We start from the raw sequence: 53878 nt of genomic DNA on the forward strand, positions 1-53878 counted from the left end.
AAGTACGGAGGCTCCTCCGTAGCCGATGCCGAGGGCATCAAGCGGGTCGCCAAGAGAATTGTCGACGCCAAGAAGAACGGCCACCAGGTCGTTGTCGTGGTGTCGGCGATGGGTGACACGACGGATGAGTTGATCGATCTCGCCGGACAGGTATCCCCGATTCCTGCCGGACGCGAATTCGACATGCTGCTGACCGCTGGTGAGCGGATCTCCATGGCCCTGCTGGCCATGGCGATCAAAAACCTGGGCCACGAGGCCCAGTCGTTCACGGGCAGCCAGGCCGGCGTCATCACCGACTCCGTCCACAACAAAGCGCGGATCATCGATGTCACCCCGGGCCGCATCCGGACCTCCGTCGACGAGGGCAACATCGCCATCGTCGCCGGGTTCCAGGGCGTCAGCCAGGAGGGGAAGAACATCACGACCCTCGGGCGTGGTGGTTCGGACACGACCGCCGTCGCCCTCGCCGCCGCGCTCGACGCAGAGGTCTGCGAGATCTACACGGACGTGGACGGTGTCTTCACCGCCGACCCGCGTGTGGTGAAGAAGGCGCGGAAGATCGACTGGATCTCCTTCGAGGACATGCTGGAGCTCGCGAGCTCCGGCTCGAAGGTGCTCCTCCACCGCTGTGTGGAGTACGCCCGTCGTTACAACATCCCGATCCACGTGCGGTCCTCGTTCTCGGGGCTTCAGGGCACGTGGGTCAGCAACGAACCGCAAGGGGACCGCAAGGTGGAGCAGGCCATCATCTCCGGTGTCGCGCACGACACCTCCGAGGCCAAGATCACGGTCGTCGGCGTGCCCGACAAGCCGGGCGAGGCCGCCTCGATCTTCCGCGCCATCGCGGACGCCGAGGTCAACATCGACATGGTCGTGCAGAACGTGTCGGCCGCCTCGACGGGCCTGACCGACATCTCCTTCACGCTCCCCAAGGCCGAGGGCCGCAAGGCCATCGACGCCCTGGAGAAGACCCGCACGTCCGTCGGCTTCGACTCCCTCCGGTATGACGATCAAATCGCGAAGATTTCGCTTGTCGGGGCCGGGATGAAGACCAACCCCGGCGTCACCGCGACCTTCTTCGAGGCGCTCAGCGACGCGGGCGTCAACATCGAGCTCATCTCGACCTCCGAGATCCGCATCTCGGTCGTCACGCGCGACGACGACGTGACCGAGGCCGTGCGCGCCGTGCACACCGCCTTCGGGCTCGACTCCGACACGGACGAGGCCGTGGTTTATGGAGGCACCGGCCGATGAGCCGCAAGCCGACGCTCGCGGTCGTCGGAGCGACCGGGGCCGTCGGCACCGTCATGCTCCAGATCCTGTCGCAGCACGCCGACATCTGGGGCGAGATCAGACTCGTCGCCTCCCCGCGCTCGGCCGGCAAGAAGCTGGCCGTGCGCGGGGAGGAGATCGAGGTCCTGGCCCTGTCCGAGGAAGTCTTCGACGGGGTCGACGTCGCCATGTTCGACGTGCCCGACGAGGTGTCCGCGCAGTGGGCGCCCGTCGCCGCCGCCAAGGGCGTCGTCGTGGTCGACAACTCCGCCGCCTTCCGGATGGACCCGGACGTCCCGCTGGTCGTCCCCGAGGTCAACCCGCACGCCGCGCGCGTGCGGCCGCGCGGCATCGTCGCCAACCCGAACTGCACGACGCTCTCGATGATCGTGGCCGTCGGCGCGCTGCACGCCGAGTTCGGCCTGCGCGAGCTCATCGTCTCCTCGTACCAAGCGGTGAGCGGGGCGGGCCGGGACGGCGTGGACACGCTGCGGCGGCAGCTGAAGCTGGTCGCGGGCAGCGAGCTCGGCACCAGCCCCGGAGACGTACGCAGGGCCGTCGGCGACGACACCGGGCCCTTCCCCGAGCCCGTCGCCCTGAACGTCGTCCCGTGGGCCGGTTCCCTGAGGGACGACGGCTGGTCGTCCGAGGAGATGAAGGTCCGCGACGAGTCGCGGAAGATCCTCGGCCTGCCCGGGCTCCGCGTCGCCGCCACGTGCGTGCGCGTGCCCGTCGTGACCACCCACTCCCTGACCGTCCACGCACGCTTCGAGGACGAGGTCACGGTGGACCGGGCGCGCGAGATCCTGGCCACCGCGCCGGGCGTCGTGCTGTTCGACAATCCGGCCGCGGGGGAGTTCCCCACCCCGGCGGACGTGGTGGGCACGGACCCGACCTGGGTCGGCCGGGTGCGGCGGTCGCTGGACGACCCCACCGCGCTGGAGCTGTTCGTCTGCGGCGACAACCTGCGCAAGGGCGCCGCGCTGAACACCGCGCAGATCGCGGAGCTGGTGGCCGGGGAGTTCACGGCCTGAGGCCCTCGCCGAGGGCGGGCCGGGGCCATCTCTGAAGGTATTGGTACATACCACCCCACAGCCGAGAGCTATGTGGGATCTGTGTAAGTTCTGTGTCCAACTTGGTCGTCGTGCGTCCTTGAACTGGATCATCTCCGCGTTCGAAGATTCCCGTCTGATCACTGCAACCGGCGACGGGCGGGGGGACGTCTTTAGCGGTCGCCCTTCTGGGGCGACCTGGGCGCCGGGAAAAATGGGCATAGGGGAAGAGCTGGTACGCATGGGGGCATTTGATGCATCGTCACGAGCGGTGCCCGCGCGACCTGCCGCAAACGCGATCCCGGATGCGTACAACCCTGATGGGGGGAAGCGTGTCCAACAAGCGTGGCAGAGGTACTCGACTTCACAGCGGTACAGGCGAGAGGCGCGGCGACACTGCGCCCCACTCGCCGTCCCCGCACGACCGGTGGCATGCCGGTGATCGCACCCATGCCCGCGGCGCGGCCAACCCGCATCCCGGCGCAGCGCGAGGGCGCTGACGACACGATGACTGCGGGCACAACAGTCGACCATCTCACCGAGACCTATCGCGCCCACTACAGGTCGCTGCTCGGCCTCGCCGCGCTGCTCCTGGACGACACGGCGTCCTGCGAGGACGTCGTGCAGGAGGCGTTCATCAGGGTGCACTCGGCGCGCAAGAGGGTGCGGGACCCCGAGAAGACGCTGGCCTATCTGCGGCAGACCGTCGTGAACCTCTCGCGGTCCGCCCTGCGTCGGCGCATTCTCGGGCTGAAGCTGCTCTCGAAGCCGATGCCCGACATGGCGAGCGCGGAGGAGGGGGCGTACGACCAGCTGGAGCGCGACGAGCTGATCAAGGCGATGCGCGGCCTCCAGCGGCGCCAGCGCGAGGTCCTCGTGCTGCGCTACTTCGCCGATATGACCGAGGCCCAGGTCGCCGAGACGCTCGGCATATCGCTGGGTTCGGTGAAGGCGTACGGCTCGCGCGGCATCGCGGCCCTGCGGGTCGCCATGGAGGCGCCGGCATGAGTGAGCGCAAGCGTGATGAGCAGGGCGGATTTGAGCAGCATGGCAGGAACGAAGACGTGAACCACGGTCCCGTAGACGATCCCGAGTCAGGGCCTGAGTCCGAGCCCGAGTCCACGCCTGAGGCCACGCCCGACTCCGGGGCGAGTGGGGCCGGGTCGCTGGACCGCCTTCGTGCCGTGGTCGGGACCGGCTCCGGCGGCCCGCAGGGCGACGAGGGCGGGCTCGGCTCCGAGGGTGAATTCGGCTCCGACGAGCTCGCGCTGCGGCGCCTGATGCGGCAGGCCGTGGAGGAGATCGAGCCGGGCGAGCGCGCCCTCGACCACCTGCGGAAGGCGGTTCCCGCCCGGCGGGCCCGCAAGCGCCAGGCCGTCGTGGGTCTCGCCGCCGCCGCGCTCTTCATCGGCACCGCCGTCCCCGCCCTGGTGCACGTCACCAACTCCAGCGGCGACTCGGACGACCGCACCTCGATCGCGGGCAACAGCCAGGACGCGCAGGGCGGCTCCAGTCAGGGCAAGGGTCCCGACGGCGGCGAGAAGGGCTCCGGAACGAAGCCCGACACGTCCAAGAGCAAGGACAAGAAGGACAAGAAAGACAAGAAGGAAGGCAAGGGGAAGGGCGGTACGGGCGGTGGCGGTACGGGATCGCCCGACCCCTCCACCTCCGAGGTCGCCAGCTCGCCCGTCTGCGACGCCACCCAGCTCGGCGCCACGGGAAGTGCGAACCCCGCGGACGCCAACGGCGCGGTGTACGGCTCGTTCCGTGTCTCCAACATCTCCGAGAGCAGCTGCACGGTCGAGGCGGCGGGCGCCGTCGGCGCGGTGGCGCAGGGCGCGGCCGACCCGGCGAAGGTCGGCGTGATCGACCACACGGCCGGGGACGCGGCGAGCGGTCTGCCCGACCCCTCGCAGGAGGCCAGCCCGCTCGTGCTGCAGCCCGGCGCGGCGTACGAGGTGCGGTTCGCCTGGCTGCCGTCGGACAAGTGTCCGTCGGACGGCGGGGAGCCCACGCCCAACCCGACGCCCTCGGAGGGCGGCACCGGGACTCCGGAGGGCGGGACGCCCGACGGGATGGACGCACAGCTGGAGCGGTCGGACGGCGGCGTGGCCGACGGCAGCGTCGTGGTCTCCCTGACCGCCGAGGCGGGAGCGCCTTCGGCGGGTGCGACGATCACCAACGCGTGCGCGGGCACGGTGTACCGGACCGGGGTGCTGCCCGCTTCCTAGCGGGCCGCTTCTTAGGCGGTCGGCGTGACCGGCTCGTTGTCGGACTTAGGGTCCGGGAGCAGGCCGAGCCGTGCGTCGCGGGCGAACTCCGCCTCGCGGCGGAACAGCCGGAACCACATGAAGATGACGAAGCCCGCGAAGACGAACCACTCGCCGGTGTAGCCGAGGTTCTGGAAGGCCTTCAGGTCAAGGCCGGTGTTGTTCGGCGCGGTCGCAGGGACCGCCTTCATCCCCGAGTCGGCCTTGTCGAGGGTGATCCATGCGTCGTACAGATCGTCGCGCACGACGTTGACCAGCGACGCCGAGCTGATCGCGCCCAGCTGGCCGTCGGGCAGGCCGCCCGCGGCGCTGACCCCGTTGGAACCCGGGCTCTCCGAAGCCTGCAGAGCGCCCTTCACCGTGACCTCGCCCTTGGGGGCGGCCGGAGCCTTGGCGTCGCTCGCGTCGCCGGGCAGCCAGCCGCGGACCACGGGCAGCGACTTTCCGTTGTCCGTCCGCAGCAGGGTCAGTACGTAGAAGCCGTGCTTTTCGTCCAACTCCCGGTCCGGTACGAGAAGCTGCTTCCCGTAGCGACCGGTCGCCGTGGCCTGCTCGCCGGAGGTTTCCTTGTCGACGGGGAGCAGTGAGCGCAGGGGGCGGCCTTCGGTATCGGCCGCGGACTCCGCGGCCTGTTCCTTGACGTGCTCCTTGGCGGACTCATGGTCCTGTACGCGGTCCTCGAAGCGGCCGAGCTGCCAGGAACCCATGAAAATGCAGAAGGGGATGGCCAGCACGACGAAGACGTTGATGCCCCACCAGCGTGGCGTCAGCAGAAACCGGTACACACCCCCACGGTACGGGGCCCCCACGGGGCGCCCGCCCGTGGGGTGCCGCCACCCCGCGGGGGCGCCCCACGGGAAACCTCTAGGCCCCGCCCCCCAGGTACCGCTCCGCGAAGTCCAGCTCCAGGGACACCTGCTTGATGCGCTCGTCCACGACCAGTGACCCGTGGCCCGCGTCGTAGCGGTAGACCTCGTGGGGGGCGCCTCGGGTGGCGAGGCGGGTCACGTAGTTGTCGATCTGGCGGATCGGGCAGCGGGGGTCGTTGACGCCCGCGGAGATGTAGACGGGGGCCTGCACGTCGTCCACGTACGTCAGCGGGGACGAGGCGCGGAAGCGGTCGGGGACCTCCTCCGGCGTGCCGCCGAGCAGCGTGCGGTCCATCGCCTTCAGCGCCTCCATCTCGTCGTGGTACGCGGTCACGTAGTCCGCGACGGGGACCGCCGCCAGGCCGACCGCCCAGGACTCGGGCTGGGTGCCGAGGCCGAGCAGTGTGAGATACCCGCCCCAGGAGCCGCCCGCGAGGACCAGCCGGTCGGGGTCGGCCAGACCGGACGTCACCGCCCACTCCCGGACCGCCTCGATGTCCTCAAGCTCGATGAGGCCGACGCGGTGCTTGAGGGCGTCGGTCCACTCCCTGCCGTACCCCGTGGAGCCGCGGTAGTTGACCCGGACGACCGCGTAGCCGTGGTCGACCCAGGCGGCCGGTCCCGCCGCGAAGGAGTCGCTGTCGTGCCAGGTGGGGCCGCCGTGCACCTCGAAGACGGTGGGCAGGGGGCCGGAGGAGCCCGCGGGGCGCTGGACGAGTGCGTGGATGCGGCCGCCGGGGCCTTCCACCCACACGTCCTCCACCGGGACGGACTTCGGGGCCTTCATGCCGGGCGGATCCAGGACCACGCCGCCCGCCGTGGAGCGGACCACCGGCGGCTCGGCGGCCGACGACCACATGTACTCCACGGAGCCGTCGGGGCGGGCCGTCGCGCCCGACACGGAGCCCGCGGGCGTCTCGATCCGCTCCAGCTCGGCCGTGGACAGGTCGAACCGGAAGAGCTCGCCGCGGGCCTCGAACTCGTGTACGACGAGGAGCGCGGAGCCGTCCGGATACCACTCGGCGCTCACGTCGCCCGGCAGGCCGAGCACGAGGTCGTTCTCCTCGCCCGACGCGACGTCCCACACCATCGGCTCCCAGCGGCCGCGCCGCTGATGCCCGACGAGCAGCCGTGTGTCGCCGTCGACCGGCGCGAAGCCGAGGACCTCAAGGCCCAGCTCGACCGTGCCGCCCTTGGTGTCGTCGAGCTCGGCGACGGCCGAGCCGTCGGGCCGGATCACCCGGAGAGCGGAGTGCATCGCGTCGCCGTGCTCCGTGTGCTCGACGGCGATCAGCGTGCCGTCGTGCGAGAGGTCGCCGACGCCCGCCGACTCCCGGTGGCGGTACACCTCGACCGGGGCGGTGCCGTCCGGACGTACGACATGGATCGTGGAGCCCTCGTCGTCCGTCGAGCGGCCGACGACCACCGTCCTGCCGTCCCTGCCCAGGGCCAGGCCCGCGGGATAGGAGGCCTCCAGGCCCGGCACCGCGGGCTCGTCGCCGCCCCCGGCGAAGGGCTGGCGCCGCCAGACGCCGAACTCGTCGCCGTCCGTGTCGTCGAACCACCAGATCCACTCGCCGTCGGGCGACAGCGCGCCGTCCGTCGTGCCGTTCGCCCGCTCGGTCACCTGGCGCTGGGCGCCGGTGGACCTGTCCCATGCGTACAACTCATAAGTCCCCGTCGCGTTCGACACGAACAAGGAGCGCTGCGGGGCGTCCTCCGCCCAGTCCGGCAGTGACACCCGCGGCGCCCTGAACCGCTTCTCCCAGTCCGGCATGGAGGACTCCGCCCCCTTGATCCCTGCACCCGTCGCGCTCGTCGCACCCGTCTCGCTCATGCCCCCATACTGCCTGCCCCCGCCGACAATCCGCTGGCGGGATTCCCCAGCCTGTGGATAACTTTTCGACCATGTACTCCCGGACGCCCGCCGACTGGCGCGAGACCAACCGGAGGCGCTGGGACGAGCGCGTCCCCCTCCACCTCGCCAGCGACTACTACGACCTCGACGCCTTCCGCGCGGGCAAGGACCCGCTGCGCGACCACGAGCTCGCGGAGGTCGGCGACGTACGCGGAAAGTCCCTGCTGCACCTGCAGTGCCACATCGGCCTCGACACCCTGTCCTGGGCGCGGCACGGCGCCTCCCGCGTGGTCGGGCTCGACTTCTCCGAGCCCGCCGTCGAGGCCGCCCGCGAGCTCGCCGCCGAGCTCGGCCTCACCTCGGAGCAGGCCGCTTTCGTCGCCGCCGACGTGTACGACGCGGCCGATGCGGTGCCCGACGCCTCGTACGACATCGTCTACACCGGAGTGGGCGCGCTCGGCTGGCTCCCCGACATCCAGCGCTGGGCCGAGACCGCCGCCTCACTGGTGGCGCCCGGCGGCTTCCTCTACCTCTCCGAGTTCCATCCGCTCACCGACGTCCTGGACGACGCCACGGGCTCGCGCGTCGAGCACGACTACTTCGCGCGCGACGCCTGGATCGACGACACACCCGGCGGGTACGCGGACACGACCACCCCCACCGTCCACAACCGCACCGTCGAGTGGCAGCACCCGATCGGAGACGTCGTCTCCGCGCTCGCCGCCGCGGACCTGCGCATCGAGTTCCTGCGCGAGCGCGACCAGACGCTCTTCGAGCGCTTCGGCACGCTCGAACTCCGCGACGGCGCCTACCGCTTCCCCTCCGACCGGCCCCGCATCCCGCTCATGTACTCCCTGCGGGCGAGCAGGCCGGTGGGCCGGTAGGAGGGGCGGCGGCGACTCACGGCAGCGGTGACGGTGGCCTCAGCCAGCCCTCCTGCCGGGGCGTGAACCCGCCGAGCTGTGTCCAGTCCCACGACTGCAGCACCTTCCGGCCCTGGTCGTCGGCCGGGTCGATGACGGCGATGACGACTTCGGACGTGTGCCGGGTGAGGAGCAGCGTCCGCAGCCGGGCCGCGACGCCCGAGCCGCGCTCCGCGGGCACCACCATCAGCTCCCTCAGCAGGAACACCCGCCCCGAAGAGGTCCGTTCCTCGATGTCGGGGGAGAGGACGCTGCGGAGGGACTCCCACCACTCGCCGCCCCGCTCGGCGCGGTAGCCGTAGAGGCAGCCGACCAGGCCCCCGGAGTCGGCCACGACCATGTCGAAGTCGGTCTGCTGCACGTCGTGTTCGAAGCGGCGCAGGAAGTCCTGCCGCAGGCCGTACCTGGATTCGCCGGTACCGGAGCCACCGGTCACGCCGATATTGGCCACGCCACTACCGGCGGCGCCCGCCACACCTGCCGTACCGACCGTGCCGCGACCCGCCTCCACATAGAGGTCGGCGACGGCCTCGCGCTGCTGCTCCGCCTGCCAACGGCTCAGCCGCCGCAGGAACATCTCTGGCATGTACGCCTCCCGCCCCGCCCCGCTGAGGGCGACTCCCCCTACACCCTGACTCCGCATGGTGACAGTACGGACCGGCGAGCGGAACGGTGCGTCAGGTCGGACAGGGGCCCTTCGAACTCGCCTCGTACTCGGGGAGCTTAAACCGGAAAGTACTGGGAAGACGGGACTGTGGATGTCCCGCCCGTTGTCCCCGAGCGAAGGTGAACCCGTGAGGCCGCCGACACAGTTGACTGCAGCATCTGCACAAGAGGAAGCGCGCCCGGCGCCCGCTCCCTGGGAAGAGATGTACAGCAGCGAACTGCCGTGGGTAGAGGACGCGGGCAGCGTCGCGCCCAAGGACGCGCGGGACCTTTCGAAGATCTTCTTCGACCGGCTCCAGGCGCTCGAAGAGGGCACGCACGAGTATCAGTACGCGCGCAACACCCTGATCGAGATGAACCTGTCCCTCGTGCACTACGCGGCAGGCCGGTTCCGCGGCGGCAGCACCGACATCGACGACATCGTGCAGGTCGGCACGATCGGCCTGATCAAGGCCATCGACCGCTTCGACCTCTCCCGCGAGGTCGCGTTCAGCACCTTCGCGCTGCCGTACATCACGGGCGAGATCAAGCGGTTCTTCCGCGACACCACCTGGGCCGTGCACGTTCCGCGCCGCCTCCAGGAGCTCCGCGTCGACCTCTCCAAGGCCAAGGAGTCGCTGAGCGCCGAGCTGGACCGCGAACCCACCGTCCGGGAGCTCGCGGACCACCTCGACCTCACCGAGGAGGAGGTCAACGACGGCCTCGTCGCCGCCAACGGCTACACGGCGGGCTCCATCGACGTCCCCGTCGGCCAGGACGACGGCTCGCAGGGCCGTGACTACGCCGACGTGCTCGGCGAGGACGACCCCGCGCTCGACCTCTTCGAGGATCTGCACGCCCTCGCCCCGCTCATCGAGCAGTTGAACGAACGCGAGCGGCACATCATCGAGATGCGCTTCGGCCAGGAGATGACGCAGGCCCAGATCGGGGAGGTGCTCGGCATCTCGCAGATGCACGTCTCGCGGCTGCTGACGCGCACCCTCGCCAAGCTGCGCTCCGGGCTGCTCACGGAACGCTGAGGTGCGGTGCGGCCCTTCGCGTCGCCCCACCACCTCGCCTCACCTGCCGACCGGATGCTGGCTCAGCGTCTCTTGTTGCGGGAAAAGGCCATGAGGAGACCCGTCGGCTCGGTGGCGCCGGTGGCGCCGGTGGCGCCCGGGTTGTCGCGAGGGAGCCTGCGCGGGCTCCCATGAGTCACCTCCCGTCCGGACATCGGCCTGAGCCGCGGCGGCCGCTGCCCGGGCGGGTGCGTGCGGGGCGGCGGGGGCGGCCGTGGGAGCGGGGGTGGGCTTCGGCGCGGCTGCGGGCGGGGGCGCGACCACGGGCGTCGGGATGGTCGCAGGCAAGGATTCCGGCTGGGCGGGGGATGCACGCTCCGGCACGGCCCGGGGCTCCTGCGCCTGTGTCGGTACCTGCGCCTGTGTCTCCTGCGGCTCGCACGGTTCCACGGGCGCGGACCGGGGCGCGTACGCCTGGACCGACGCGGCCTCCGCGGCCAGGTCGAGCACGTTGGTCGCCAGGTCGCCGTCACCATCGGCAGCGACACGGGCGCGGCGCACGTGCCCGGTCTGCCGGAACAGGTGGGTCATTCGTACTGTCCGGAGAACGGGTGAACCGGTGAACGGGTGAACCGGAGAGATTCAGAGCAGACGGCGCGGTCGGCCGACGGCTCTGCGACGCGGCGAACCGGCCCGCGGCGACCGCACCGTGAGGTGTACGCCCACGGCCAGCGGGCGGGGCGACACCGCCGCCCGCGCCTCGGTCACCGTCTGCCGGGCGAGGCACCCGAGCACCGCCTCCGGCGAACTGTCCGGCAGCAGGACCAGCGTGATGCGGGCCCGCAGCCGCCGCGGGTTCCCCCGGAGGCGTACGCGCGCGTGGGCCACGCCGTCGATGGCGCGCGCCCGCTCGGTCATCACCGCCGCAAGCGCGGCCCCGGACAGCGTGACGTCGGGCTGCCCGAGCGGCAGTTCGCGCAGCCGCCCGCCGCGCACCTGCGCCACGGCCCAGCCGAGGAACAGGAGTACGCCGACGGAGAGCGCGGCGATCACCAGCGGCGTCCACCAGCCCTGGTCCCGCCACCTGCCGAGCTCCTGCCCGTCGAGCCAGACCCGGTCGGAGCCGAGCCGCGGCACGTCCGACGGCAGCCGGTCGCGTACGACATCGGTCGCGGACGCCAGCACGGCTCCGGCGCCAAGGAGCGCCACCGCGAGACAGAGCAGGGCGGTGCGGTTGCTGTTGGTACGGAGACGGCTCACTGGCCATCACCTCCTTGCGCCGGAGCGCGCCAGGCGGGTTCGGTGCGCAGCCTGACCCGCAACCGCGGCGGCCTGGCGGCCCCGCAGGAGGCCAGGGCGCGCTCCGCCGCCTCGGTCAACGCCCGGTGCGCCGGGTCGAGTTCACCGAAGGCGAGCCCGGCGCGCACGGTGGCCCTGCGCCGCCCGACACGGACCCGCACGTGCGTGATGCCGGGCAGGCCCGACACGGCGTCCCGCAGCAGCGACGCCACGGCGCTCCGGTCGATGACCGCGCGGATGTCCGGCAGCGGCGGCCGCAGGGGCAGCCGCCCGCGCGCGCCCGGTGTGACGGCGAGGACCAGCAGCCACACGCCGAGGCAGAGCACGGCGAACGCCGCCACCGCGCCGGGCCACACGCCCGCGTGCGGGCCGTGCGTGGTGAGCCGGTCCATCAGGTCGGACCGCCAGCGCGCGGGCGCACGACCGGCCGCGTGCACGGCCAGCACGTCGTAAAGGAGCACGGCGCAGACGGCGGCGGCAGCCAGCGCCGCCACCGCCACGGGCGCGCGGCGCGGGGACCACGGGCGCCGGGCCCGCAGCTCGCCGCCCGCCTGCTCCTCGGCCACCGTCTGCTCCACCACGGGCCCCTCGCCCGCCGCCCGTACGCGCAACTCCCTGACCCGCACCCGCGCCGTCGGCACGGCGAGGCCGGTGAGCCGGGCCGTGCGGTCGGCGACGTGCGACCGGACGCGCTCGCCCGACTCGTCGAGCACCAGGGGATAGGGCAGCGTCACGGTGACGTCGACCCGCGCCCGGCGGCCGCGTACCGATGCCGAACTCCGGCCGGTCCGCACCTCGCCGGGCGCGAGCGCCTCCGTGGCGGCCCGCTCGGCGATGCGGCGCACCGCGCGGTCGGCGACGGTCGTCGTGCCGCGGTCCGCCGCGGGAACCGTCATCGTCGGCCCCGGTTCCGGCCGGAGAGGAAGCCCCGTACGTCCGTGCCGTCATCCACGAGGCGCCCCACCACGAAGCCGACCGCGCCGAGCGCGCCGACCAGGAGGAACGCCCCGAAGCCGCCGAACCACGCGGCGAACCCCAGGGCCATCCCGGCGACCAGGCCCACCAGAGCTGTGTTCACCACTTACTCCACACGCGTGTCGCCGGCGGAGTCCGCGCTGTCGTCGTCGGGCAGCCGTACGTCGTTGACCGCGACGTTGACCTCGACGACCTCGAGCCCGGTGATGCGCTCCACGGCGGCGATGACGTTCTCGCGCACGTCGTGGGCGACGTCGGTGATCGGGACGCCGTACTCGACGACGATGTCCAGGTCGATCGCCGTCTGCCGCTCGCCGACCTCGACCTTCACGCCGCGCCCGACGTTGGGACGCCCGCCGGGGACGCGGTCGCGGACGGCCCCGATGGTGCGGGAGAGCCCGCCGCCCATGTCGTGCACGCCGGGGATCTCGCGTGCGGCCGTCCCGGCGATCTTCACCACCACCACGTCGGCGATGGAGGTCTTCCCGCGGGTCGCGGCGGGCTCGGAGGCCCCGGTGCGGCCCGTCACGGTGGTGCTGCCCGGCACGGACTGCACGGTGCCGGTGAGGCCCTGCTCATCTCCACGGGGCGCCGTTGCGGACGTCTTCGAAGTGCTCTCCTGAGTCGCCATGAAAGGCATCTCCTCGTTGTCAGGTCGTCAGGGACTGCTCAACCCCTACGACCCGAGTGCCCCGGATTCGTTACGCGCCTCGGAGGAATTTCTTTTCCTGGTGGCCGATCCGGCCGCGTCGCGTAACGCGGGTGGCCCGCCGTGTGTCGTAGGAGTACGACTGGAGTGAGAGGAGCCGCGAGTGCCGGGGGACCGGGGCAGAGCGCAGGACGAGGCGGATGCCTCCTCACCGCGCGATGACGGATTGCTGGCCGTACGGGCTGCCGAAGGTGACGACGAGGCCTTCGAGAAGCTCGTGCGCCGCCATGCGCCCGGTCTGCTGCGGCTCGCCACGCGGCTGCTCGGCAGCCGTACGGAGGCCGAGGACGCGGTGCAGGAGTCCTTTGTGAGCGCCTGGCGCAAGATGCCGGAGTTCCGCAGGGACGCGCGGTTCGGCACGTGGATGCACCGCATCGTCACCAACCGGTGCCTGAACGTGTTGCGCGCCCGCCGCCCCGCCCTGGACCTGGGCGAGGTGCCGGAACCGCAGGCTCCGGAGCACGAGGCATCGCCTGCCAGGGTCGCCGAGGCGCACGCAGCCGTGGCGGACCTCGGCAAGGCGATGGAGGGGCTGTCCCCGGAACAGCGCGTGTGCTGGGTGCTGCGCGAGCTCAACGGCCTTTCCTACGACGCCATCGCCGAGTCGGTCGGCATCAGCCCGGAAGCCGTAAGGGGCCGTGTCTTCCGGGCGCGGCGCCATCTCACGGAAGCGATGGCCGCATGGCGGTGAACGAAGGGCACGGGCCGATGACGGACAACCCGACGACGGATGGACCAGCGGACGCCGACGACTCGAACGAGCTGCTCCCCTGCGGCCGCGCGCTGTGGGACGTGTGGGAGCGCGCGGAGGACGGCGGGAGCGATCCGCACGCCGACGCCTGCCCGCACTGCACCGAGGCGCTGGACGGGCTGCGGAGCCTGGAGGGCGTCGTCTCCGCCGCCCGCGAGCGGGACCGCGAGAGCGACGGGTGGGAGGAGCGGGAGCCCGACACCTCCGCGCTCGTCGGCCGCGTCATGGACGTGGTGCGCCTCGAACTGCGGCCGGGCCGCACGCTGCCGCTGGGCGACGTGGCGGAGGACAGCTGGATCGTGGAGGCCGCCGCGGCAAGAACCGTCCGCGCGGCCGCGGATTCCCTGCCGGGAGTGCGGGCGGGCAGCTGCCGCATCGAGGCGCTTGCCCACGAGGGCGGCACCGGAGCCCCGGCGGGACGGTGGCCGCGCGGGCCCGTGCACATCCGCACGGAGGTGGAAGTGGCCCTCACCTGGAACCTCCAGGAGGTCGCCGAGCGGGTCCGGCACACGGTCCTTGAGGCGGTCGACAACGAGTTGGGCATGCGGGTCGCGACCGTGGACGTGACGGTCGCCGACCTCATCGATGACGACGACGCCGACGCCGACAGCGCAGAGAGGCGGCACCCGTGACGCAACGACTCGCGACCAGCGCGCTGGCCGAAGCCGCCCAGGAGGCGGTGCTCGGCACGCCGGGCGTCGCCTTCCTGCGCCCCGGCCTCGCGGACCTGCTCCGCGCCGCCAACCCGCTGACGAAGGGCGCCGCCCCGTCCCCGCGCTCCTCGGCGGTCCGGGTCACCCGCGGCAAGGGGGCGGCGGGCTGGCACACCGAGGTCTACGTCGTCCTGAGCCGCGGCCACCGGGCCGTGGACGTCACCCGCGAGGTCCGGGCCGCCGTGACGGAGACGCTGGAGCGGCTGACCGGGGAGCCTTCGCGGGTCTCGGTGACGGTGACCGGGCGGGTGTGAGACAGGCTCCAAGGCGAACGCCGCCTAGGAGAACGCCACCTCGCCCGTCGTGTCGGCGAGCTCCTTCGCCTCGTCCGTACCGGAGGCCACCGAGGTCATGGCCACGGTGACCGAGCCCTTGGTGCCCTTCCCCGGCACTCCGGAGAAGTCGTGCTGCCAGGGGTGGGCCGTGGCGCTGCCGTCACAGGCGCCGTCGATGATCTGCTCCTTGGTGGTGCTGGCCGTCGCCGTGTCCGGGACGGGCAGACCCGGGAGCCCCACCCATTGGTAGAGGCCCTGCACCGCCTGCGCCTCGTCCGCGTCGAGCTCGCGCTCCTGCTGGGTGCGCAGCGTGATCCGCAGCCGTACGGGGCCCTGGAGGCCCTGGCACGTGTACGTACCGGCGACGACCGCCTTCGTGCCGTCCGTGGTGAGCCGGGCCGTGCCGTCCACGGTGACCTCGTACGGGTCGGCGGCGTGCGCCGCGCCGGGCAGCACCGCCGTCGCCGCGGCCATCGCTGTCACGAGGACTGTCTTCATGCATCGCTGCAGCACCGTGGGGACCGGCCCTTCCGGGATGAGAGTGGGGTAGGGCTCATGGAACCCCTTCCCGACCGGCCTTGCCGGTAGCCACACGGGTACGTGCCCTGCCCACCGGGGCGCGGTTCACGCGGCCAGCGGAACGCGGGCCACGATGCACTTCCCGCCCTCGGGCAGGCGCGTCACGGACACGTCGTCGGACAGATGGCACACGGAGGGCCAACCGTGTCCGCCGCTCATGAGCAGGCTCGTGCGCGTACGGGTCCGTGGAACCGTGTCGCTGCCGTCCTCGACGGCGATCTCGACGAAGCCGGGCCGGACCCGGCACTCGAAGCCGCGCAGCCCGCCTCCGTGCCGGAGGGCGTTGGTGACCAGTTCGGAGGTCACGAGGACCGCGTCGTCGACAGCCATGTCACTGGCGTCGTGGTGCCCCTGGCGCAGCAGTGCGCGTACGACGTCCCGGGCGGCGGCCGGGGTTCGGGGGCGGGTGAGGATGCAGGTGTCCTGCGTGCTGTGGGTTGTCACAGCGCATCACTCCCACCGATGTTGTGGGGACTGTTCCTTCTTCGGCTGCCCGACGAGTCACTCCCCACACACGTCATTCGGGTGGTTCGCCGGGCCGGTGCCGGAACGCACCACGGCCGCGCACGGATTCCGTGCGCGGCCGTCGGACGAACCGGGTCGTCGGGGCTCTGCCCGGATCAGCCGTTGTGGGCGCCGTTGCCGGAGAGCAGCGGGATGTCCTCCAGGATGTGCGACAGCGGCTCGTCGCCCTTGGCCTGGGTGGAGTTCTCGGTGCACTGCTGGTTCTGCGGCGCCGAGAGGATCGGGATGTCCTGGACGGCGATCGGCACGAGGCCGACGAGGGAGCCGACGTTGGCCTTGGCGGGCAGGCCGATGCAGGGCTTGTTCAGCGAACCCTGGACCAGGGACATCTGCGGGCTCATGTTGCCGTGCGTGGCGGAGTTGCCGAACACCTGCTCGGCACCGTTGCCGCTGACCGAGGTCGTGCCGGTGTCGTCACCGATGGCCATGGCCTGCGGGGCCGCAATGCCGGAGACACCGGCGACGGAAGCGGCGAGGGCGGCCGTCGCGAACAGCTTCTTCATGGTGATGAGGTTCCCTTCGAAGAGAGGCTCCGCTTCGGAGCCGCATGGTGATCAACTGAGTGGTGGGTCAGCGGTTGCGGCCAGTGCCCCGTTCGGCCGATTAGTGTGCTGAACGTCAGGGGCGGTCGATCTTGTACGTCAGCGGCAGGCGACCTTGTCGCCGCGGAAGGCCGTCTGGCGGAGCAGCCGGGGCGGGTCGGCGGGGGCGGCGGACGCCTTTCCGCGGGTCAGGGCGCGGTCCCGGTTCAGGGCGTCGAAGACCTTGTCGGCCTTGGGCCGGTCCCATTCGAGGGTGGCGCCGATGCCTTCCTGCGGTTCGCTGAAGCCGCCGACGGGGACCGTCATGAACTCGGTCGCCGAGGGCGGGAGCCTGCGCAGGGCGACGGTGAGTTCGGTGAGCCGGTCGACGGTGAAGCCCTGGTCGACGCGGGTGGAGCCGAGGACGGTCCTGGCGAGCCGCGCGGTCCTGACGGGGTCGGCGAACGCAGGGTCCGCGGAGAGCGTGCGCGACACCCCGACCAGGAAGCGCTGCTGACGCTGCATACGGCCGAAGTCCGCACTGTTGTCCACGTGCCGGGAGCGTACGTACTGCAGGGACCGGCCCCCCGACAGCTTGTGCGTGCCGGGCTTCAGGTCCAGCTTGGTCGCGAAGTCCTTCAGGGGGCGCTTCGTGCACACGCGCACCCCTCCCGCCTCGTTCACACCGTCGATGAACCGCCGGAAGTCGATCTCCAGGTAGTGGTCGATCCTGACGTTCGTCATCTGCTCGATGGTGTGCACCGCGAGGCGGGGGCCGCCCTCGGCGTAGGCCGCGTTGAGCTTGGCGGGGTGGGCCGGGGAGCCCTGGCCCGTCGTCTCGTCCCGGCGCTCGGGGATGACGGTGCGGGAGTCCCTGGGCAGACCGACGACGCTGATCCTGTGGGCCTTCGCCGACACATGGACGAGCATCATCGTGTCGGCGCAGTCGCAGCCCCTTTTGCCGGTGGAGAAGCGCCGCCTCTCGGATTTCGTGAGTCCGGCGCGGCTGTCCGTCCCGAGCAGCAGGATATTCGTACCGGGTCCGTCGTTCGGACGATTCTTCATGCCGCCGAAGACATCGATGCGTTGGACATGGAGAGGGGCGGCGGTCGCGGTGATTCCGGTGAGGGCGGCGGCGAGCGCGAGCCCCGTGGTGACGATGCCGAGACGCTTTACGGCTCGTTTCTTGCCAGGCGTACGGGAGGCCGTCCCCATGTTTTCTCCGCGAATTGAGTGAGGGGGCAGAGGAACCCTGAAACCGTAAACCGGCCGACGTGTCATTCCGTTGCGAAGGGAGTGTGGCGCAAGTGAACAACTCTTTCGCCTCAACGGTGCTGTTTCGTTTCGGACTTCGACAGGAACGAAACCAGAAGGCGCCCCCCACACTCGTGACGAGGACATATGGCTGACCGCACAGGGCCGTGGCAGCGGCAAGGTGTCATCCCGGTGAGCAGGCAGTCCCCGGACTGTCTCACGGACCCCATCTACGAATCACTGCTCAGGAAATGGCGTGAACAGGGGAGAACGCTCCCGGGGCGCCCCGACCCCGAATGGCGGACCCTGGTCGACCGCGATCCGTGGCCCCGGCACTGACAAAACAGCCACTGACAAAACAGCCACCGGCAAAACAGCGGGCCGCCCAGGAGAGCATGGGCGGCCCGCTGAACTGCGAATGAGCGTCAGTGGTTGTTCTCACCGTTGCCGGAGAGCAGCGGGATGTCGCTCAGGATGTGCGAGAGCGGCTCGTCGCCCTTGGCCTGGGTCGAGTTCTCCGTGCACTGCTGGTTCTGCGGCGCCGAGAGGACCGGGATGTCCTGGACCGCGATCGGCACGAGGCCGACGAGGGAGCCGACGTTGGCCTTGGCCGGCAGGCCGATGCAGGGCTTGTTGAGCGAACCCTGGATGAGCGCCATCTGCGGGCTCATGTTGCCGTACGTGGCGGAGTTGCCGAACTCCTGCATGGCGTTGTTGCCGCTCATGGTCTCGGTGCCGCCGTCGTTGCCGATGGCGAGAGCCGTGGGAGCCGCGGCGGCCGACATGCCGACGACGGACGCCGTGACCGCAGCCGCGGTCATAACCTTCTTGAGCACAGGATTTCCCTTCTGAGGTGAGCCCCCGTCCAAGGAGCACCCTGTAGCAACTACCGGAGCAATGAGGGGTTCCTAGGCTTTACCCGGGTTCACTCCAATGGCCTATCGAGCGGGTCCTCCGCGGCAGTACGGCGATTGCCGAAAGATCCGATGGAGTGAACGACCGGAACCAAACGTCGCGGGGCGAGTTGAGCAGCTCGCTGGAACCAGCGTCTGCCAGAAAAGGAACATCAAATGCTCAAGAAGGCAATGGCAGCGGCCGCGGTCGCCGTCTCCGTCGTCGGTATTTCCGCCGCCGCTTCGCCCGCCGCGATGGCCATCGGTGACGACGGCGGCACCACGTCGATGAGCGGCAACGACGCCAAGCAGTCGTTCGGCAACTCCGCCACCAAGGGCGACATGAGCCCGCAGCTTTCCCTCGTCGAGGGCTCGCTGAACAAGCCCTGTGTCGGTCTGCCCGTCAAGGCCAACGTCGGCTCGCTCGTCGGTCTCGTGCCGATCGCGGTCCAGGACATCCCGATCCTCTCGGCGCCGCAGAACCAGCAGTGCACCGAGAACTCGACCCAGGCCAAGGGCGACGAGCCGCTGTCGCACATCCTGAACGACATCCCGGTGCTGGCCGGCAACGGCGAGCACAACGGCTGATCCGTCGTTCGGCAGAGATTGCTCGGGCCACCCGATTTTTCCTCCTCCTCGGGCGGCCCGGGCTTTTTCATGCCCTGAAGTCGCATTCGAGTGAACTTCCGATGGTTGTCAACTTCGCGGTTTCTTCCTGTCCTACCGCTCGTTGAGTAGGACTCAGGTCGCCGTATAGGCGTGACCCGTAAAGAAGGGAAAGCTATGAAGCTCAAGAAGAGCGCAACGTTCATCGCTGGCGCCGTCATGGCTCTGAGCCTGGGCGCCCCGGCGTTCGCCGACGCCGGTGCCGAGGGTGCGGCCGTGGGCTCCCCGGGCGTCCTGTCCGGCAACTCCGTCCAGATCCCGGTCCACGTTCCCGTCAACGTGTGCGGCAACAGCATCGACGTCATCGCGCTCCTGAACCCGGCGTTCGGCAACCAGTGCGCCAACGACTGACGTAGGCGCCCAGCTTTACCCGCTGCGCCTCAGTCGGCCCCGGCAGCCCTTCCGGCGCCGGGGCCGACTTCCCCCTCGGACAGAGAAAGACCATTAGATTGCGACAGGCCCTCAGCAAAGGAATGCTCTCCGCCGCGGCTGCCACGAGCATCCTGTCCCTGTCCGGCGGCCACGCGTTCGCCGCCGGCGAGGCGAACGGGGAGGCACTGGACTCGCCCGGCTTCTTGTCGGGCAACAGCGTGCAGGCCCCGCTCGAAGTGCCGGTGAACGTCTGCGGCAACAGCGCGAACGTCGCCGCGGTGGGCAACCCCGCCACCGGCAACTCGTGCGGCTCCAGCTCGCACTCCCACTCCGGCCCGGAGACGGCACCGCAGGTGCGGAGCGCCCCGAAGGCGGCACCACCCGTCGCGGAGGACGACGCCACGGACTCGACAGGCGCGACGGGCTCGACGGGCTCGTCAGAACCCGCGACCGGCGCCTCCGCGGTCGGCGACGCGGCCAACTCGCCCGGCGTGCTGTCGGGCAACAACGCCAAGGCGCCGGTCGACGCACCGGTGAACGCGTGCGGCAACGCCGTGGGCGTCGTGGCCCTCCTCTCCGGCACCACAGGCAACCGCTGCGACTCCGACGCCCCGCACCAGGAGCCGCCGGTCACCACCGCGCCGCCCACCGACCCGGCGCCACAGGGCCCCGACCCGCGCCCCCGGGCCATGCCCCCCGCGCACCCCGAAGGACCGAGGCACGCCAAGGTGCCCTCGCCCGCCGCACCGCACCACGGGCCGCACGGCTCGCGTGCGCCGCGACCGGTCCATGTCGACATGGCACGTGGCGAGTTGGCTGCGACGGGGGCGGACGACAAGCTGCTCGGCGCGGCGGGCGCGAGTGCGGGCCTGCTGCTCGGCGGCGCGATCCTGTACCGGCGGGGGATGGCGTCCTCCCGGCGCTGACCGGGGAATCACGGGGGCCGGGAACGCCAGTACGCCGGCAGGGAAGCAGACGGGACCGCTTCCCTGCCGGCGCAAGGGAGGTAGAGACCTGCCTGTTGGTAGGTCGCTCACCCACGGCATAGGAGCCGACGGCTGGCGGAAAGCGACCAGGCCTGTCCCATGAAGCGCATTCAGTGCATCACCGCACGGCCCGCGCGGGAAGGGCTGTTCACCCGTTCGCCCGCGGTGTCACTCATAAGAGCTCCGGGTTGGTGGCTCGGCTTCGGTGGAGCGATCACGTACACGGAAGCCGAGCCCGGTGGCGTCTGCGCGCCGCCTGAACCGAGGCTAGGGGCACCGGAGTTGGGGGCGGGCGCGCCACGCCCCCGCTGTCCCCGGTGCCACCCGATCAGCGTGCGGCCGCCGCCGCGTTCCGGTGCGCGTGCTCCTCGTGCGACTGGCCGGGGAGGGTCGCCCGACGCCCGCGTCGTACGTGCCGTTCGACGCCCCGCACCAGGCGTTCGGCGGTGAACGCGGACCCGTACACGAAGCGCATGGCGGGTCCGAAGCTCGACGCGGTCGTCAGACCTGCGAGGAAGAGCCCGGGGTACGAGGTCTCGAAGCGGTCGCTCACGTAGGGCGTGCCGTCCGACAGGGAGCGCAGGCCGTCGCGGACGTCCGGAGGCAGGACGGCGATGCGGTCGGTCGTGGCCTGGAAGCCCGTGGCCGCGATGATGTGGTCCGTGGCGAAGCGCAGGCCCCCGCCGGTGGCGCCGACGGTGCTCACCCGGACGCGGCCGCCGACGACCTCGGCCGACTCGACCTGCTGGCCGACCCGCACCTCGACCCCGCTCTCGACGCGGTCCCGAACCCACCACGCTCCTGCCGGGCCCAGCGCGTCGGCGGCGACGCGGGCCCGGGCCGACTCCGGGAGCAGCCGGAAGAGCCCGGGGGTCTGCGCGTAGAACCTGTTGCGCCAGCCGCAGCCCAGGCCCGTGTGCGGGGCCCGCAGCGACTCCCACCAGGGCCGCTGCCAGGCGGGCGGCACGGTGTTCCAGTTCACGCGCGGGGAGCGGGCGAGGACCCGCACCCGGGTGCCCTGTTCGGCGAGCAGGGCGGCGGTCTCCAGGGCCGCCTGCCCGGCCCCGAGCACCGTGACGTCCCGGTCGCGGAAGCGCAGCAGGTCGGCGTGGTGGCTGCTGTGCGAGACGTGCTCGGCGCCCAGGCCGCGGACGGCCCGGGGGATCTCGGTGAAGGGCAGCACGCCCACCGCCAGGGCCACCGCCCGCGCGCGGACGACCTCGCCGTCCTCGGTGCGCGCCTCGTAGCCCTCGGGGCAGATCCGCACGGAGGCGATGAGGCGCTCGTCGACCGGCGGCGCCGCCTGCCGGGCGAACCAGAGGCCGTAGGACGCGAAGTGCTCGATGGGAAGGGGGCGGCCGTGCTCGGCGGGCAGGCCCTCGCCCGCGCAGAACGCGGCCAGGCCGAAGCGGCCCGCGGGGTCGGACAGGTCGGACGCCCACGGTTCCGACTTCAGGAACATGCCGCGCGGCATGTGGTCCCGCCAGGACGCCATGGTTCTGCCGAAGATCCGCACGTCCAGTCCGGCCGCCGCGGCGTGCGAGGCGACCGAAAGGCCGTAGGGGCCCGCTCCGACAATCAGCAGGTCATGCATCGGTGACTGCTCGCTCTCTGTTCGGCGTGCCGGGAAGGACGGCGGGCGCGTGCTCCCGCGCCCTGATCGAGAGGGATGTGAGGACCCCGTGCGACCGGTGCCGCACGCCGTCGCGCAGCCGCCGCACCACGTGGCGGCGCCACATGCGGCGCAGGGCGGCCCCGGGGGCCGGGTCGTCGGCGGCGTGCCAGGCGAGTTCGCCGGACGCCGGTGAGGTGCGCTGGCCCGGCAGGGCGAGGGAGCGCAGCGCGGCCAGCGGGGCGTAGTTCTCCACCAGGAAGGTGCGGCCCGGCAGGGGCTCGGGGGCGGGGACCGGCCGGTGGGTCAGGTCCAGGTGGAGGGCGCGCACGACGTCGGTGTCCGTGCCGTCGGCGAAGAGGCGGAACTGGGCGCCGGGGCGCGGGTTGAAGTCGATGAGGTGGAAGGCGCCGGTCGAGGCGTCCCTGCGGAAGTCCAGGTCGAAGATCCCGCGGTACTCCAGGGCGGCCACCACCTGGGCGGCCGCGGACCACAGCGCGGGGTTCGCGGTCCACTCGCCGCTCACCGTCAGGCCCGCCGAGCGCGGCCAGGAGCGGTGCTTGCGTCCCGTACCGCCTCCTCGTACGACACCGCCTCGGCCCGCGCAGCCGTGGACGAACCAGTCCGCGTCGCGGGCGCCGGGCACGAAGGCCTGGAGGAGCAGGCGGCTGCCCGCCTCGGCGCGGCGCTCGAACAGGGCCGCGGCCTCGTGCGGGGAGCCGAGCACGGTGGTGCTGCGCAGGCCGGTGTCCCGGGGCAGCAGCCAGGGGCGGCTCCACTTGGCGACGGCGGGGGACCCGAGCCGGTCCACGGCACCGGCGGCCTCGGCGGCGGACTCCGGCGTCAGTGTCGTGGGGTGGGCCACGCCCGCCTGCGCGCAGACCTGGGCGAGGCTCGCCTTGTCGGCCACGCGTTCGGCCAGGTTCCCGGCCGTCCGGGGCAGCAGGAAGCAGTCCGTGAGCTCCTCGTACAGGGCGCTGACGGCGAGGGCGCTTGCGTCGTCCAGGGGGATCAGCACGGCGGGTCCGCCGAGGCGGCGCGAGACCCGGCGCAGCACGGCGGCGACCTCGGCGAGCGACGCTCCGGGCACGGGCGGCGCGTGCATCCGGTGCAGGTACCGGGAGCGCTGTACGGGGCTCTGCCGGTCGTCGGCGACCAGGTGAACCTCGATTCCGGCCCGCCCCAGCGAGCGGACGGCGCCCAGCGTGCCGTGGTGAAAGGGATTCCTGTCGATCCGCAATAGGACCGCAGGAATGCGTGTATCCAGAGGCTGCAACGTCACCCTCGCTTATCGATCGCCCATGCGGGCGATGTGGTGGAACACAGGATTAGAAGCCCGATTGGCGCAATAGAAATACATATGACGGAGTGTCAGTGAAGCTGGGCCGGAGGCCGGAAAAAGAGGAGCAGATATGGGACCACACACCCCACAGCGTCGGCGGAGCCGTGGCCGTCTCGCTTTCGTCGCCGCGGGAATCGTCTCGTCGCTTGCCCTGGCCGCGGTGCCGGGACACACGGTGGGTGTCGTACGGGACGGTGAACCACCGGGGGGCGGCACAGGGACCCCCGCCTTCGGCGCCTATCTCGACTACGGGCCCAGTGGCGTCGAGCGGATGAGTGAACTCAGTGAATGGCTCGGCGGTGCCGAGCTGCGGGTCGGTCACACGTACCTCCCGGGCGACCGGTGGAGCAACATCGAGGGCGCCCCGAATTTCCTGGAGAAATGGGCCGAGTGGCGCAAGGCGAAGGACGACAGGCTCTTCGTGCTCAACGTCCCGATGCTCGAACGCAACGAGGACGGCGTCGGCGACACCGAGGTGTCCGCGCTGCTGAAGCAGGGCGCCGCGGGCACCTTCGACGAGCACTTCAGGACGCTGGCCAAGCGCCTGGTCGACCTGGGCGTGCCCGACACGGTGGTCGTCCTCGGCTGGGAGATGAACGGCACGACCTACACCCATCGCTGCGGTCCGGACCCGGAGTCCTGGAAGAAGTACTGGAACAGGATCGTCACCACGATGCGTTCGGTACCGGGACAGAAGTTTCAGTTCGACTTCACGCCGAGCAGGGGGCGGGACGCCGTTCCCTGGACGCAGTGCTATCCCGGGGACGACACGGTCGACATCATCGGAATGGACTCGTACGACCAGCCGCGCGGAATGTCATTCGACGAGCAGGTCAAGGAGCCCTACGGCCTCCAGCAGCACGTGGACTTCGCGACCGAGCACAAGAAGCCCATCTCGTATCCGGAATGGGGGCTGTTCCGCAACGGCGACAACGAGGAATACATGCGCCGCATGCTGGAATGGATGGACGAGAAGAAGCCGCTGTACAACACCGTCACCGACTACTGCCCGCACGGCGTGTGGCAGTGCAAGGACAATCCGGCGGCCTCGGAGGTCTACCGCAAGCTGCTCTCGGGCCGCACCGGGAACCCGACCGCTCCGACCGAGCCGACCGAGCCCGTGAATCCGCCGAACTGTTCGCCGGTGGAGTTCGGCGACTGGGTCGAGTACTGGCTGGGCGGCAAGCTGTGCCTGCGGTTCGACTGGTGGAAGGCCCCGGAGAAGCCCGCGGTCCCGGATAAGCCCGCGGTCCCGGATAAGCCCGCGGTCCCGGAGAAGCCCGCAGCCCCGGAGAAGCCCGTGGTCCCGGAGAAGCCAGCAGCTCCTGAGCTGCCCGCGGCCCCGGAGCAGCCCGCGGCCCCGCAGACGTCCGCGGCCCCCGAGCAGCCCGCGGCCGCGCAGACGTCCTGACCCCCCGCCGGTCCGCGGTGGTGCGAGCCGTCACGACGAGGCTCCGCCGCCGCGGCCGGATCCTTCGCTCCGCCGCTCGTCGCGCTCGCGCAGCCGCCGCTTGGCCCACGCGCGGCCCGACGCGCTCCAGGCCGCCGCGTGCACCAGGGGCGCGGTGCGCCTGCGGGCCAGCAGGAAGCGCCGGTTGGTGACCGGCTCCGGTCTCCAGTGGTGTTTGTACGGCTCGTTGCCGCGCAGCAGGCTCAGCGCGCGCGGATGCTCGCCGCCGGTGTGCCGCGTGCACGCGTCGAGGAGCATCGTCGCCACGTCGACCTTGCGCTCCCTGAGGCTGGGATGCGCCCCGTACAGATAGCCGCCCGCCAGCGTGCCCGACAGCAGCGTCAGGTCCGCCGCAAGCACCTCGCCGTCCAGGCTGAACTCGGTCACCACCGCCTCACCGGCCGCGACCATCGGCCGCATGGAGCGCAGCAGGTGCTCGTGGAACCGCGGCTGGAGGTGCTCGGAGGTCACCTTGCGCCCCTGCCACTGCAACTGGTGCAGCCGCAGGAGCGTGCGCACCGAGTCCTCGACCTGTTCGGTGGGCACGACACGGCTCTCCACACCCAGCGCCGACAGCTTGCGCATCTTGGCCCGGGTGCGCTGGGCGCGCGGCGTCGGCAGCCGCTTGAGGAGCTCCTCCATCGGCAGCGCGGGGAGTTCGAGGCACTCGGAACCGGCGAGCGTGCGGCGGGGACCCGGCCAGCGGGCGTAGAGGCCCTCCACGCACGCGCCGGGCCTGACCTCCCCGAAGTCGATCAGCGCGGTCCTGGCCAGCGCGTAGAGCCCCGAAAGGAGCGCTTCCGTCCCCTCCTCCCGGCGCGCGCCGTCCACCAGGACGTCCGTGAAGTCGGAGATCGCGCCGCCCAGCGGCTTCAGGGCCGGAAGGGGACGGTCCACCCGCATCAGCGGCGCCGCGGCGATCAGCCTGCCGCCGTCGCGGACCAGGAGCACCCGCAGCCGCCCGGGACGGCCGTAGGACCGCCACCAGGACGACAGCCACGCATGGCTCTGGAACGGCGTCGCCGCCGGACACGCCCGGTGCAGCCGCCCCCACGGCTCCGCGAGCGCGTCGAACTCCTCCTCGTCCACGCACAGGTCGGCGACGGGCCGCTGATCCGGTGCGGTGTGCGGCGGCGCGCTCGCCGTCGTACTCACGGGGCGCTCCGCACCAGGGCGGACGCGGGCCCCGGGACGGACGCGCCCGCCACCGCCTCCGTACGGGGGCGCGGGCGCACCAGGAGCGCGAGGCCGCCGAGCAGCCCGCCCGCGCACCCGCCGACCAGGGTCGTCACACCGGTGGAGAGGGACGCGGGGGCGTTGGGTGCCAGGGCGCGCGAGAACGGCAGCAGCTTGATCTGCGTGCTGTCCTTGGAGTGGTTGGCGCTCGTGGCCAGCGACCGTGCCACGGCGTTGGCGGTGAGCGCCGCGGACGACGGCTTGTCGGTGGTCGCCGAGACCGCGATCATCGGCGCGTCCGGCGACGTGACCACCTGCACCTTCTCCTGCAGCTCCGTCGGCGACATGCCCGCCGCGACCTGCGCGTCGCCCAGTACGGCGAGCTGCGTGGCGACCCGGCCGTACGCCTGCGCGAAGCCCAGCGCCGTCGCCGGGTCCGCCTTCTCCTGCGGCACGGCGACGACGTAACTCGTGGCCGTGTACTGCGGGGTCTGCAGCACGCCGTACCCGGCACCGGCCAGGGCGCCGAGGACCGCGCAGGCGGGCAGGGCCCACCAGCGGGGGAGCCGCGCGGCACGGGATCGCAGGGCGAGGGTGCGCGGGCGCTCGTTCACGGAGTCGCTCATCGAGGGGTCACCTCCAAGGTCGGGCCGAGGGCAACTGAGGCGTAGACGCTCATCAGTTGGTCGGCGCTTCGGCTGATGCTGTAGTGCCGTACCGCGGCCGGTGCCTCGCGGTGCGGCGGGACGTCGCCGCGCAGGCCGTGCAGCGCCTGCGCGAAGGAGTCCGGATCGCTCGGGCAGTACGCGGCCCCTGCCCGCTCCGCCGCGTCGAGGCCCTCGACGGCCGGGCACGACGCGTACAGCACGGGAAGACCGCTGGCCAGGCCCTCCACGAGCGCCAGGCCGAAGGCCTCCTCGGGGGAGGGGGATGCCAGGGCGTCCATGGCGGACAGGAGCGAGGGCAGGTCCGGCGCGCCGCCCGTGGCGGCGGTGCTGTCCTCGTGGGCGGACCCGTGGGCGGACTCGTGGGTGGACTCGCCGACGAACCGCACCCGCCCGTCGAGGCCCAGCCGGTGCGCGAGCCGCCGGAGCTCCGACTCCTGGGGGCCGCTGCCCACCAGGACGACCACGACGTCGTCGGGCAGCAGGGCGGCGGCCCGCAGCAGGACGTCGAAGCGCTTGCCCGCGGCCAGCCGCCCCACCCCGCCGACCACGAACGCGTGCTCGGGCAGCTGGAGTTGCTGCCGGGTGTGCGTACGGACCGCCGGGTCGAACCGGAAGCGCTCCACCTCGATGCCGTTCGGCACCACCCGGATGCGCTGCCGCGGTACGCCCCAGCGGTGCAGCCGCGCCCCCACGGCGGGGGAGACCGCGACCGTCACCCGGCCGAGCCGCTCCCCGGCCAGATACAGCGCGCGGACCCCCGCGGTCAGCGGCCGGCCCTCCATCTGCGAGTCGCCCAGGGAGTGTTCGGTGGCCACCACCGCACGCACCCCCGCAAGCCGGGCCGCGATGCGCCCGTACAGGCAGGCGCGGTAGAGGTGGGTGTGCACCACGTCGTACCGGCCCGCCCGGATGATCCTGACCAGCCGCGGCAGCGCCGCCACGTCCCGGTTCCCGGACATGCCGAGGTCGGTCACGCGGGACCCGTCGGCGGCGATGCCCTGCGCCACGGTGCCCGCGTTGGTCAACGCGACGACGTCGCAGGTCGTCGGCAAGTGGCGGAGCATCAGGCGCAGTTGCTGCTCCGCGCCGCCCACGCCGAGGCCGGTGATGATGTGCAGGACCCTCATCCGGTCACCGCCGAACGGGCCAGGGCGCGGCGCCGTAGCCGGTTGGTGCGCAGCTTCAGGCGCAGCCGCCAGGCGGTGTCGTCCTGGCTGATGTGGACGCGGGGCAGGGCGTACGGGCCGGTGAGCGCGCCGGGCGCGATCGCGCAGGCGTACCGGTACCCGGCCTCGCGCACGGCGGCCACGACGCGCTCGTCGACGGTGCCGTAGGGGTAGCAGAAGCCCTGCACATCGGCGCCGGTCAGGTCGTGCAGCGCCGCCCGGCTGCCGCCGACCTCGCGGCGCAGGACGCGGTCGTCGGCGGCGGTCAGGTCGACGTGGGTCAGCCCGTGCGAGGCGATCTCCATGCCGGACTCGGCGATGTGCCGGATGCCGTCGGCGCCGAGCAGCGGCTTGCGCGGGCCGAGCGGGTCCCACGCGTTGTCGCCGTCGAGGCGGCCCGGCAGGACGAACACCGTGGCGGAGCAGTCGTACTGGCGCAGCAGCGGCAGCGCGTGGTCGACGAAGTCGCGGTACCCGTCGTCGAAGGTGAGGCCCACCAGGTTGTGCTCCTGGCCCTGCGCGCACGCTTCAAGGAGGTACTTCATCGAGACGCCGCGCAGCCCCTGGCGCCGCATCCAGCGCAGCTGCGCGCCCAGCCGCTCGGGGGCGACGGTGATCTCGTACGGATCGTCGGACGGGTCCGCGACGGAGTGGTACATCGCCACCCACGCCGGGGTGCGGGGCGGCCGCAGCCGCAGGAACGGCTCCGCGCCGGACGGCGCGGGCGGGGTGAGGTCAACGGACATGACGCAGCTTTCTGCTGACGGAGCGAAGGGCGGACGCCCAGGGCTGCGCCCCCAGGAGCAGACCCAGGAGCACGAAGGAGACGGTCACCGCCGTGAAGCTGGCGAGGACCGCCGGGGCGGGCTGCGCCACCCGCTGCGCGCACGCGGCGCCCAGCACCGCCGCGCCCCCCGCGGCCACCGCGAGGCGGCCGAGCTGCCCGACGACGGCCCGCGTCCTGATCGGCACGGTGCGCGGGCCCATGCCGCGCAGCAGGAGCAGCGCGGTGACGCAGATGCCGGTCGCGTTGGCCGCGGCGATCCCGTGCACGCCCCACGTGCCGACGGTCAGGAAGCCGATCCCCGCCGTGGCGACGACGCCGACGGACATCGCGTACAGCGGCACCCAGGTCTTGCGGGCGACGGAGAAGTGCGCGCGGGCCAGCGCGCCGACCAGCGTGTGGCCGAGCAGACCGAAGGCGTAGACGCGCATGACCGACGCGGTGGCGGCGGTGTCGGCGGCGGTGAACGCACCGCGCTGGAAGAGCAGTTCGATGAGCGGGTGCGCCGCCGCGACGACCGCGGCCGCGCCCAGCAGCACCATGCATCCGGCCAGGACGATGTCCCGCTCGACGCGCTTGCGGGCGCGCTCCGTCTCGCCCTTGGCCAGCGCCCGCGCCACCACGGGGAAGGTGACCGTGCACAGCATGAGCGAGAGGACCATCGGCATCTGCGCGACCTTCTGCGCGTAGTTCAGGTGCGAGATGGCCCCGGCGGGCAGCGAGGAGGCGAGGAACCGTTCGATGAGGACCTGCGACTGGCGGCAGAGCGCGAAGAACAGGACGGTCCAGATGATCGCGGTCTGGAGGGTCTTGCCCGACGAGCCCCCCGCCGGGGACGCGGGCGCGGGCTCCGACCCGGGCCGGTAGGGGCGCCGCAGCTGACGCCAGAGCGAAGGCGCCTGCACGACGACCATGAGGGCCCCGCCCACCGCCACCCCGGCCGCCGCGGCCCGCACCCCCAGCGGCAGCGCGAGCGCGAACAGGGCGGTGATGATGGCCGCGTTGTAGGCGACGTAGACCGTGGCGGGCGCGACGAACCGCTGGTGGGCCCGCAGCGCCGCGCTGCAGTAACCGGCGAGGCCGAAGGTCAGGGCGCAGGTGGCGGTCAGCCGGGTGCAGTCGACGGCCAGCTGTGGGTCGGGCAGCCCGGGGGCGAGGACCGCGACCAGGTGCGGTGCCGCCGCGATGAGCAGGACGGCCGTGCCCGCGAAGCACAGGGTCATCCGCGGCAGCGAGGCCCGGACGAGCTCGCGGACCGGGTCGACGAGCGGGCCTTCCGAGCGGCGCGCCAGCGCCAGGCTGAACGCGGGCACCAGGAAGAAGGCGAGCCCGTCCTCGATGAGCAGGGTCGCGGCCAGCTCGGGGACCGTCCAGGCGACGAGGAAGGCGTCGGTGTCGGTGCCCGCGCCGAAGAAGTGCGCAAGGGCCTGGTCGCGTACGAGCCCCAGGAGCGAACCTGCGACGGAGAGCACGGCCGTGACCAGCGCGGCCTTGGCGAGGAACGAGCTCCCGGTCTTCTCGGCGGGCTCCTGCGCGACAGGCGTGGCGGGCGTGGCGGGCGCGACGGGCGCGGTGGTCACGGCGGCAGGCGGCGCGTCCGGGTCGGGGGCCACCTCAGGCGGCGGCACGGTCGTCATCGTGGGTCTGCCTCTCCGCGCAGAGCCTGTCCCTGCAGCTCACGGGAGCCGACCGCCCACCAGGCCGCCATGCCGAACGCGATGGCGGTCAGGACGGTGGAGGGGCCGCCGATGTCGGCGTACACGAAGTCGATCAGCTGCCAGACCAGCAGCCCGCAGGCCACCAGCGCGCAGTCGAGCCGCGGGCCGCCAGGACCGTCCCGCCCCGCGCGCTGCCGCTTCCACCTGCGCACCGCGCACACCAGGAGCGCCGCCCAGCTCCCGGCCAGCGTGCCGAGCCCGAGCACCCCCTGCTCGCTGAGGACCAGCAGGTACATGTTGTGCGGGGACAGCAGCGGCTGGCGCACGAAGGCGCTGCCCGCGCCCGCGGTGTCGCTGCCGGAGGACAGGGCGAGCGAGGCGTGGCTGTCGCGGTGGTCGGGGAACCCCTTGAGGCCCACCCCGGTCACCGGCCGCTCGCGCCACATGTCGGCCGAGGCCGCCCACATCGTGTAGCGGTCGGTCACCGACTGGTCGGGGGTGTCGGTGACCTGGGTGATGCTGCTGAGGCGCTCCTGGAGCATCGCCGAGCCCACGCCGAGTCCGGCCACCAGGACCACGGCGGCCGCCGCCCCGGCCAGCAGCACCCGGCCCGCCCGGCGCACCCCGGCGAGCAGCAGCACCGCGGCGCAGGCCGCCGCGGTGGCGATCCACGCCCCGCGGCTGAAGGACAGCGCGAGCGGCACCGTCAGGAGACCCGCGCACACCACCGCGGCCGACCGCTGGCGCGGCGCGTGCGGGCGGAAGGCCAGCGCGAGCGCGCAGACGAGCCCGTACGAGACGACGGTCGCCATCCCCATGACGTCCGTGGAGCCGAACGTGCCGACGGCCCGGATGTCCTCGCCCATGTACGAGGCGCCGGTGCCGGTGAGGTTCTGGTGTACGCCGATGACGCCCTGCCACAGCCCGAGCCCGACGAACGACCAGGCGAGGAGGCGGAAGTGGTGGGCGTCGCGGATGAGCAGCAGGACGGCGGCGGGTACGAGGACGAAGATCTGCAGATAGCGCGCGGCCCCGGCGACGCCGGTCGCGGCGGATGAGGCGCCGAAGGCCGCCACGGTGATGCCGACGACCGGCAGGCCGAGCAGGACCGCCGCGGTGCGGGTCAGCGGGCGCCGCCGGGCCCGTACGACACGGACGACGCAGTAGCCGACGACGAGGGCGGACACCGCGTCGGCCACGCCGCCGGTGCCGCCGCCGCTGCCCCCGGAGGACGCTCCCTCGGCGGGCACCGGCAGGGCGAGCAGCGCGACCAGGAGCACCACAGGCAGCACCGGAGCGCTCCGCCGCAGCGCGGGCAGCACCACGTCGTGCAGGCGTGAGCCGAACGGCAGGGCGGTGGACGGGTTGTGGGTCACCGTGCTCAGCTCCCCGTGCGGCGGACGAGGCAGCCGAGGGTGCGCAGCAGGATGCACAGGTCCTGCCAGAACGACCAGCTGTCGATGTAGGCGTTGTCGAAGCGGCACCGGTCCTCGATGGAGGTGTCGCCGCGCAGGCCGTGGATCTGGGCAAGCCCCGTGATGCCGGTCGGCATCCGGTGCCGGTGGGCGTAGTCCGGATAGGTCTGGCTGAACTGCGCGACGAAGAAGGGCCGTTCGGGCCGGGGGCCGACCAGACTTATATCGCCCCTCAGTACGTTCCACAGCTGGGGCAGCTCGTCCAGCGAGGTGCCGCGCAGGAACCGGCAGAACGGGCTCATCCGGTGCTCGTCGGCGACGGTCCACCGGGTCGCCGCCTCCTGCTGGTCGACGGGCCGGTGGGTGCGGAACTTCAGGAGGGTGAACAGCCGCCCGTCCTTGCCGACGCGCTCCTGACGGAAGATCACGCCGGGGCCCTCCAGGATCCGCAGCACCAGGGCGCAGGCCGCGAGGACCGGCGCCGCCGCGAGCAGCAGGACTCCGGACACCGCGATGTCGAGGAGTCGCTTGCCCGCGCTGGTGCCGTGGGCGCTTGCGGGCGTCAGGGAACGGCAGGCGAACCCGGCCACGTACTGCCGGGGCCCGCCCGGCGCGGGCACGGGGCCCGCGCAGCGCGGTTCGAGCTCCCACAGGTCGCAGCCCAGGCCGTGCAGGGTCGGCAGCCATCGGGTGAGCCCGGTGCCGCGGTCGGCGATGAAGAACACGGCCCCGACGTCGTTCTGGATCACCGCGCGATGGAGCTCGTCCTCCGTGCTGAGCACCGGGAGGTCGCGCCCCGGCCCAGAAGCCGCCTCGGAGCCGCTCTCCTTCTCCTGCGGGGGGTCGGCGGTCTCGCTCACGATGCCGACGGGCCGCATGCCGCAGCCGGGGCGCCGCAGCAGCGCGGCGGCCACGCCCCGCGCCTGGCCGACGGGCCCGAGGACCAGCACAGGGCGGGGCCTGCGCACGGTGGTGGCCCGCCGGTGCCGGTGGACCAGCGCGCGCCCGCAGAAGCTCAGCAGGCACTGCACGGCGGCCGCACCGGCCAGCGTCTGCGGAGCCAGTGACCCGACCGTGGGCAGGGCGGTGGCCAGGACCGCGGTGACCGACCAGCCGAGCGCGATCCGCCCGGCGAGCGACGGCACCTGGCCGAGGGTGTCGGGCAGCGCGGCGTACTCGTACAGCCGCCCCTGCACGTTCAGGACCAGCACACAGGCCACGAGCAGGGGCGCGAGCAGGGCCTGCTGCCCGGGGTCGTCGAGCAGCAGCAGGGCGACCAGGGCGGCGGCGCAGTCGGCGGCCACCAGCGCGGCGGCCGAGCGCCGTTGCCGGGCCGGGCGGCGCGCCGCCGTCCCGGCACGCAGGACCGTCGCTTCGCGTGGCGCGACGACGAAGGTGCCGGGCGGGGCCTGGGTGTCCTGCCGTGACTGAGCCGATGAGGAAGCAACGGTCCGTTCCGCACTCACGTCGTGCTGCACTCCCTGTACTCGGTGGGCGCCGGGCCCAGAAGCTCGCCGTACACCGCGGCGACGGCGGCCGCGGCGCGCCGTGTGTCGTGGTGGTCCAGCACGTGCTGCCTGCCGCGCCGCCCCAGCGCGTCGCGCAGTTCGCCGTCCCGCAGCAGGGCGACCAGGGCGTGGGCCAGTGCGCCGGGGTCCTCCGGGGGGACGAGGGCGTGCGGGCGGTGGGACGGCGGCAGGCTCTCCCGTGCCCCGTCCACGTCGGTGACCACGACCGGGCGGGCACAGGCCATGGCTTCGAGCGGGGCCAGCGCCATGCCCTCCCAGCGGGAGGGCAGGACGACCACGTCGGCCGCCCGGTACCAGGGCGCGGAGTCGGCCGCCGCGCCCGCGAAGGCCACCCGCGGGCCCGCCCGCTCCCGCAGCCGGGCGTCGTCGGGCCCGTCCCCGACCAGGACGAGACGGGCGTCGGGCACCTGGGCGGCGACCGTGGGCCAGGCGCGCAGGAGCACGTCCTGTCCCTTCTGACGGCAGAGCCGCCCGACGCACACCACGAGCCTGACGTGCGCGACGTCCTGGCCGGTGGGCGTGAACCGGTCGGTGTCCACACCATTGGGGATCACCGCGTACGAACCGGCGATCCCGGCGCGGCGGCCGGTGACCCACTCGGCCTCGCTGACGCAGACGATGCGGTCCGCCCACCGGGCGGCGCCGCGCTCCCACAGGCGCGCGAGGAACGCGGTGGGGCCGTCGACCGCCTCGAAGGACCAGGCGTGCGGCTGGAACACGGTGGGGATGCGGCCGCGCAGCGCGAGGCGCGCGGCGAGCCCGGCCTTGGCGCTGTGCGCGTGGACGAGGCCGGGGCCCACCGCGCCGATGACGCGCTTGAGGTCCCGCACCTCGGTTGCGAGGCCGCGGCCGGGGGAGCGGGACGCCGTCCAGGGGTGGACGTGGACACCGGCGCCCAGGGCCGCCAACGCGCCGGGCAGGAAACCCTCCTGGGGGCAGGCCACGTGGACGTCGGTCCCTGCCGCGGCCTGGGCGGCGGCCAGGTCGACGACGACCCGTGCCACACCGCCGTCCACGGGCTGGCTGACGTGCAGGACCCGTGGGGGGTGGGGTGCTGAAGGCAGAGGCATGCGCGTCTCCTTCGAGTCAGTGCGGAGCACCGCGGAATCGGAGCGGGACAACAGGCGCTATCGCTTCGCGCCGACGGCGGCGAAGACCACGCCGACCCACGCCGGATCCGTCGAGGCGAGGCGGACCGTGAGGTCGCCGCGCCGGTCCGGGCTCATGGCCAGCGGGAAGACGTCGGAGTCGTATCCCAGGGTGTTCGGGTACGCGGGGTTCCTGCGGATCGGCGTGCCCGGCTCGCTGATGGTCGAGTTGAGTGCGTCATCGGCGGGGTTGGCGTCGTCGGTCAGCGGGACGGTCCTGGGGCCTCCTGCCGAGACGCCCACCGTGTCGCCGCGCCGCCCGCGGTCGCCGTCGTAGGCCACCACACCGGCGATGCCGCCCGTCCCACGCGGCACGCCGCGCATGCGGACCGCGTGCCGGTGCCCGTGCTCCCCGGTCGAGTCGAAGCCGTCCCAGACGGCGAGGTGGCGCAGCGGTTCGGCGGCGTTCTCGTACGCCACCACCAGCGTCCAGCCGCCCCAGGCACCCGCCTTCGAGTGCCCCATGGCGACGTTGACCTGGGCCACGGTGTACGCGCCGCCGCCCGCTCCGCGGACCAGGTCGGTGACGTCGGCCGAGGCCTGGAAGGCGTCGGCGCCGTCGGCGACGCGGTGGCCCACCGGAGTGTCGGCGACGACCGGTTTGTAGTTGCCGCCCGGCTCGGCGATCAGCACCCGCCCGTTGTCCTTGGGGGGTTTCTGCTCGCCGACCTTGAGGTTGCCGCCCCAGTAAAGGCGGGCGTAGGAGACGCGCGAGTGCGGGGGCAGGCGCACCTCGCCGGTGCTGGAGTTGTACGTGTTCGGGTCGTCGTCGACGTCGATGTAGAACATGTCGAAGTCGTCGTTGACACCCGGACGGCCGCCCCGCGTTCGGGCGCACGACTCCGCCGTCCGGTCGATCGCGCGACGGCAGGTGATCGCCGAGTTGGCGGCGCGGACGATCCCGCCGTGCTGCAGCGCTCTGTATCTCTGCGCGAAATCGATGCGTGTCCGCTCGCCGCCGCCGGGCGGGGCGGCGGAGCCGGTCCCGTTCGCCGCGAGGCACGCGGCCAGGGCGAGAGGGATGACGAACACGCGACGCAGGCCCAGGGAGTGACGCATGGCGGCGTTGGCCTTCCGAGTGTGTGAACTCTGAACCACAGCGGGCATGAGGGATTCGCCCTGTTTGCACGAATCTGAAGTCGTATGAGTGGAATGCCCTAAAGGGAAGCGCAACTGTAGCCGTTGACACGGGAGACGCGGCCGACCTCCGCGCGTGTGTCGGAATGGTGAAGGTCAGCGCCGCGACGGTTGCCGTCGCGCATCACCCGTCTGGGCGCACAACTCGGCACCGAGGTCGGCAGTTGATCCCTCCAGACGGGCAGCCCGCCCGTACGTCGCATCATCACCAAGGAGCAGCACTCCATGTCCCGTACCACCAAGGCTCTCGCCCTGTCCGCCGTCGCCGTCGCCGCCGTGGCCGGATCCGCGGGTGCCGCTGCCGCCGACAGCGGCGCGCAGGGCGCAGCCACCAACTCCCCCGGCGTGATCTCGGGCAACAACGTGCAGGCGCCGATCCACGTCCCCGTCAACGTGTGCGGCAACAGCGTCAACGTCATCGGCCTGCTGAACCCCGCGTTCGGCAACCAGTGCGCCAACGACTGACGCACCGTCGGTTGCGAACGGCCGTCCCCGCGAAAGCGGGGGCGGCCGTTCCGCGTGTCGGCGCGGTTCCTCGCCGCCGCGGTGTTATCAGCTGTACCCCGAATGGGGGGCGCGCGGCCGAACGGCCGACCGACCGTCACATCCACGTCCCACCTGCGCAGATGCCCGCACGAGCGGCACAGGGCCGATACGTTCCGCAGCCGCTCGGTTGCGGAGGGCGTTTTCCGCTTTCACGGTGATCACAAGATCCGACGCATCACCGAAAGGGAAACACCTATGCGCGCTCTGCCCGTACGCCGCCTCGCGACCACCACCCTGTGCGCGACGCTGCTTCTCGGCACGGCCGGACCGGCCCTCGCCTCCGACGGCGACGCCTCCCGCGAAGCCACCCGGACCGCCCCCCGCGCGCCTGCCCCGGACGCGAGTGCCCTGCTGGGCCAGGCTCAGCAGCTCGGTGGCCTCGGCGGGGTCCTGACCCCCGTCACCGACCTGCTCACCGCGGTGCTCAAGGCACCCGAGACCAAGCTGTCCCCCGAGGACGCCAAGAAGCACGTCGACGCGGTGAAGGCGGCCATCGACGCCGCGGCCAAGGCCGCGCCCAAGGCCCCGGGCACCGGCCTGCCGAGCGTCCCCGAGGCGCCCAAGCTCCCGACGGGCGGCGCGCAGAGTGCCGCCAAGGCGCCGATGGACGCCAAGGCCGACGCCCTCGCCGCGCTGCAGAAGGCGGTCGACGAACTGGTCAAGGCCGCCACGGCCGGTGACCCCAAGGCCGTGCTCGCGGCGGCGCCCGGGGTCCTGCTCGGCCTGGTCAACACCGTCGTCGCCACCGTCCTCGGCGGCGGCCTGCCCGCGCCGAACCTCCCGGGCCTGCCGAGCCTGCCCAAGCTGCCCACCGGCGGTCTGCCCCAGACGCCCGCCCTGCCGCAGGCCCCCGCGCTCTGAGACCGGGCGCTGCCGACCGTCCTGCCGGATTCCTTCCGGCAGGACGGTTTTCTTTATGCCGCCGTATGTCGCCCCATGCCGTCGTATGTCGCTGTCAACACCCGCCACAATTCGGGCGGTTGATATGAGGATGAGATCCGTTCTTCATTCGAGTGGCTTCGGGGAAGTTTCAGGGCCAGGGGTTTCCGTACCGGCCCGCGCTCGTTAGTCCCGGAGAACAGAGACAACAGGCGAACGATGCCTGAACAGTGCTCCCAAAGGCGGCGCGCGCCGCCAGAGAAAGGAACATGATGAAGGCCCTGAAGGCTGCTGCAGTCCTTGCCGGTTCGATCGCCATCGCCGGCTCCGCCGCGCCCGCGTTCGCCGCTGACCTGGCGCCCACCAGCCTGAACGGTGGCCTCGAGACCATTGCCGGCCAGACCCCGTCGCTGCTCGACACCAAGCCGGTGAGCACGAACATGCTCGACACCGAGAACAGCGACTCCGTCGTCAACACGGTCAAGGACACCACGGACGGCCTGAACTCCGCCGGCGGTCCCACGAAGCTCCTCGGTGGACTTCCCCTCGCCAAGTAGCACCCGCTCAATTCCCGGGAGGCCGAGGGACATCGGCCGGGACGGGAAATGCGGAACGCCAGCGCCCCGTGCGCGCAAGGGCCGGTCACCTCTTCCACGGACCGGCCCTTCGGCATGTCCGCACGGCCGGGACGACCGCGCGGCGCGTCAGCACCGGAGCCGACCGGGTGACCCCATCGTGTGATGGCGGCGGCGCGCTGGGCCACACGGGTGACAACAGCGCCGGACGCGTACGCCCACGTCTATACGGTTCCCCTCATGACCTCAACTTCCAGTGAACAGCGCCCCTTCCAAGCAACTGATCTGGGAACCCTGGCTGTTCTCGCCTGGAGCGGCGAACACCCCGAGGACGAGAAGGACATGCCGTTCCTGCTGGCCTACTCCCTCGGCGACACCGAGGGCGGCCCGGAAGCCACGGCCGAAGCGATGCGCACCCTCCTCACCGACGCGGGCCTGCCCATCGGCGGCCCGCTCGTCGACGGCGCGCGCAACCCCTCCCTGCCGGTGACGCTGCTCGTCGAGGGCGACCACGCCGTCGTCAACATGCCCCACCTGAACGCCCAGTGCGTGGCGCCGCCGGAGTGGCTCGCGGCCGTCAAGCAGCGCGGCCACGCCTACTTCATGGCCACCACGCGCGCGTGGCCGGAGGCCAAGCCGGGCGAGCCCGTCTCCGAGGAGCGGCTCGGCGAGTTCGCCGGGGACGAGGAGACCATGCTCAGCGCGGCGCACTGCCTGCTGCCCGCCCGCAGCCTGCGCTGATGCGCCCCACCACCGAACTGCCGCACCGGGTGCCGCTCCAGGCGGTCGGCGCCCCCGGTGCGGCGCGGGTGGCGCCCGACGCCCCGGCCGCCGCCGGGTGGCGTCTCGGTCTGCTCCTGGTGGTCACCGGCGCCGCGGGGCTCCTGGCCGCGTGGGTCATCACCCTCGACAAGCTGGAACTGATGAAGGACCCGGATTACGTTCCCGGGTGCAGCCTCAATCCGGTGGTCGCCTGCGGCAACATCATGCAGAGTAAACAGGCCGCGGCCTTCGGATTCCCCAATCCGATGCTGGGACTCGCCGCCTACGCCGTCGTGATCTGTGTCGGCGCGGGACTGATCGGCGGCGCGCGCTTTCCCCGCTGGTACTGGCTGACCTTCAATGCGGGCACGGCATTCGGCGTCGCCTTCTGCAGCTGGCTGCAATTCCAGTCCCTCTACCGCATCAATTCCCTCTGCCTGTGGTGCTGCCTGGCCTGGGCCGCGACCACGCTCATGTTCTGGTACGTGACATCGCACAACGTACGGTCCGGATTCCTGCCCGCGCCGCGGGGGCTGCGCACCGCCCTGGGCGAGTTCACATGGGTGCTTCCCACCGTGCACCTGGGCGCCATCGGCATGCTGATCCTGACGCGCTGGTGGGACTTCTGGACCAGTTGACCGGCCCAGCAGAGGGAAGGGTCGAGGAAAGGACAGTATGGGGTTCTCGCTGATCGACCGCATGACCCGCCGCCATCTCATCGGCGCCGCGGCCACGGCCTGTCTGGCCGCCGTGGGGATCGTCCGCGCCGTGCCGGAGGCGCCCGCGCCGCCCGCGCCCGCCCCGCCGGGTACCCCCGGTGATCCGCCGTTCGACGAGACGTACCGGGGCCGCCGCATCCAGGGCGAGCCGATGGCCCACCAGGGCGGCCATGCCTCCGGCGGCTGGCGGATCACCGTCGACGGGCGGCAGCTCGGCCTGATGCGCCGCGCGGACGGCAGCTACCTGAGCATGGTGGACCACTACCAGTCGTACGCGACGCCGCTCGCCGCCGCGCAGGGAGCCGTCGACGAGCTCGGCCCCCTCCAGGCCCTGAGCGGCCGCATCCACTGAGCCTGGCGGGGACGGACGAACCGCAGGAAGGGACGGTCATGGCCCACACGCGCAGGAACCAGAGCAGCCTCAGCCGGGGGGAGCGGCGCCGCTTCGTCGACGCGGTGCTGAAGCTGAAGCGCCGGGGGGAGTACGACGAATTCGTCCGCATGCACATCGACTTCTATGTGTCGGACGGCGACGACCGGCTCCGGGTCGCCCACATGACCCCCTCGTTCTTCCCCTGGCACCGCCGCTTCCTCCTGGAGTTCGAACGGGCCCTGCGGCGCATGGACTCCGGCGTCACCGTCCCCTACTGGGACTGGACGAAGGACCGCGGTCCTGCCGGGTCGCTGTGGGGCGCGGACCTGATGGGCGGCAACGGGCGCCGCGGCGACCGGCAGGTCATGACCGGTCCTTTCGCGTACCGGAGCGGGCACTGGGCCATCAAGGAGGACGTCACCGACGGGGAGTTCCTCATGCGTGACCTCGGCCGTCCCCAGGACCCGATCGACCTGCCCACGCCGAGCGACGTGGAGTGGGCCATGGCCGACCCCCGCTACGACGTCCCGCCGTGGGACTCCACGGCGCCCGAGGGCTTCCGCAACAAGCTGGAGGGCTGGACGTCGGCGCGCGGCACCGAGCGCTGGCGCAACCACAACCGCGTGCACCGCTGGGTCGGCGGGCACATGCTGGGCGGGGCCTCCGTGAACGACCCGGTCTTCTGGCTCAACCACGCCTTCGTGGACCTGCTGTGGGACCGGTGGCAGCGCCGCCACCCCGACTCCGCGCGCTATCTGCCGAAGCGGCCGCCCGAACTCGGCTCGTCCCAGTACCGGCGCATCGTCGCCCGCCACGAGCCGATGCCGCCGTGGGACGTCAGACCGGACGAGCTCCTGGACCACAAGGGGCTCTACTCGTACGGGAGTTAGCGCGCGGACATGACGGAGCCCCCGGCGGAACGCACGCCGGGGGCTCCGTCAGGGTCCGGTCAGCCGCCGTAGCCGGCGCCGCCACCGTGGGGGGCGTCGTGGTCGCCGCCCGGGTTCGCGCACTTGTTGCCGAAGGCGGGGTTCAGCAGGCCGATGACGTCGACGGTGTTGCCGCACACGTTCACCGGGACGTTGATCGGGGCCTGGAGCAGGTTGCCCGAGACGACGCCCGGGGAACCGACCGCAGCACCCTGCGCGCCGGCGTCCGCCATGGCCATGCCGGCACCGCCGAGGACGACGGCTCCGGTGCTCAGGGTGACAGCGGCTGCCTTCGCGATGCGAGACATCACGTTCTCCTTTGACTTGGATAGTGCGACTGCCTACACACAGCCGCTTATTTCCCTAACGTCTTCCGTCAAGGTGAGGTCACGGCGTCCGCGGTGCGAATGCCGCGGTGGCGATCCGATTTCAGGAGTGCGAGGAGATACCGCTGAAAGAGATTCCGTCCGGCGAGAATCGGATCTCCTCCTTGGTGAAGTAGGCGGTGCCGTCCGCGCGGAACCCCGAATGGGTGGTCGTGTGCCTCATCGAGTCCTTGCCGAACGAGAAGGACTCCCCCGCCCATGCGGGCGAGGGAGCCTCGGAGTTCCATTCGGGGGGATTCGGCGCGGCCTGTGCCAGTGGCGCTCCCGCCGCCGTCAGCACAGCGGCCGTGGCCCATGCGGACATGAGGAGATGACGTGCCTTCACGAGGCTTCCTTCCCTGGGTCTTGCCGCGAGGAGTGTGGACCTGTCCCACTCTGCGGGCCCGTGGTGCCGACCGGGGAAGCGTCCGGGCCGTGCCGGAACGAGTAATGCGGTCATCCAACCCGATTAGCTCAACGTCAGGCCCGAGGAACCGTTCGGCGGGGCGGTCGGGAGCTCCGGGGGAGTGGGCGCCGCGGGCGGGGTGGGGGTCGAGGCGGGGGTGGAGTCGTCCGGGGTGGTGGCGGCCGCCGGGGTCGCCGCCGGGGTGGCCGCCGCGTCCGGCACGCTCGCGGTGGTGTCGGGGAGCAGCGGGTCGGTGGGCAGCGCGGCCTCGTCGGTGGAGCCGATGCTGGTGGTCGAGGTGCACGGGGCGAACAGCTCGTTGCCCGCGAAGGCGGCCTTCACCGAGCGCGTCGTGCCCGCGGTCACGGCGACCGAGCAGCTGAAGGTGCCGCGGTCCGTGGTGCGGGCGTGGCAGCTCGCGGGGGTGGCGGCCGCCGTGTCGGTGACGTGGACGGTCAGCGGGATGCGGGCCAGCGGGAAGGTGAGCGTGGAGCCCTCGACGAGGCGGCCGGTGACCTTCACGCGGGCCGAGGACCCCGTGCTCACCTCCTCGGCCGAGAGTTCGGTGATGGCGGAGGCGGTGCGGGTGCTGTCGGCCCGTGCGCTGGTGGGCGGCGCCTCGCGGTCGGTCAGGGCGGTGGCCGTCGTGGCGGTCCCGGCGGCGAGACAGGCGACGGCCAGGGCCATGGCGCTGAGCGTGGTGCGGGGGGCGGGCATCGGAACTCCTTTTCGGGCGGGTGCTTCTGGGCGTGCGTGTTCGTGCGTAGGGGGAATTTTGGATCAGAGATTAGGGAAATCCATGCATTTCATATTGCTTAGAGGGTTATGACACAGGCTCTTACACCGGCAGGCCCCGAGGAATCGCTCCTCGGGGCCTGCTGCCCGACGGCTCTCGTGGAGCCGCTGGGTCAGGAATGCGAACCGGTCGCGTTGCCCGTCGCACCAGTGGAGTTGGCGGTCTTCGAGGTCTTCACGAAGTAGGCCGTGCCGTCCTCGGTGAAGCCGCTCTTCGTCTTGGACGACGTACCGCCGTAGACGGTCGCCGAGTTGTCGGACTTCCCGTAGCCCGGACCGCCGTCGGCAGACGCGACGGTGGCGCCACCGAGGACGACCGGTACGACAACAGCTCCGACAGCGATCGCCTTGGCAAGCTTGCGCATGAGACGCATTCCCTTCGATTGGTTCGCGAGGATCGGAGTGGCCGCGCTCCCGGGGGCGGGAGTTTCAGGAGCGGTCCTGACGGCCACGGTCAGAGCCCCCTCGCTCGGCCCTGCCGAGACCACCGTGTGCACGTCCGGGCAGATATGCCTGCTGAGAATGCCAGGCGGCTGCGGCAGGCCCACCGGATCGCCTTCGTCACACTGCGCTGACCTGCGGTGACGGGCTGTCACCACCCCGTCGGGGGGAATTTCCCCGTGTGCACTAAAGGGGTGACGACGGGGTGGTGCGACGCCCCGTCAGATCAGCGGGCCGTCTTCGTCGCGCCGGACGACACCGCGGGCGCGAACATCCCCAGCGACGCAGTGCCCAACGAGGCCGAGACCACGCACTCGTGGCCCCGGACGACCGGCGGGCCGCCCATGCGGGACGCCCGCACCCGCACCTCGTGCGAGGCGCCGTCACAGATGGCCGCGGCGGTGCCCTTGAAGACCCCGCCCCCTTGGGTGTCGGAGACGCCCACCTGCACCGAGTCCAGACCGGTCAGGGCGTCGCAGCGGTAGCGGACCTGCACGGACGGCTCACCGGCGTTGGCCGTCAGCCGCGTCACCGAGACGCTGTCGGCCGCCTGGGCCGGGACCGCGCCGCCCAGTGCGACCGCCGTAGGCAGCGCGCACAGCAGCGCGGCCCGCAGCGCGGACCGCGCCGCGTACCGGCCTTTCTGAAGAGTTCTCATCAACACTCCTGCTTCGTGTTCGTCGGAACGGGTTTCCGGTCGGGAGAGGACCGGCGGAGAACGCAGGACGGCGTGTGCCGCCGTGGGCGACACACGCCGTCTCGTGCTGACACGCAGACTCAGCACAGGGGCCGGGAGCCCCGCACCTGCGTCAGGAGTGCGATCCCGTGCCGCTGCCCGTGGCACCGGTCGGGCCCGCGACGCGGGTGACCTTGTGGAAGTAGGCCTTGCCGTCCTCCGTGAAGCCGCTCTCGACCTTGGTGCACGAACCACCGTTGGCGTTGGCCGAGTTCATGGACTTCTCGTAGGCGGGCCCGTCGTGGGCGGGCGCCGCGGAGGCGAGGCCCGCACCACCCAGGACGATGGGGGCGACGAGGGCACCGACTGCTGCGGCCTTGGCAATGCTGCGCATCAGAGTTTCCTTTCGAGGAACGGGAGCACGCAGGCACGGGCGTGCCGCGTGCATGCTCAAGCTGGACCGGATCGGTGGCGTCCGCGCGCGGGCGGCTGCCCGGTGCCGCGACCGCACGTGTGAACGACAACTGGTGTGTACGTCTGTGACCTGGGGCGACGTGCCGGGTGGCGTGATGGGGGAGAGGTAGTCCGGCCGGGTGACGGCACGGCGGATGCGCTTCCCGGGTGAGGGTGCCGCCGCACCCGTGACTTTCGCGCGGCCCATCAGGTTCTGGGGACATGACATCAGCACGACGACTCATCGCCGCCGTCTCGCTGGCCGCCGGAGCGGCGGCCCTGGCCGCGCCGGCCGCCCAGGCGTCCGCCCCCGTCCCTGCCCCCGACGCGGGAAAGCTCTCGGTGCTCAGCACCGTCGACGACCTCGGGAAGTCCGGCATGCCCGAGGAGCAGCGCGCCCAGATGCCGACCCTCGAGAACCAGCTCTCCGGCCTCAACCAGGTGCACCAGTTGAACCAGCTGCACCAGCTCACGGACCTGGTGGCACCCGTCACGAACGCGCTGCCCGCCGTCCAGTAGCCCTGCCGGTCACAGGAGCCGCACGCCGCGGCTGGCCAGATAACTCACCGGATTGATGTCCGATCCGTAGTCGCGCCGGACCCGTACCTCCAGGTGGAGGTGCGGGCCCGTGGCACGTCCGGTGGCGCCGCTCCTGCCGAGGAAGGCCCCGGCGCCGATCCGCGCGCCCTCGCGGACCGCGATGGTCGACAGGTGGGCGACGAGGGCGTAGTGGCCGTCCGGCATCCGCACCGTCACGGCATTGCCGTACGCGCCGGACCACCGCGCCACGAGGACGACGCCGGAACCCACGGCGTAGACGGGCGTCCCCTGCGGAACGGCCAGATCGATGCCCGTGTGGTGCCCGGCGAGCCAGTCGCCGCGTATGCCGTAGGGCGCGGTGACCCGGAATCCCCGGCGCAGGGGCATCGCGTACTGCTGGGGCGGCCCTTCCGGGAGGCCGCGGTTCTCGTCCGCGCCGAGCCGCTCGTCCGCCTCCGACAGGGCCGCCTCGAACTCGGGGTCGTATTCGCCGGTACAGGAGTGGCCCGACGGATCGGAGGGGTCCGACGCTGCTCTGCCCGAGCGGGCGGCGGCGGGGGAGGCTGTCAGCGGTGGCAGCGCCCCGCCGACCAGCAGCGCCACCGCGGCCCCCAGAGCACGGCGCCGTGTGGTGGCCGCTTCTGCCGCGCTCGCTATGTCGTGTTCCATGTCCGCCACCTCACTGGTGACGGGCACTGATCGCATCTCGGGGAGAGCCGCCTGGCGTACACCGCCTGAGCCTCCAGCCTCCCCCGCGACCCTAGGTCGGCGGGGACACGCCCTCGTCCGAACTGCGCCCCGCGGGCGGCGGCCAGTGCGGCCGTGCGGGCTCCGGCAGGGAGCGCAGCGCCTGGCCGACCGAGGTGTGCGCCGTGAACAGGGCCGTGCTCCCGCTGTGTTCGAGCAGCGTGGCAAGACGGCGGCCCACGCCCGCGAGCTTCAGGTCGCCGGACCTCCGGCGCAGGAGCCAGTGCAGGGCGAGCAGGCAGTTCAGACCGCGGGAGTCGCAGAACGTCAGCGCGGTCACGTCGAGGATGATGTGGCGCCGGCCCGCGTCGAGGGCGACGGCCAGCGTGTCCATGAAGAACTTCTCGGACGCCTGGTCGAGTTCGCCGCTGAGCCGCAGCACGGCACAGGCGTCGGAGTCCGCGAGGCCCGCAATGGACAGACGGTGGGGCGGCATACCCATCACACCTCCGGAGTCCGACATCGAGTGCGGGGCCGACGACAAGTCCGGACCGGCTCGGGCGATCTGCTCTCTGCGGGTATACAGGATCGGCCGGGCGGCGTCAGCCCACTGGGGCCAAGTCACAGCTGACACCCGCGCCCGACCGGCCATCCCTGAAAAGACGATTCACCCGTCCGTCCCGCAGCGTGGCTCACTCCACGCATCCCGCCGCCGCTTACGTTGTTGCTCCTCCCGAAGACAAACAGGAGCGCGCGTGAAGATCGATTGCGTCGGTGGCGGGCCCGCCTCCCTGTATCTGGCCATCCTCGCCAAACTCCAGGAACCGGCCCACGAGGTGACGGTCCACGAGCGGCACGCGGAGGGCACCAGCTACGGCTGGGGCGTGACGTACTGGCCTGACCTCCTGGCCGACCTGCACGCCCACGACCCCGAGTCGGCCCGGCTCATCGAGGAGCAGTCCGTGTGCTGGCGCGGCGGGTTCGCCTACGTCGGCGACCGCACCACCGCGCACGACGGCGACCCCGGCCACGCGATCGGCCGCCACCGGCTGCGGACCATCCTCGCGGACCGGGCCCGCTCCCTCGGCGTACGCCTGGAGTTCGGCAGGGAGATCGCCAGCCGCGCGGACCTGCCCGGCGCGGACCTCGTCGTCGCCGGTGACGGGGCGCACAGCAGGCTCCGCACGGAACAGGCGGACCGGTTCGGCACACAGGTGACCACCGGCGCCAACCGTTTCATCTGGCTCGGCACGACCCGGGTCTTCACGGCGTTCACCTTCGCCTTCGTCGAGACTGGCCACGGCTGGATCTGGTGTTACGCGTACGGCTTCAGCGCCGAGCACAGCACCTGCGTGGTGGAGTGCTCCGCCACGACCTGGTCGGCCCTCGGCTTCGACCGGCTGGACCACTCCGATGCCCTGCGCCTGCTGGAGAAGCTCTTCGCGGACCTGCTCGATGGCCACGAGCTCCTCGGCCGCAAGGACATCGAGAGCCACGCCCAGTGGCAGGCCTTCCCGACCGTCACCAACACGGCCTGGTCGCACGGCAACCTCGCGCTGATCGGCGACGCCGCCCACACCACGCACTACTCCATCGGGGCGGGCACCACCCTCGCGCTGCGCGACGCGATGAGCCTGGCCCGCGCGGTGGGCTCCGCCGGGCCGCGGGAGCTTCCCGCGGCCCTCGCCGCGTACGAACAGGACCGCAGACAGGCGCTGCTCTCGGTGCAGAGCGCCGCGCGGCACAGCGCCCAGTGGTACGAGAACCTGCCCCGCTACATGGGCCTGGAGCCGCACCAGATGTTCGCCCTGCTCGGCCAGCGGCACTCGCCCCTGCTGCCCCACGTGCCGCCGCAGCTCTACTTCCACGTCGACCAGGCCGTCGGCCGCCTCCAGGCCCTGCGCTGGCTCAAGCAGCGCCTCGGCCCCCGCCTCGCCCGCACCCTGCAGAGCCGCCGCACGCCGTAGGGCGCCAGGGCTCCGGGCCTCTAGACGGGGTGCTGGTCGCGGGCCAGCCGGGTGAGCCTGCCGACCAGCCCGTCCGGCCGGTGTCCGGTCGCCGCGTGCACGATCAGTTCGCTCGGCAGGCCGAGGCCGCGCGCCCGGTGGACGACCGCGGCCGCGTCCCCGGAGGATGCGCTGAGGTCGATGACCAGCGCGTCGGGCAGCAGCACCCGGGCCCGGGCCAGGGCCAGGGAGCTGTCATGGGTGTGCGACAGGACGCACACCTCGGGGATGCTCTCGATCCGGGCGATCAGGTCCTTCGCCTGCTGCCGCCCGACCAGCACCAGCACGGTCAGCACACGCTCCATTTTCCTCCCGGCGGCGGTGCGTGTCCTGAGCGGGCCGTTGCCCGCTAGCGTGCGGTGGCGGCCTGCGAGCCGGTCTGTACGGACTTCATGCCGGTCTCGATCACCGTCAGGCCCGTCTTGCCGCCGTCCAGCACGTCCCTGCCCGTCTCGGCCGGGTTGACCAGGGTTTCGCCGACCACCCGGCCCACGTGGCGGGCGCCGTCGCCGGAGGGGGCGGCGGCGTGGGCGGGGGCGGCAGCGGCGACGGCAGCGGCGGCGGCCGTCAGGGACAGGGCGGTGAGCATGCGCTTCGAGGTGTTCATGGTCTTTCAAACGGCACAGAGCGCGGGAAGGTGCGCCGACATCGCCAGTAACCCGGGCAATTCCACCGTCCGAGCGATCCGCGCCTTTACCCGCTTCTTCTGTGCCGTCTGTGAGGGTGGGAGCTGTTCACGTCCGCTTTGAGGCGCATCCGAGGCGAATCCGAGGCGAAAGGAACACCATCGTGGGGCTGCACCAGGTGTCCACCGGTACCCGTCAGACGTACGACGACGTCTACAGCACACCGATAAGCGCACGGAAGCTGGCCGCGCACCGCGTCCCGGAGTACAGCTCCGATCCCCGCGCGGTGGCGGCGCTGGTCAAGGACGAGCTGACCCTCGACGGCAACTCGTCGCAGAACCTGGCCACCTTCTGCACGACGTGGGCGGAGCCCGAGGTGCACCACCTCATGGACGTCTGCATGGACAAGAACATGGTCGACAAGGACGAGTACCCGCAGACCGCGGAGATCGAGTCCCGCTGCGTCCACATGCTCGCCGACCTGTGGAACTCCCCGGCGGGCGGCACCACCATGGGCTGCTCCACCACCGGGTCGAGCGAGGCGGGCATGCTCGGCGGCCTCGCGCTCAAGTGGCGCTGGCGCGAGGCGCGCATGGCGGCGGGCAAGCCCGCGGACCGGCCCAATCTCGTCTGCGGTCCGGTACAGGTGTGCTGGGAGAAGTTCGCGCGCTACTTCGACGTGGAGCTGCGCCAGATCCCGCTGGAGCCCGGTGCGACGGGCCTGCGGCCGCACCAGCTCCGTGAGTACGTCGACGAGAACACCATCGGCGTCATCGCGATCCTCGGCGTCACCTTCACCTGTGACTACGAACCCGTCGCGGAGATCGCCGCCGAGCTCGACGCGATCCAGGCGGACACCGGCCTCGACGTGCCGATCCACGTGGACGCGGCGAGCGGCGGCTTCGTGGCGCCCTTCCTGCAGCCCGACCTGGTCTGGGACTTCCGGGTGGAGCGGGTCGCCTCCATCAACTCCTCGGGCCACAAGTACGGCATGGCGCCGCTCGGCGTCGGCTGGATCGTCTGGCGCACGGCGGACCACCTCCCCGAGGACCTGGTCTTCCGCGTCGACTACCTCGGCGGCGACATGCCCACCTTCTCCCTCAACTTCTCCCGCCCCGGCGGCGAGATCGTCGCGCAGTACTACACGCTGCTGCGGCTGGGCCGCGAGGGCTACCGCAAGGTGTACGAGGCGTGTGCGGCGAGCGCGCGGGCGCTGGCCGACGAGGTCGCGGACATGGGCCCCTTCACGCTCCTCTACGACGGGCGCGGCGCACTGCCCGCCGTCTCCTGGACCCTGGCCGAGGGCGGGACGCCCGTGGGGTTCACGCTCTACGACCTGACGGAGCAACTGCGCGTCCGGGGCTGGCAGGTCCCCGCGTACCCGCTGCCGCCCAAGCGCCAGGAGACCGTGGTCCAGCGGGTCCTGGTCAGGCACGGCATCGGGCACGACAAGATCATGCTGCTCGCCAAGGACCTGCGGGCGGCCGTGGACCGGCTGACGAGCGGGTCGACGGGGGCGCCGGAGACGCCGGGGTTCCACCACTGAGGGGTACGTCGACAAGCGCCTCGTCGGACTCGTCAGAAGTGCATCATCGACATCAGCTCGGGGCTGCGCATGCCCGCCGACATCTCCGGGAGCCGCTGCCCCGGCCGCATCCATCCCGCGCGCTCGGCAGCCGCGACGGCGTCCGCCTCGGCCTCGTCCGCTGCGGTGTTCAGGGCCTCGTCCGCGCCGAGGCCGTCGCGCCCCGCCGCGGCCGAGGCGGTCTGCGACGCTCTGAGCGCGGAACGGCAGGCGGCGACGGCGAGTTCGCCGTCGCCGTCGTGCAGTTGGCCCATCTGGGCGGCCTGGGCCGCGGAGGCGGCGGCGTTGCGCGCGCAGCGGGAGTCCGCCGCCGGGTCGGGGGCGCTCTCCGACAGCACGGCGAGGGCCTGGAGGGAGACACGGGCCGCGTGGGCCGCCTTCCAGACGACGTTCTCCTGCGCGTCGTGCCGCTCGACGTAGTGGCAGATCGAGGCGGCGCGGAAGGCGGCGCTCTTGGCGCGTGCGGCGTGGCCCGCCCGGAGGTCCGCACGGAAGTCCGCCCCGAGTTCCGCCTGGAGGTCCGTCTCGGGGTGTTCGTCGTGGGTGCGGTCGCTCATGACCATCTCCTCGTCCGCGGGCGGGCCGGTGCCGGGTGTGCGGCAGGGTGACAGGTCCGGCTCCAACAGGCCATACGTACGGGGGTACTTCACGCGTAGTGCCTCAGGAGGCACGCCTCACGGGGACGTTCCTCCCGTACGCTCCCGCGGCGGCAGCAGCAGGTCCCGCTCGGGGTGCTTCTCGCCCGTCACGCTGCCCTGGATGCCGAGGTCCCGCCGCGCCGCCTCGTGGAAGTCGTTGATCAGCCGGAACGCGGCGCGGTTCCGCTCGCGCCAGTCGCCGAGGGTCCCGGTGATCCGGCCCGTGGCCTGCCAGTCGATCTCGGCGACCGTGGCGTTGAGCTCGTGCCCCGCTTCGATGGCGTCGTCGCCGCCCAGCAGCATGACCCGCTCGAAGGCGCTGCCCCAGATCCGGCCCGCGCCCGCGAGGTCCTCGCGGAGTTCCTGTTCCGTCCGGTCGCTCCGCGTCCGGTCGCTGTCGTGGAGGTTCTCGCGGAACTCGTAGAGCCGGACGGCCAGGGCGACCCGCGCCTTCGCCGCGTCGACGTAGGCGCCGTACGCCTCCACCTTCTTGTCGTCCCAGCGGGTCAGGAGCTGGTGCCGGTTGCGGCCGCGCTCCATCAGGTAGTTGGTTGCGTGCGTCGACAGGGCGCCGAGCAGCACCGCGCCCACGGTCACGAGTTGCTCCCCGGTTCCCAACCCGCCCCCAGCCAAAGCCTTTTGAGATGACCGGACGATCTTACGAGTCCGGGCGGGCGTGGCCGGGTCTCAGACCAGGATTCCCAGGGCCGAGTCCAGCGACCACGTCTGCCAGCTCCAGGTGAAGAAGGCGACCAGCGAGGCCAGCGCCATCATGAGGTTCTGCCCCTGCTCGGCCCAGTCGTGGATCATCAGGACGAGGTAGACCAGGTTGAGGACGAGTCCGCAGACCAGGGCGATCGGCGTGAGGAATCCGACGATCAGGCCCAGTCCGAGGGCGAGTTCGGCGTACGCGACGACGTACGCCATCACGCGCGGCCGCGGCTTCACCACCACGTCGAAACCGTCGCGCACGAGGGACCACCGGTGCTTCTCCGCGATGCCCGCGGCCCAGCCGATGCCACCGCCGCCGAACCACTCCTTCTTGTCCTTGTGCCGCCAGCTCTCCAGCCACCACAGGCCGATTCCGATCCGGAGTACGGCCACCCACTCGGCTCCGCCGAGCCAGATCGTCTGCATCGAGCGTCCTCCCAAGCCAACCTGACGGGGCGTCAGTTCAGCGGATCGGGCCGCAACGCGCAAGGGGTCGAGTTGCGGGCGCACGCTTGCCGTCGGCGGCGGCGAGGCCATAATCTCGACCTGATGGAATCTGATGGAGCGTCAGATTTAGGTCGGGGAAACCGGCAGGCAGCGGCAGCAGTAGGGGGCACAACAGTGGTCAGCAGCGAGGTCGGCACCGTCGGCACCAAGGAACTCCCCCGGGTCATCAGCGTGGACGACCACGTGATCGAGCCCGCACACCTCTTCGACACATGGCTTCCCGCCAAGTACCGCGACCGGGGCCCGAAGCCCTTCACCGCGGGCATCGGCGAGCTGGAGTACATCGGCGGCAAGTACAAGTTCACGACCGACCCGGCGGGACAGATCACCGACTGGTGGGAGTACGAGGGCAGCATCTTCCCGTACAAACGGATCATCGCCGCCGTCGGCTTCTCGCGCGACGAGATGACGCTGGACGGCATCACCCGCGAGCAGATGCGCCGGGGCTGCTGGGATCCGAAGGCCCGCCTGGCGGACATGGACGTCAACCACGTCGAGGCATCCCTCTGCTTCCCGACCTTCCCCCGCTTCTGCGGGCAGACCTTCTCCGAGGCCAAGGACAAGGAGGTCGGCCTCGCCTGCGTCCGGGCGTACAACGACTGGATGGTCGAGGAGTGGTGCGGCGACAGCGGCGGCAGGCTGATCCCGCTCTGCCTGATCCCGCTCTGGGACGTGGACCTCGCCGTCGCCGAGATCAAGCGCAACGCCGCGCGCGGGGTGCGGGCCGTCACCTTCAGCGAGATCCCCACGTATCTGGGCCTGCCGTCGATCCACTCCGGCTACTGGGACCCGTTCTTCGCGGCCTGCGAGGAGACCGGGACCGTGGTGAACATGCACATCGGCTCGTCGTCGCAGATGCCCGCCGCCTCCCCGGACGCACCGCCCGCGGTCCAGGCCTCGCTCTCCTTCAACAACGCGATGGCGTCGATGATGGACTTCCTCTTCAGCGGGGTCCTGGTGAAGTTCCCGCGGCTCAAACTCGCCTACAGCGAGGGCCAGATGGGCTGGATCCCGTACGCCCTGGAGCGCGCCGACGACGTGTGGGAGGAGCACCGGGCCTGGGGCGGCGTGAAGGACCTGATCCCGGAGCCCCCGTCCACGTACTACTACCGGCAGATCTTCTGCTGCTTCTTCCGCGACAAGCACGGCATCGACGCGATCGAGACCGTCGGCGTCGACAACGCCACGTTCGAGACGGACTACCCGCACGTCGACTCCACCTGGCCGCACACCAAGGAGGTCGCGGCAGATCACGTCGGCCACCTCCCGGAGGAGATCGCCTACAAGCTGCTGCGCGGGAACGCGATCCGCATGCTGGACCTGCCGTTCGACCGGGCCGGGAGGTAGGCGGCGGGGGAGGGGCGGATACGGTTCATCCGACGAGCGCGACCGCGACCGCGGCGGAGGCGCGCGACGGAGAGGCGATCGGATGAGCACCCCCCTTTCGAAGCTTTCGGAGACGATGGTCACGCTCGGGCGCCGGTACGTGCGTGACGCCCCCGGCACCGTAGGCAAGGCCGAGCTGGCCGCCCGGTTCCTGAACCCGCGCCTGCGGGAACACCCCAGGCGCCGGGTCGTCACCGACCGGTACGGCCACCGGTTCGCCGTCGACACCCAGGACCTGATCCAGCGCTACGTCTACCTGTTCGGCGCCTGGGAGCCGCACATGACGCGGTGGCTGCGCGGGCGCCTCGGGGCCGGGGACGTCTTCGTCGACGTCGGCGCGAACGTGGGCTACTTCGCCGTCCTGGGAGCCGGGCTCGTCGGTCCCCGGGGCCGGGTCGTGGCGATCGAGGCCTCGCCCGCGTTCCACGACCGCGTGCTGCGGAACGCGGAGCTGAACGGGTACGCCAACATCCGCGCGGTCAACGCCGCCGTGTCGGACGCGCACAAGCGGCTCACGTTCATCCTCGCCAGCTCGAACAACATGGGCGCGAACAGCATCGTCCCGTACGACGGGCCCGCCGAGTCCACCTTCGAGTCGGAGGCCTCGCCCCTGCCCGAGCTGCTCGAACCCGACGAGCTCGCCCAGGCGCGCGTGATCAAGATCGATGTGGAAGGGGCGGAGGGCGGCGTCGTCCGAGGACTCGCGCCCGCCCTCGACCGCCTCCGCGACGACGTGGAGATCGCCGTCGAGGTGACCCCGGACCGCATGGAACAACTCGGCGACTCCGCGGAGGAGTTGATGAAGACCATGCGTGAGGCGGGCTTCCACGCGTACCGGCTGGTCAACGAATACGCGCCCGAGACCTACCCGGGCGCGATCCGCCGTCCCGCCCCTCCGGTGCGGTGGCGGGAGCCCGTCGTCGGCGAGACCGAGCTGGTCTTCTCGCGGATCGACGCGGAGACGCTCTGACCTGGGGCGGCGGCGGGCGTCAGCCGGTCGCCGTGGGGAAGGCCCACCGGAACGCCGAGAGCGCCCTGGCCCGCTCCGCCACCACCGCCATGCGCGCGTCCCGCTCCGCCGTGTCGGTGTGCGCGCTCTGGCCCGTCACCTGGCCCTCCCACTTGCGGTAGAGAAGGCCCACCTCGGACGAGAACCAGCCGCGCGCAACGGAGTTGAGGGCCAGGAGCAGGCCCGTGTCCTCCGAGGCGGGCAGCGCCATCCAGCCGCCCAGGGCGACCAGCAGCTCGCGGCGGACGAAGAGCGTCGCGGGGTGGACCGGCGCCCGGTGGTCGTGCCCCGCCCAGTAGTCGAGCACCGTCATGCGCTCGACGGGCCCGTGCGCCGGATCGCCGGGGAACCCGGCCGTGGAGCCGTCGGGCAGCAGGTCGAGCACCCGCGAGGTGGCCCAGCCGATGGCCGGGTCGCCTTCGAGCGCCGCGAGATCGCGGGCCAGCGCGCCCGGCGCGAGCTGGTCGTCGGCGTCCAGGACCTTCACGTACTCCCCGTCGGCGTGCGCGAGCGCCATGGTGCGCGCGACACCGGGGCCCCCGGCCCGCCCCTGCCGGAACGTGACGCGCTCGTCGTCCGGGACGTGCGGCGCGACCTGGTCGCTCCTGCCGTCCTCCTGGATGAGCCAGTGCCACTCCCAGCCCTCGGGGAGCTCCTGCGCGCGGAGCGATTCGTACGCGTCGGACAGGAAGGGGGCCGAGGGCGGGTGGACGGCGGTGACGATGATGATGCGCCGGCGCACGGCACTCACCA

63 protein-coding genes (2 of these 63 only partly in view) are annotated in these 53878 nt (G+C 71.9%); 25 read left to right on the forward strand and 38 right to left on the reverse strand.

Annotated features, from left to right (window positions below):
* The 4 genes from AC068B_RS26050 to AC068B_RS26065 form a co-directional block, all read left to right on the forward strand.
* Positions 1–1254, forward strand: partial view of an aspartate kinase gene (locus AC068B_RS26050; protein WP_468566351.1) — the 3' portion only. It extends 18 nt beyond the left edge of the window; 1254 of the gene's 1272 nt are visible here — the last part of the coding sequence; its start codon lies beyond the left edge, outside the window; it ends in the stop codon at positions 1252–1254.
* A complete protein-coding gene (locus AC068B_RS26055; protein WP_478674053.1) occupies positions 1251–2306 on the forward strand; it encodes an aspartate-semialdehyde dehydrogenase in 1056 nt (351 codons plus the stop codon). Before AC068B_RS26050 ends, AC068B_RS26055 begins: the two co-directional genes overlap by 4 nt.
* Positions 2307–2669: 363 nt before the next feature.
* Complete coding sequence (locus tag AC068B_RS26060; protein WP_478674054.1) at positions 2670–3332, forward strand: SigE family RNA polymerase sigma factor; 663 nt, start codon at positions 2670–2672, stop codon at positions 3330–3332.
* Positions 3329–4555, forward strand: coding sequence for a hypothetical protein (locus tag AC068B_RS26065; protein WP_478674055.1), 1227 nt, complete (start codon positions 3329–3331; stop codon positions 4553–4555). Before AC068B_RS26060 ends, AC068B_RS26065 begins: the two co-directional genes overlap by 4 nt.
* Before the next feature lie 11 nt (positions 4556–4566).
* Here AC068B_RS26065 and AC068B_RS26070 read toward each other — a convergent pair whose 3' ends face one another.
* Together AC068B_RS26070 and AC068B_RS26075 are read right to left on the reverse strand one after the other, a co-directional pair.
* Entirely contained in the window at positions 4567–5379 is an 813-nt protein-coding gene (locus AC068B_RS26070) for an SURF1 family protein (RefSeq protein ID WP_478674056.1), read from the reverse strand.
* A 79-nt stretch (positions 5380–5458) separates the two neighbouring features.
* On the reverse strand, positions 5459–7300 hold the full coding sequence (locus AC068B_RS26075; protein ID WP_478674057.1) for a S9 family peptidase: 1842 nt from the start codon (positions 7298–7300) through the stop codon (positions 5459–5461).
* Positions 7301–7371: 71 nt separating this feature from the next.
* On the opposite strand from AC068B_RS26075, the gene AC068B_RS26080 reads away from it, so the two are divergent.
* The gene (locus AC068B_RS26080; protein WP_478674058.1) at positions 7372–8205 is read left to right on the forward strand and encodes a class I SAM-dependent methyltransferase; all 834 of its coding nucleotides are present in this window, start codon (positions 7372–7374) and stop codon (positions 8203–8205) included.
* A 16-nt stretch (positions 8206–8221) separates the two neighbouring features.
* Here AC068B_RS26080 and AC068B_RS26085 read toward each other — a convergent pair whose 3' ends face one another.
* Positions 8222–8830 carry a hypothetical protein gene (locus AC068B_RS26085; protein ID WP_478674059.1) on the reverse strand — a complete coding sequence of 203 codons (609 nt, stop codon included), beginning with the start codon at positions 8828–8830 and terminating at the stop codon, positions 8222–8224.
* Positions 8831–9113: 283 nt separating this feature from the next.
* Between AC068B_RS26085 and AC068B_RS26090 the strand changes: the two genes are divergently transcribed.
* Entirely contained in the window at positions 9114–9929 is an 816-nt protein-coding gene (locus tag AC068B_RS26090; RefSeq protein ID WP_478674060.1) for an RNA polymerase sigma factor SigF, read from the forward strand.
* Between the two features lie 621 nt (positions 9930–10550).
* Here the strand turns inward: AC068B_RS26090 and AC068B_RS26095 are convergent.
* From AC068B_RS26095 to AC068B_RS26110, 4 genes are read right to left on the reverse strand one after another with little or no spacing between them, the layout of a single operon-like run.
* Entirely contained in the window at positions 10551–11168 is a 618-nt protein-coding gene (locus tag AC068B_RS26095) for an Asp23/Gls24 family envelope stress response protein (protein WP_478674061.1), read from the reverse strand.
* The gene (locus tag AC068B_RS26100) at positions 11165–12103 is read right to left on the reverse strand and encodes a DUF6286 domain-containing Asp23/Gls24 family envelope stress response protein (RefSeq protein ID WP_478674062.1); all 939 of its coding nucleotides are present in this window, start codon (positions 12101–12103) and stop codon (positions 11165–11167) included. Before AC068B_RS26100 ends, AC068B_RS26095 begins: the two co-directional genes overlap by 4 nt.
* Positions 12100–12285 carry a hypothetical protein gene (locus tag AC068B_RS26105; protein ID WP_478674063.1) on the reverse strand — a complete coding sequence of 62 codons (186 nt, stop codon included), beginning with the start codon at positions 12283–12285 and terminating at the stop codon, positions 12100–12102. Before AC068B_RS26105 ends, AC068B_RS26100 begins: the two co-directional genes overlap by 4 nt.
* Before the next feature lie 3 nt (positions 12286–12288).
* Positions 12289–12813, reverse strand: a complete 525-nt coding sequence (locus AC068B_RS26110; RefSeq protein WP_478674064.1) for an Asp23/Gls24 family envelope stress response protein — start codon at positions 12811–12813, stop codon at positions 12289–12291.
* A 181-nt stretch (positions 12814–12994) separates the two neighbouring features.
* On the opposite strand from AC068B_RS26110, the gene AC068B_RS26115 reads away from it, so the two are divergent.
* The 3 genes from AC068B_RS26115 to AC068B_RS26125 are packed head-to-tail and all read left to right on the forward strand — an operon-like array spanning position 12995 to position 14609.
* Positions 12995–13582 (forward strand): RNA polymerase sigma factor, encoded by a 588-nt coding sequence (locus AC068B_RS26115; RefSeq protein ID WP_356260431.1) that lies wholly within the window; start codon positions 12995–12997, stop codon positions 13580–13582.
* The gene (locus tag AC068B_RS26120; RefSeq protein ID WP_478674065.1) at positions 13573–14274 is read left to right on the forward strand and encodes a hypothetical protein; all 702 of its coding nucleotides are present in this window, start codon (positions 13573–13575) and stop codon (positions 14272–14274) included. Before AC068B_RS26115 ends, AC068B_RS26120 begins: the two co-directional genes overlap by 10 nt.
* A complete protein-coding gene (locus AC068B_RS26125; RefSeq protein ID WP_478674066.1) occupies positions 14271–14609 on the forward strand; it encodes an Asp23/Gls24 family envelope stress response protein in 339 nt (112 codons plus the stop codon). Before AC068B_RS26120 ends, AC068B_RS26125 begins: the two co-directional genes overlap by 4 nt.
* Before the next feature lie 24 nt (positions 14610–14633).
* On the opposite strand, the gene AC068B_RS26130 is transcribed toward AC068B_RS26125, so the two are convergent.
* From AC068B_RS26130 to AC068B_RS26150, 5 genes are all read right to left on the reverse strand, one after another.
* Complete coding sequence (locus tag AC068B_RS26130; protein ID WP_478674067.1) at positions 14634–15128, reverse strand: hypothetical protein; 495 nt, start codon at positions 15126–15128, stop codon at positions 14634–14636.
* Positions 15129–15254: 126 nt separating this feature from the next.
* On the reverse strand, positions 15255–15653 hold the full coding sequence (locus AC068B_RS26135; RefSeq protein WP_478674068.1) for an ATP-binding protein: 399 nt from the start codon (positions 15651–15653) through the stop codon (positions 15255–15257).
* Positions 15654–15829: 176 nt separating this feature from the next.
* Positions 15830–16237, reverse strand: a complete 408-nt coding sequence (locus AC068B_RS26140) for a rodlin (RefSeq protein WP_478674069.1) — start codon at positions 16235–16237, stop codon at positions 15830–15832.
* 138 nt (positions 16238–16375) lie between these two features.
* On the reverse strand, positions 16376–17470 hold the full coding sequence (locus tag AC068B_RS26145; protein ID WP_478674070.1) for an LCP family protein: 1095 nt from the start codon (positions 17468–17470) through the stop codon (positions 16376–16378).
* A gap of 464 nt (positions 17471–17934) precedes the next feature.
* Positions 17935–18345 (reverse strand): rodlin, encoded by a 411-nt coding sequence (locus AC068B_RS26150; RefSeq protein WP_478674071.1) that lies wholly within the window; start codon positions 18343–18345, stop codon positions 17935–17937.
* A gap of 234 nt (positions 18346–18579) precedes the next feature.
* Here AC068B_RS26150 and AC068B_RS26155 point away from each other — a divergent pair, with 234 nt between their 5' ends.
* From AC068B_RS26155 to AC068B_RS26165, 3 genes are all read left to right on the forward strand, one after another.
* The gene (locus AC068B_RS26155; protein WP_478674072.1) at positions 18580–18990 is read left to right on the forward strand and encodes a rodlin; all 411 of its coding nucleotides are present in this window, start codon (positions 18580–18582) and stop codon (positions 18988–18990) included.
* Positions 18991–19185: 195 nt separating this feature from the next.
* On the forward strand, positions 19186–19419 hold the full coding sequence (locus AC068B_RS26160; RefSeq protein ID WP_478674073.1) for a chaplin: 234 nt from the start codon (positions 19186–19188) through the stop codon (positions 19417–19419).
* Positions 19420–19517: 98 nt separating this feature from the next.
* Positions 19518–20366, forward strand: coding sequence for a chaplin (locus tag AC068B_RS26165; RefSeq protein ID WP_478674074.1), 849 nt, complete (start codon positions 19518–19520; stop codon positions 20364–20366).
* A 388-nt stretch (positions 20367–20754) separates the two neighbouring features.
* Here the strand turns inward: AC068B_RS26165 and AC068B_RS26170 are convergent, their stop codons facing one another.
* Positions 20755–22020 (reverse strand): FAD-dependent oxidoreductase, encoded by a 1266-nt coding sequence (locus tag AC068B_RS26170; protein ID WP_478674075.1) that lies wholly within the window; start codon positions 22018–22020, stop codon positions 20755–20757.
* A complete protein-coding gene (locus tag AC068B_RS26175) occupies positions 22013–23314 on the reverse strand; it encodes a carboxylate--amine ligase (RefSeq protein ID WP_478674076.1) in 1302 nt (433 codons plus the stop codon). Before AC068B_RS26175 ends, AC068B_RS26170 begins: the two co-directional genes overlap by 8 nt.
* Positions 23315–23450: 136 nt before the next feature.
* On the opposite strand from AC068B_RS26175, the gene AC068B_RS26180 reads away from it, so the two are divergent.
* Positions 23451–24791 (forward strand): glycoside hydrolase family 26 protein, encoded by a 1341-nt coding sequence (locus AC068B_RS26180; RefSeq protein WP_478674077.1) that lies wholly within the window; start codon positions 23451–23453, stop codon positions 24789–24791.
* 30 nt (positions 24792–24821) lie between these two features.
* Here the strand turns inward: AC068B_RS26180 and AC068B_RS26185 are convergent, their stop codons facing one another.
* The 9 genes from AC068B_RS26185 to AC068B_RS26225 are packed head-to-tail and all read right to left on the reverse strand — an operon-like array spanning position 24822 to position 35433.
* Positions 24822–25985 carry a GNAT family N-acetyltransferase gene (locus AC068B_RS26185; RefSeq protein ID WP_478674078.1) on the reverse strand — a complete coding sequence of 388 codons (1164 nt, stop codon included), beginning with the start codon at positions 25983–25985 and terminating at the stop codon, positions 24822–24824.
* Positions 25982–26632: a Wzz/FepE/Etk N-terminal domain-containing protein gene (locus tag AC068B_RS26190; RefSeq protein WP_478674079.1), complete on the reverse strand. Its 651-nt coding sequence runs from the start codon at positions 26630–26632 to the stop codon at positions 25982–25984. Before AC068B_RS26190 ends, AC068B_RS26185 begins: the two co-directional genes overlap by 4 nt.
* On the reverse strand, positions 26629–27801 hold the full coding sequence (locus tag AC068B_RS26195) for a glycosyltransferase (protein ID WP_478674080.1): 1173 nt from the start codon (positions 27799–27801) through the stop codon (positions 26629–26631). Before AC068B_RS26195 ends, AC068B_RS26190 begins: the two co-directional genes overlap by 4 nt.
* The gene (locus AC068B_RS26200) at positions 27798–28586 is read right to left on the reverse strand and encodes a polysaccharide deacetylase family protein (protein WP_478674081.1); all 789 of its coding nucleotides are present in this window, start codon (positions 28584–28586) and stop codon (positions 27798–27800) included. Before AC068B_RS26200 ends, AC068B_RS26195 begins: the two co-directional genes overlap by 4 nt.
* Entirely contained in the window at positions 28576–30261 is a 1686-nt protein-coding gene (murJ, locus tag AC068B_RS26205) for a murein biosynthesis integral membrane protein MurJ (RefSeq protein ID WP_478674082.1), read from the reverse strand. Before murJ ends, AC068B_RS26200 begins: the two co-directional genes overlap by 11 nt.
* The gene (locus AC068B_RS26210) at positions 30258–31658 is read right to left on the reverse strand and encodes an O-antigen ligase family protein (protein ID WP_478674083.1); all 1401 of its coding nucleotides are present in this window, start codon (positions 31656–31658) and stop codon (positions 30258–30260) included. The genes murJ and AC068B_RS26210 overlap by 4 nt, the downstream gene beginning before the upstream one ends.
* A gap of 5 nt (positions 31659–31663) precedes the next feature.
* Positions 31664–33163 (reverse strand): exopolysaccharide biosynthesis polyprenyl glycosylphosphotransferase, encoded by a 1500-nt coding sequence (locus AC068B_RS26215; protein WP_478674084.1) that lies wholly within the window; start codon positions 33161–33163, stop codon positions 31664–31666.
* On the reverse strand, positions 33160–34296 hold the full coding sequence (locus tag AC068B_RS26220; protein ID WP_478674085.1) for a glycosyltransferase: 1137 nt from the start codon (positions 34294–34296) through the stop codon (positions 33160–33162). The genes AC068B_RS26215 and AC068B_RS26220 overlap by 4 nt, the downstream gene beginning before the upstream one ends.
* Before the next feature lie 57 nt (positions 34297–34353).
* Complete coding sequence (locus tag AC068B_RS26225) at positions 34354–35433, reverse strand: DUF3344 domain-containing protein (RefSeq protein WP_478674086.1); 1080 nt, start codon at positions 35431–35433, stop codon at positions 34354–34356.
* Between the two features lie 303 nt (positions 35434–35736).
* Between AC068B_RS26225 and AC068B_RS26230 the strand changes: the two genes are divergently transcribed.
* The 7 genes from AC068B_RS26230 to AC068B_RS26260 all read left to right on the forward strand — a co-directional run bounded on the left by AC068B_RS26230 (position 35737) and on the right by AC068B_RS26260 (position 40255).
* Positions 35737–35976 (forward strand): chaplin, encoded by a 240-nt coding sequence (locus tag AC068B_RS26230; protein ID WP_478674087.1) that lies wholly within the window; start codon positions 35737–35739, stop codon positions 35974–35976.
* A 276-nt stretch (positions 35977–36252) separates the two neighbouring features.
* Positions 36253–36918, forward strand: coding sequence for a hypothetical protein (locus tag AC068B_RS26235; RefSeq protein ID WP_478674088.1), 666 nt, complete (start codon positions 36253–36255; stop codon positions 36916–36918).
* Between the two features lie 290 nt (positions 36919–37208).
* Positions 37209–37493 (forward strand): hypothetical protein, encoded by a 285-nt coding sequence (locus AC068B_RS26240; protein WP_478674174.1) that lies wholly within the window; start codon positions 37209–37211, stop codon positions 37491–37493.
* A 258-nt stretch (positions 37494–37751) separates the two neighbouring features.
* Positions 37752–38252 (forward strand): DUF5949 family protein, encoded by a 501-nt coding sequence (locus AC068B_RS26245; protein ID WP_478674089.1) that lies wholly within the window; start codon positions 37752–37754, stop codon positions 38250–38252.
* Complete coding sequence (locus tag AC068B_RS26250) at positions 38252–38911, forward strand: vitamin K epoxide reductase family protein (RefSeq protein WP_478674090.1); 660 nt, start codon at positions 38252–38254, stop codon at positions 38909–38911. Before AC068B_RS26245 ends, AC068B_RS26250 begins: the two co-directional genes overlap by 1 nt.
* A 37-nt stretch (positions 38912–38948) precedes the next feature.
* A complete protein-coding gene (locus tag AC068B_RS26255; RefSeq protein WP_478674091.1) occupies positions 38949–39344 on the forward strand; it encodes a tyrosinase cofactor in 396 nt (131 codons plus the stop codon).
* Positions 39345–39382: 38 nt separating this feature from the next.
* Positions 39383–40255, forward strand: coding sequence for a tyrosinase family protein (locus AC068B_RS26260; RefSeq protein WP_478674092.1), 873 nt, complete (start codon positions 39383–39385; stop codon positions 40253–40255).
* 59 nt (positions 40256–40314) lie between these two features.
* Here the strand turns inward: AC068B_RS26260 and AC068B_RS26265 are convergent, their stop codons facing one another.
* The 6 genes from AC068B_RS26265 to AC068B_RS26290 form a co-directional block, all read right to left on the reverse strand.
* Entirely contained in the window at positions 40315–40602 is a 288-nt protein-coding gene (locus AC068B_RS26265; protein WP_478674093.1) for a chaplin, read from the reverse strand.
* A gap of 121 nt (positions 40603–40723) precedes the next feature.
* On the reverse strand, positions 40724–41005 hold the full coding sequence (locus tag AC068B_RS26270) for a hypothetical protein (RefSeq protein ID WP_356260354.1): 282 nt from the start codon (positions 41003–41005) through the stop codon (positions 40724–40726).
* A gap of 123 nt (positions 41006–41128) precedes the next feature.
* Positions 41129–41782: a hypothetical protein gene (locus AC068B_RS26275; protein ID WP_478674094.1), complete on the reverse strand. Its 654-nt coding sequence runs from the start codon at positions 41780–41782 to the stop codon at positions 41129–41131.
* Positions 41783–41973: 191 nt separating this feature from the next.
* Complete coding sequence (locus tag AC068B_RS26280; RefSeq protein WP_356260349.1) at positions 41974–42225, reverse strand: hypothetical protein; 252 nt, start codon at positions 42223–42225, stop codon at positions 41974–41976.
* A gap of 302 nt (positions 42226–42527) precedes the next feature.
* Entirely contained in the window at positions 42528–42959 is a 432-nt protein-coding gene (locus tag AC068B_RS26285; RefSeq protein ID WP_478674095.1) for a hypothetical protein, read from the reverse strand.
* 151 nt (positions 42960–43110) lie between these two features.
* Positions 43111–43371, reverse strand: coding sequence for a hypothetical protein (locus AC068B_RS26290; RefSeq protein WP_356260344.1), 261 nt, complete (start codon positions 43369–43371; stop codon positions 43111–43113).
* 281 nt (positions 43372–43652) lie between these two features.
* Here AC068B_RS26290 and AC068B_RS26295 point away from each other — a divergent pair, with 281 nt between their 5' ends.
* The gene (locus AC068B_RS26295; RefSeq protein ID WP_468566274.1) at positions 43653–43949 is read left to right on the forward strand and encodes a hypothetical protein; all 297 of its coding nucleotides are present in this window, start codon (positions 43653–43655) and stop codon (positions 43947–43949) included.
* Between the two features lie 9 nt (positions 43950–43958).
* On the opposite strand, the gene AC068B_RS26300 is transcribed toward AC068B_RS26295, so the two are convergent.
* Both AC068B_RS26300 and AC068B_RS26305 read right to left on the reverse strand, forming a co-directional pair.
* Entirely contained in the window at positions 43959–44639 is a 681-nt protein-coding gene (locus AC068B_RS26300; RefSeq protein ID WP_478674096.1) for a M23 family metallopeptidase, read from the reverse strand.
* A 91-nt stretch (positions 44640–44730) separates the two neighbouring features.
* The gene (locus tag AC068B_RS26305) at positions 44731–45153 is read right to left on the reverse strand and encodes an STAS domain-containing protein (protein ID WP_478674097.1); all 423 of its coding nucleotides are present in this window, start codon (positions 45151–45153) and stop codon (positions 44731–44733) included.
* A 259-nt stretch (positions 45154–45412) separates the two neighbouring features.
* Between AC068B_RS26305 and AC068B_RS26310 the strand changes: the two genes are divergently transcribed.
* Positions 45413–46624, forward strand: coding sequence for an FAD-dependent monooxygenase (locus AC068B_RS26310; protein ID WP_478674098.1), 1212 nt, complete (start codon positions 45413–45415; stop codon positions 46622–46624).
* A 20-nt stretch (positions 46625–46644) separates the two neighbouring features.
* Here AC068B_RS26310 and AC068B_RS26315 read toward each other — a convergent pair whose 3' ends face one another.
* Both AC068B_RS26315 and AC068B_RS26320 read right to left on the reverse strand, forming a co-directional pair.
* Positions 46645–46968: a hypothetical protein gene (locus AC068B_RS26315; RefSeq protein ID WP_478674099.1), complete on the reverse strand. Its 324-nt coding sequence runs from the start codon at positions 46966–46968 to the stop codon at positions 46645–46647.
* A 44-nt stretch (positions 46969–47012) separates the two neighbouring features.
* Complete coding sequence (locus AC068B_RS26320) at positions 47013–47270, reverse strand: hypothetical protein (RefSeq protein ID WP_356260329.1); 258 nt, start codon at positions 47268–47270, stop codon at positions 47013–47015.
* A 182-nt stretch (positions 47271–47452) separates the two neighbouring features.
* On the opposite strand from AC068B_RS26320, the gene gad reads away from it, so the two are divergent.
* Entirely contained in the window at positions 47453–48835 is a 1383-nt protein-coding gene (gene gad / locus AC068B_RS26325; protein ID WP_478674100.1) for a glutamate decarboxylase, read from the forward strand.
* Positions 48836–48867: 32 nt separating this feature from the next.
* Here the strand turns inward: gad and AC068B_RS26330 are convergent, their stop codons facing one another.
* The 3 genes from AC068B_RS26330 to AC068B_RS26340 all read right to left on the reverse strand — a co-directional run bounded on the left by AC068B_RS26330 (position 48868) and on the right by AC068B_RS26340 (position 50649).
* Positions 48868–49431 carry a hypothetical protein gene (locus AC068B_RS26330; RefSeq protein ID WP_478674101.1) on the reverse strand — a complete coding sequence of 188 codons (564 nt, stop codon included), beginning with the start codon at positions 49429–49431 and terminating at the stop codon, positions 48868–48870.
* 117 nt (positions 49432–49548) lie between these two features.
* A complete protein-coding gene (locus AC068B_RS26335) occupies positions 49549–50109 on the reverse strand; it encodes a hypothetical protein (RefSeq protein ID WP_478674102.1) in 561 nt (186 codons plus the stop codon).
* Positions 50110–50199: 90 nt separating this feature from the next.
* On the reverse strand, positions 50200–50649 hold the full coding sequence (locus AC068B_RS26340; RefSeq protein ID WP_478674103.1) for a DoxX family membrane protein: 450 nt from the start codon (positions 50647–50649) through the stop codon (positions 50200–50202).
* A 195-nt stretch (positions 50650–50844) separates the two neighbouring features.
* Here AC068B_RS26340 and AC068B_RS26345 point away from each other — a divergent pair, with 195 nt between their 5' ends.
* Positions 50845–52077, forward strand: coding sequence for an amidohydrolase family protein (locus AC068B_RS26345; RefSeq protein ID WP_478674104.1), 1233 nt, complete (start codon positions 50845–50847; stop codon positions 52075–52077).
* Positions 52078–52159: 82 nt separating this feature from the next.
* The gene (locus tag AC068B_RS26350) at positions 52160–53086 is read left to right on the forward strand and encodes an FkbM family methyltransferase (protein ID WP_478674105.1); all 927 of its coding nucleotides are present in this window, start codon (positions 52160–52162) and stop codon (positions 53084–53086) included.
* A 19-nt stretch (positions 53087–53105) separates the two neighbouring features.
* On the opposite strand, the gene AC068B_RS26355 is transcribed toward AC068B_RS26350, so the two are convergent.
* Together AC068B_RS26355 and AC068B_RS26360 are read right to left on the reverse strand one after the other, a co-directional pair.
* The gene (locus AC068B_RS26355; protein ID WP_478674106.1) at positions 53106–53867 is read right to left on the reverse strand and encodes a glycosyltransferase family 2 protein; all 762 of its coding nucleotides are present in this window, start codon (positions 53865–53867) and stop codon (positions 53106–53108) included.
* A gap of 5 nt (positions 53868–53872) precedes the next feature.
* Positions 53873–53878 carry the 3' end of a GntR family transcriptional regulator gene (locus AC068B_RS26360; protein ID WP_478674107.1) on the reverse strand. It continues 783 nt past the right edge of the window, so 6 of the gene's 789 nt are visible here — the last part of the coding sequence; its start codon lies off the right edge, out of view — the gene reads right to left on this strand; its stop codon occupies positions 53873–53875.

The organism is Streptomyces sp. NPDC042371 (genome assembly GCF_056437465.1).

Excerpts from the sequence above, each read along its gene's own strand:
- AC068B_RS26055 (WP_478674053.1), top strand. The coding sequence starts at position 1,251 with ATGAGCCGCAAGCCGACGCTCGCGGTCGTCGGAGCGACCGGGGCCGTC.
- AC068B_RS26065 (WP_478674055.1), top strand. The coding sequence starts at position 3,329 with ATGAGTGAGCGCAAGCGTGATGAGCAGGGCGGATTTGAGCAGCATGGC.
- AC068B_RS26075 (WP_478674057.1), bottom strand. The coding sequence starts at position 7,300 with ATGAGCGAGACGGGTGCGACGAGCGCGACGGGTGCAGGGATCAAGGGG.
- AC068B_RS26080 (WP_478674058.1), top strand. The coding sequence starts at position 7,372 with ATGTACTCCCGGACGCCCGCCGACTGGCGCGAGACCAACCGGAGGCGC.
- AC068B_RS26085 (WP_478674059.1), bottom strand. The coding sequence starts at position 8,830 with ATGCCAGAGATGTTCCTGCGGCGGCTGAGCCGTTGGCAGGCGGAGCAG.
- AC068B_RS26090 (WP_478674060.1), top strand. The coding sequence starts at position 9,114 with ATGTACAGCAGCGAACTGCCGTGGGTAGAGGACGCGGGCAGCGTCGCG.
- AC068B_RS26100 (WP_478674062.1), bottom strand. The coding sequence starts at position 12,103 with ATGACGGTTCCCGCGGCGGACCGCGGCACGACGACCGTCGCCGACCGC.
- AC068B_RS26110 (WP_478674064.1), bottom strand. The coding sequence starts at position 12,813 with ATGGCGACTCAGGAGAGCACTTCGAAGACGTCCGCAACGGCGCCCCGT.
- AC068B_RS26120 (WP_478674065.1), top strand. The coding sequence starts at position 13,573 with ATGGCGGTGAACGAAGGGCACGGGCCGATGACGGACAACCCGACGACG.
- AC068B_RS26130 (WP_478674067.1), bottom strand. The coding sequence starts at position 15,128 with ATGAAGACAGTCCTCGTGACAGCGATGGCCGCGGCGACGGCGGTGCTG.
- AC068B_RS26140 (WP_478674069.1), bottom strand. The coding sequence starts at position 16,237 with ATGAAGAAGCTGTTCGCGACGGCCGCCCTCGCCGCTTCCGTCGCCGGT.
- AC068B_RS26145 (WP_478674070.1), bottom strand. The coding sequence starts at position 17,470 with ATGGGGACGGCCTCCCGTACGCCTGGCAAGAAACGAGCCGTAAAGCGT.
- AC068B_RS26155 (WP_478674072.1), top strand. The coding sequence starts at position 18,580 with ATGCTCAAGAAGGCAATGGCAGCGGCCGCGGTCGCCGTCTCCGTCGTC.
- AC068B_RS26160 (WP_478674073.1), top strand. The coding sequence starts at position 19,186 with ATGAAGCTCAAGAAGAGCGCAACGTTCATCGCTGGCGCCGTCATGGCT.
- AC068B_RS26170 (WP_478674075.1), bottom strand. The coding sequence starts at position 22,020 with ATGCATGACCTGCTGATTGTCGGAGCGGGCCCCTACGGCCTTTCGGTC.
- AC068B_RS26180 (WP_478674077.1), top strand. The coding sequence starts at position 23,451 with ATGGGACCACACACCCCACAGCGTCGGCGGAGCCGTGGCCGTCTCGCT.
- AC068B_RS26190 (WP_478674079.1), bottom strand. The coding sequence starts at position 26,632 with ATGAGCGACTCCGTGAACGAGCGCCCGCGCACCCTCGCCCTGCGATCC.
- AC068B_RS26195 (WP_478674080.1), bottom strand. The coding sequence starts at position 27,801 with ATGAGGGTCCTGCACATCATCACCGGCCTCGGCGTGGGCGGCGCGGAG.
- AC068B_RS26200 (WP_478674081.1), bottom strand. The coding sequence starts at position 28,586 with ATGTCCGTTGACCTCACCCCGCCCGCGCCGTCCGGCGCGGAGCCGTTC.
- murJ (WP_478674082.1), bottom strand. The coding sequence starts at position 30,261 with ATGACGACCGTGCCGCCGCCTGAGGTGGCCCCCGACCCGGACGCGCCG.
- AC068B_RS26220 (WP_478674085.1), bottom strand. The coding sequence starts at position 34,296 with ATGCCTCTGCCTTCAGCACCCCACCCCCCACGGGTCCTGCACGTCAGC.
- AC068B_RS26225 (WP_478674086.1), bottom strand. The coding sequence starts at position 35,433 with ATGCGTCACTCCCTGGGCCTGCGTCGCGTGTTCGTCATCCCTCTCGCC.
- AC068B_RS26230 (WP_478674087.1), top strand. The coding sequence starts at position 35,737 with ATGTCCCGTACCACCAAGGCTCTCGCCCTGTCCGCCGTCGCCGTCGCC.
- AC068B_RS26235 (WP_478674088.1), top strand. The coding sequence starts at position 36,253 with ATGCGCGCTCTGCCCGTACGCCGCCTCGCGACCACCACCCTGTGCGCG.
- AC068B_RS26240 (WP_478674174.1), top strand. The coding sequence starts at position 37,209 with ATGAAGGCCCTGAAGGCTGCTGCAGTCCTTGCCGGTTCGATCGCCATC.
- AC068B_RS26245 (WP_478674089.1), top strand. The coding sequence starts at position 37,752 with ATGACCTCAACTTCCAGTGAACAGCGCCCCTTCCAAGCAACTGATCTG.
- AC068B_RS26250 (WP_478674090.1), top strand. The coding sequence starts at position 38,252 with ATGCGCCCCACCACCGAACTGCCGCACCGGGTGCCGCTCCAGGCGGTC.
- AC068B_RS26255 (WP_478674091.1), top strand. The coding sequence starts at position 38,949 with ATGGGGTTCTCGCTGATCGACCGCATGACCCGCCGCCATCTCATCGGC.
- AC068B_RS26260 (WP_478674092.1), top strand. The coding sequence starts at position 39,383 with ATGGCCCACACGCGCAGGAACCAGAGCAGCCTCAGCCGGGGGGAGCGG.
- AC068B_RS26265 (WP_478674093.1), bottom strand. The coding sequence starts at position 40,602 with ATGTCTCGCATCGCGAAGGCAGCCGCTGTCACCCTGAGCACCGGAGCC.
- AC068B_RS26275 (WP_478674094.1), bottom strand. The coding sequence starts at position 41,782 with ATGCCCGCCCCCCGCACCACGCTCAGCGCCATGGCCCTGGCCGTCGCC.
- AC068B_RS26280 (WP_356260349.1), bottom strand. The coding sequence starts at position 42,225 with ATGCGCAAGCTTGCCAAGGCGATCGCTGTCGGAGCTGTTGTCGTACCG.
- AC068B_RS26285 (WP_478674095.1), bottom strand. The coding sequence starts at position 42,959 with ATGAGAACTCTTCAGAAAGGCCGGTACGCGGCGCGGTCCGCGCTGCGG.
- AC068B_RS26290 (WP_356260344.1), bottom strand. The coding sequence starts at position 43,371 with ATGCGCAGCATTGCCAAGGCCGCAGCAGTCGGTGCCCTCGTCGCCCCC.
- AC068B_RS26295 (WP_468566274.1), top strand. The coding sequence starts at position 43,653 with ATGACATCAGCACGACGACTCATCGCCGCCGTCTCGCTGGCCGCCGGA.
- AC068B_RS26300 (WP_478674096.1), bottom strand. The coding sequence starts at position 44,639 with ATGGAACACGACATAGCGAGCGCGGCAGAAGCGGCCACCACACGGCGC.
- AC068B_RS26305 (WP_478674097.1), bottom strand. The coding sequence starts at position 45,153 with ATGCCGCCCCACCGTCTGTCCATTGCGGGCCTCGCGGACTCCGACGCC.
- AC068B_RS26315 (WP_478674099.1), bottom strand. The coding sequence starts at position 46,968 with ATGGAGCGTGTGCTGACCGTGCTGGTGCTGGTCGGGCGGCAGCAGGCG.
- AC068B_RS26320 (WP_356260329.1), bottom strand. The coding sequence starts at position 47,270 with ATGAACACCTCGAAGCGCATGCTCACCGCCCTGTCCCTGACGGCCGCC.
- AC068B_RS26330 (WP_478674101.1), bottom strand. The coding sequence starts at position 49,431 with ATGAGCGACCGCACCCACGACGAACACCCCGAGACGGACCTCCAGGCG.
- AC068B_RS26340 (WP_478674103.1), bottom strand. The coding sequence starts at position 50,649 with ATGCAGACGATCTGGCTCGGCGGAGCCGAGTGGGTGGCCGTACTCCGG.
- AC068B_RS26350 (WP_478674105.1), top strand. The coding sequence starts at position 52,160 with ATGAGCACCCCCCTTTCGAAGCTTTCGGAGACGATGGTCACGCTCGGG.